The following is a 56,900-nucleotide window of genomic DNA, read 5'->3' as shown; positions in this document are numbered from 1 at the left end:
CATGCTCGCCGCCGATCTGGCCGACGGCGTGCACGCCGCGCCCCGCCGCGTCGTGGTGGCCGCAGAGGTGGCCGACGGCGCCATCCAGGCGAACGCCGACGTGGAGGAGAAGGGCAGGGTACGGGTCGCCGAGCCGGTCCCGCTGGCCAAGGTGGCGGCCGTGCACGTCGACGACGAGTACGCGGTAGCCGACGTCAAGGCGGCCGTCGCCGCGCTCCCCGACGCCGACGGGGGCGACGACGACGCCCGGTTCGTCGTCGACGGCGCCGAGGCCCACGAGCTGATGTGGTACGCGACGCAGGAGATCCCCGACCTCCTGACCCTCGACCAGGCAGGCGGGTGACATGACGAAGCACATCGTGTGGGACTGGAACGGCACCCTCTTCCACGACATCGACGCCGTGGTCGGAGCCACCAACGAGGTCTTCAAGGCGTACGAGCTGCCCCCGCTCACCGCCGACGGGTTCCGCGCCGTCTACACCAGGCCCATCTGGGTCGCGTACGAGCGGATGCTGGGCAGGCCGCTGACCGAGGGGGAGTGGGAGCTGCTCGACGACGGCTTCCACGACGCCTACTACCGCCTGAGCGGCGTCTGCGGGCTGGCCGCCGACGCCGAGGTGACGCTGACCACGTGGACGGGCACGCAGTCGCTCTGCTCCATGGCGCCGCACTCCCATCTCGTGCCGAAGGTCGACTCGTTCGGCATCACCCGCCACTTCAACCGGGTCGACGGGCTGCTCGGCGTGACGGGCGGGGAGAAGGCGGCCCACATGGAGGCCCACATCGCCTCGGTCGGCGTGCGCCCGCGCGACGTGCTGGTGATCGGCGACAGCGTCGACGACGGGGTGGCGGCCCGCCATGTCGGCGCCCGCGCGGTGCTCTACACCGGGGGCATGTCGACCAGGGAGGAGCTGGAGTCGACCGGCTTCCCGGTCGTCGACACGCTCGCCGAGGCGCTCGACCATACCTGAAACCGGCGGAGGGCGGCCCCGGCGGCGGAGTTGGCCGTAACCTGGCAAGGGTTCGCTTTCAGGAGGCTGCCATCAACCGCTTGGTGCTGTGGAACGTCGACCTCACGCTGGTCGACGTGGCGATCGTGACCAGAGACGCCTACGCCGAGGCGTTCCGCGCCGTGACCGGGCGGCCGCTGGTCAAGCTGGTGCCGCCGATGGGCCGGCCCGACTCCGAGATCATCTTCGAGACGCTGGCCGTCAACGGCGTCGTCGCCGACGACGACCACCTGCCGCGCTTCCTCGACGCGCTGTCCGCGGCCTTCGCCGACCGGCGCAAGCGGCTGGCCAAGGAGGGCCGGATGATGGCCGGTGCCAAGGACGCGCTCAGGTCCGTGGCCCGGCTCGACGGCGCGATCCAGGCCGTGCTGACCGGCACGATCAAGAGCAACGCGGTGCTCAAGCTCAAGGCGTTCGGGCTCGACAAGTACGTCGACTTCGAGCTCGGCGGCTACGGCGAGGAGCCCTACCCGAAGGCGAGCCTGCTGCAGGTCGCCCAGGGGCGGGCGAAGGAACGCCTGGGCGTCCCGTTCACCTCGGCCAACACGGTGATGATCGGCGACTCGGCGCGTGACGTGCAGGCGGCCCGCATCGGCGGGGCCGGGATGGTCGCGGTGGCCTCGGGGCGCGCGACGGCGGCCGAGCTGCGCGAGGCGGGGGCCGACATCGTGCTGCCCGACCTGTCGAACGCCGCCGAGGTGGTGGCGGCGGTCGCCGCGCTGACCAGCCCGATGGACCGCAAGGCGGGCTGATCAGCCCGACCAGGCCGGTTCCGAAGGCGCGGGATGATCAGCTCAGCTCACGCAGGAAACGGGCCGCGACCGGGGCCGCCACCGCGGAGCCCGCGCCCCCGCCTTCCACCACGACGGCGAAGGCCAGGTCGCCCCGGTAGCCGATGAACCACGCGTGCGAGGGCGGCTCCTTGCCCGAGCCGTACTCGGCGGTGCCGGTCTTGCCCGCGGTGCCGGGCGGGAACCGTACGGCGTGCGCGGTGCCGTCGGTGACGACGGCGGGCATGAGGTCGCGCAGCGCGGCCACCACGTCGTCCTCCAGCGGCCGCGGCCGCAGCGTGCGGTCGGGCACCGCCTCCTCGGCCACGAGCCGGGGCGGGCGCCAGGCGCCGTCGGCGATCGCGGCGGCCACCGACGCCATGTTGAGCGGGCTGGCCAGCACCCTGCCCTGCCCGATGGAGGCCGAGGCGAGGTCGGTGGCGTCCTTCGGGGCGGGGAAGTCGGCCTTGACCGCCGGCACCCCCGGGGTGATCTTCTCGCCGAAGCCGAAGCTCCGCGCCACCTCCGCCAGGCGCTCGGCGCCCAGGCCCGACACCGTCATGTCGCCGAACGTCGTGTTGCACGAGTGCGCGAACGCGTCACGGAACGACAGCGTGCCGAAGTCCTTGAACCCGGCGTTGTGGAACGGGAAGCCACCGATGTTCTGCTCGGCCGGGCAGGACACGTCCGCGTCCGGCTCGGCCCCGCCGGCGACCAGCGCGGCGGCGGTCACCACCTTGAACGTCGAGCCCGGCGGGTACTTGCCGAGCAGCGCCCGGTTGAACCCGCCGGGTTTGTTCACCGCGGCCAGGATCTCCCCGGTGGAGGGCCGCAGCGCCACGAGCGCGGCCGGCTTGTCCACGTCCTCCAGCGCCGCGGCGCCGGCCGCGTGCACCTTCAGGTCGACCGTGATGCGCACGGGCTCCTTCTCCCGCGTCCCCGACAGGGTCTTGACCGGTTTGCCTCCCTCGTACAGCCGCACAAGGTTGCTCTTGGTCTCGGCGAACCGGTCAGGGTAGGTCTCGCGCAGCCCCGCGACGAGTTGCTGCACCGAGCCGGGGAAGCCGGGGGCGTCGACCCGGGTGCCGTCGGCGGCGAGCACCGGGGTGGCCTCGTCCTCGACCCGGATGAGCCTGATCGACCGGTTCCCGGTCAGCTCCGGGTGGAGCGCGGCCGGGCTCCAGTCGATCTTCCAGGTGCGGTCCCGCTCGACGACCTTGAGCTCCCCGCCGTACCTCCAGTCGCCCGCGCCCTGCACGGCGGCGGTGAAGCTGACCGAGCCGGTGTCGGCGGCGCTCGCGGCGAAGACGCCGTTGGGCACGTGCCGTCGCAGCGTGATGTGCTCGGCCTTCAGGTCGGCGAGGAAGCGGCGGTGGCGGCGTTCGAAGTCGGCGGGCGGGTCGGCGACCAGCTCCCGCATCGCCGCGTAGTCGCCCCCGCTCCACGCCGTCAGGTAGGCGTCGGCCACCTCTTCCGGCGAGCCCGTGGTGCGCAGCGCCCATACGGTCCCCGCGGCGACCACCGGCACCATGATCGCGGCCCCGATCCACGGCCACCTGCGTCTCCTGCGCCGGGGAGCGGCCTCCGGCTGCAGATATTCGTACATTTCCCCCATTTGCGAAGCCATGCGACGAGGACAGCAGAGCCCAACACAGCCTGTCCAATACTGATATATGGCCCTCATCGATATAAATCTAGATATAGTGGCTGGCCATGGACCTGGTCCGGCACCTCCGCTACTTCACCGTCGTCGCGGAGGAGCTCCACTTCGGCAACGCCGCGATCCGGCTCGGCATGGCCCAGCCGCCCCTCAGCCAGCGCATCAAGCGCCTGGAGGAGGAGCTGGGCGTGCGGCTGTTCGACCGGGGCGGACGCCAGGTCCGGCTCACCGAGGCGGGCAGGCTGCTGCTCGGCGAGGCGAGGGAGATCGTGGCCAGGGTCGACAGGCTGCACGAGCTGGCCCGCCACGGCGAGGGCGCCGTGCTGAAGGTCGGCGTGCCGCCCGACCTGGCCGCCGCCGCGATCGCCGCCCTGGTCGAGGGCTTCCGCGAGACCAGTCCGGGCGTACGGCTCGCGCCGGCGGAGATCTGGACGGCCGACCAGGTGACGGCGCTGGCCGGCGGCACGATCGACGTGGGCCTGGTGCGCCACCCGGTGAACGCCCCCGGGCTCGGCTTCGGCCCGCTGCTGGTGCAGCCGCAGGGCGTGCTGCTGGCCGAGAGCGATCCGCTGGCCCGCGCGGGCGAGCTGCACCTGGCAGACCTCGGCGGGCGCGAGCTGCTGATGCCGCCCAGAGAGGGGGAGCCCGGCATGCACGCCGAGACGCTGGCCGAGTGCCGCCGTCACGGCTACGTGCCCGGCCAGGTCCACCAGGGCGCCGGGCTGGGGATGGTGCTGGCCGGGATGGCGGTGGCGTTCGCGCCCAGGGCGGAGGTGCCGGGCCTGGCCTGGCGGCCGCTGCTAGGCTCCCCCATCGCCTACAAGGTCTCCACGGCCTGGCGGGCGGAGACGGAGGCGGTCAAGGGCTTCTCCGCGCTGGCCGTACGGATTCTTAAGGAGCGGGCCGGGATGACGGACGAGGCGGCGGCCCCCGTGCGGCGGGTCAGCCGGAGGCCGGGGATGCTGGCATGACCGGGCCGGCGTTCGCGGAGCTGTTCCGGGTGGCGGGCGTGACCGGCTGGCTGTTCGCCGCCGACCTCGACTCCGGGCGGGAGGTCGGCCACGACCCCGACGAGTGGCTGCCGATGGCCTCGATGTTCAAGGTGGCGCTGATGGTCGAGCTCTGCCGGCAGGCCGACGCCGGGCTGCTCGACCTGACCGGCCGGGTGACCGTCACCGCCGCCGACCGGGCCGCCGGCCCCACGGGGCTGTCGGCCATGCACGACGACGTCACCATGTCGCTGCGGGACCTCGCCTACCTGATGATCGCGGTGAGCGACAACACCGCCGCCGACGCGCTGCTGTCCAGGGTCGGCATGGACGCGGTCAACGCCATGCTGGAAGGGTTCGGGTTCGAGGCCACCCGCGTGCTGATGACCGCGGGGGAGACCAACGGGAGCATGGCGGTCGACACCGGGCACGGCTGGCCGTACCTCGACCCGGAGGACCTGGCCAGGATGCGGGCGCTCGACCCCGCCCGCACCAACCGCAGCACCCCGCGCGAGCTGGCCCGCCTGTTCGGGCTGATCTGGCACGACGAGGCCGCCTCGCCCGAGTCCTGCGCGTGGATGCGCACCGTGCTCAACCTCCAGGTCTGGCCGCACCGGCTGGCCGCCGGCTTCCCGTACGACGACGTGGCGGTCAGCGGGAAGACCGGCACGCTGCCGACGATGCGCGGCGAGGCGGGCGTGGTCGAGTATCCCGACGGCGGCCGCTACGCCGTGGCGGTCATCACCCGCGCCTTCAGCGCCGCACTCAACCATCCGCGCGCCGACGCGGTGATCGGCACGGCCGCGCGTATGGCGGTGGACCACCTGAGGCGCTAGCAAGTTATGTGGGAACGCGGGTATGAATCCCGCCCGGCCTGCCGACAGGATGGGGCACATGGTTGCTGAAGGTGCACTTCTCTGGGAACCGACCGACGAGATCGTGGCCCGCGCCGAGCTGACACGCTATCTGGCGTGGCTGGGCCGCCCCGGCGAGGCGTACGAGGACGTGTGGCAGTGGTCGGTCGACCACCCGGCGGAGTTCTGGTCGTCGATCTGGGACTACTTCCAGGTGGTCGGAGAGCGTGGCGACGGGCCCGTCATCTCTGGGACGATGCCCGGCACCGAATGGTTCACCGGGTCCGCCGTCAACTACGCGGAGAACGCCCTGCGGCGCACCGAGGGCACCGCGGTCGTGTTCGTCTCGGAAGACGGCGCCCGGCAGGAGATCTCGTACGCGGAGCTGCGTGAGGAGGTCGCCCGGGTGCGGGCCGGCCTGGTGCGGCTCGGGGTCGGGCGCGGCGATCGGGTGGCCGGCTACCTGCCGAACATCCCGCAGGCGCTGATCGCGTTCCTGGCGACCGCCTCGCTCGGCGCGATCTGGTCGGCCGGCTCGCCCGACTTCGGGGTGCCGAGCGTGGTCGACCGGTTCACGCAGATCGAGCCCAAGGTGCTCATCGCGGTCGACGGCTACCGCTACAACGGCAAGAGCTTCGACCGCTCGGACGCCGTCAACGAGATCGCCGCCGCGCTGCCCAGCCTGCGCGCCACCGTGTGGATCCCGTACCTCGCCGCCGCCGAGGACGGGCGGCCGCCGCAGCACGCCGAGCCCGCCAGGCCGGACACCGCCGAGGTGCCGCACGGCGAGGTGATCGGCTGGGAGGGGCTGCGCGCGGTGGCGGGGCCGCTGGAGTTCGAGCGGGTGCCGTTCGGCCACCCGCTGTGGATCCTCTACTCCAGCGGCACGACCGGGCTGCCCAAGCCGATCGTGCACGGCCACGGCGGCGTGGTGCTGGAACACCTCAAGTCGCTCTCCTTCCACCAGGACCTGGGTGAGGGCGATGTGTTCTTCTGGTACACCACGACCGGCTGGATGATGTGGAACTACCTCATCGGCGCCCTGCTGGTGGGGGCCACCCCGGTGCTCTACGACGGCTCGGCCGCCCATCCGTCGCCCGCCGCGCTGTGGCGGATCGCCGCCTCCGAGAGTGTGACCTACTTCGGGGTGGGGGCGCCGTACCTCATGGCCTCGATGAAGGCCGGGGTCGTCCCCGAGGGGCTGGAGCGGCTGCGCGGGGTCGGCTCGACCGGGTCGCCGCTGCCGCCGGAGGGGTTCGCCTGGGTGAGCGAGCGGTTGCCGGGGGTGCCGATCGGGTCGTTCTCCGGCGGCACCGACGTCTGCACCGGGTTCGTCGGGGCCACCATGCTCCATCCGATCAGGGCCGGGGTCATCCCGTGCCGGTCGCTGGGGGCGAAGGTGGAGTCCTTCGACCCCAGCGGCAAGGCGGTCGTCGGGGAGGTCGGCGAGCTGGTCATCACGGCGCCGATGCCCTCGATGCCGGTCGGGTTCTGGAACGACCCCGACGGCGAGCGCTACCGGGAGAGCTACTTCGACGTCTACCCGGGCGTGTGGCGCCACGGCGACTGGATCAAGCTGAACGACGACGGCAGCTGCGTCATCTACGGCCGCTCCGACTCGACGCTGAACCGGGGCGGCGTCCGGATGGGCACCAGCGAGTTCTACCGGGTCGTGGAGCGGTTCGGCGAGGTGGCCGACAGCCTGGTCATCGACACCGGTCAGCTCGGGCAGGAAGGGCGGCTGCTGCTGTACGTGACGCTCGCCGACGGGGCCGACATGACCCCCGAGGTGGAGCGGGCGATCCGCACGGCGCTGCGCAAGGAGCTGTCGCCCCGCCACGTGCCCGACGAGATCCACGCGGTGCCCGGCATCCCGCGCACGCTGTCGGGCAAGAAGCTCGAGGTCCCGGTACGCAAGATCCTGCTCGGCACGCCCGTCGAGCAGGCGGCCAACCCCGACGCCATGGCCAACCCCGAGGTGCTGCGCTACTTCACACCCTGAGCGGGCGCAGCGCCTTGGCCCACGAGCCGACCTGGTCGAGCATGACCGTGACCCGTTCCTCCTGGTGCGGACCGGGGGTCAGCACGCTCATGTTCTCGAAGTCGGTGTAGAGCGAGAGCGTGACCTGGGCCGGCACGTCGGCGATCTTGACCTGGCCGAGCACCTGCCGCAGGTGCTCGGCAGCCCGCGCCCCGCCGTCGACGCCGTAGCTGACCAGGCCCGCGGACTTGTCGCCCCACTCGTGGAAGAGGAAGTCGATGGCGTTCTTCAGCGCCCCCGTGTACGAGTGGTTGTACTCGGGGGTGACGAACACGAAGCCGTCGAGCCCGGAGATCCGCTCCGACCACGCCTTCGTGTGTTCACGCGCGTACTGGCCCATGGCGGCGGGCACCGCCTCGTCCAGGTGCGGCAGCGCGAAGTCCTGCAGGTCGACCAGCTCGTAGTCCGCGTCGCCGCGCTTGACCGCCAGGTCGTGCACCCAGCGGGCGACGGTCTCGGCCGCCCGTCCGGGCCTGGTGCTGCCGATGACGATGCCAATCTTGATCACGAAGTGCTCCTCAGAAAGTGATGATGATCTTGCCGCGGATCTCGCCGGCCTCGGCCCTGCGGTGCAGCTCGGCCGACGCGGTGAGCGGGTGGGTCTCGGCGATCTCGACGACCAGCTCGCCCTTGTCGATCAGCGCCGCCATCTCGGCGAGCTGGCCCGGGTCGGCGCGGCTGACGAAGTGGCGTGCGTTCGGGGCCTCGACCGGTGTGGCCACGGTGATGACCAGGTCGCCGAGCGGGGCCAGCGCCGCCGCTTCCGCGGGGGCCACGGCCGCCAGGTTGAGCACCACGTCCATGCCGCCGGGCAGCGGCTCCGCCGTGTAGTCGACGATCTCGTCAGGGCCCAGCCGGGCCACCGCCTCCCGGCTGCGCGGGCTCGCCGTGGCGGTGACGGTCGCCCCCGCCCGCTTGGCGAGCTGCACGGCGAACAGGCCGATCCCGCCGCCCGCGCCGTTGACGAGCACCCGCTGCCCGGCCCGGATCCCCGCCTCCTCGTGCACCGCCTGCCAGGCCGTCAGCCCGGCGACGGGGATCGCGGCGGCGTGGGCCAGCGGGATGCCCTCCGGCGCGGCCGCCAGCTCGGTCTCGGACGCGACCGCGTACTCGGCGGCGCTCCCGCTCACCAGGCCGAACACCCGGTCGCCCGGCGACCAGCGGGTGACGCCCCGGCCGGTCTCGGCGACGGTGCCCGCCAGGTCCCAGCCCAGCGTGAGCGGCGGCGTCAGGCCGAGCACGTCCTTCAGGTAGCCCGCCCGCAGCCCCACCTCCGAAGGGTTGAACGAGGTGGCCGCCATCCGGACGAGCACCTCGCCCGGCCCGGGAGACGGTCTCGGCACGGCCTCGTAACGGATCACGCCGGCGTCGCCGTACTCATGGATGCGCGCGGCGCGCATCAGGGTCGTGGTCACGGAATCCTCCTCTGCCGCAAGCAACGGTAGGGGGGATGGGTGCGCCTTCCAATGCGTGAATGTCTGTGGTTTATACGCGATCGTCTTCCGGGCTAGACTCGCCCTGTGGACGTACTCAGCGATGTGATCGCCGGCATGCGGGTCGGGCTGCCCCACTCCGTCCGCGTCGCCTGGCACGCGCCGTGGGGTCAGCGGTTCCCCGCGATGCCTGGCTCCGCCGGTTTCCAGGTGATCCTGCAAGGGTCCTGCTGGCTGCTTCCCGACTCGGGCGAGCCGATCCAGCTCCACGTCGGCGACGTGCTCTTCTTCCCGCACGGCCATGGCTACGTGCTGGCCGACTCGCCGGCCACCGAGATCGCCGACAGCCACTGCGGTCCCGACGGGGAGATCGAGCTGTTCGCCTCCGCCTCGGCGGGCGGGTCCGGCGCGGTCACGGTGACGCTCTGCGGCGGCTACCGGCTCGACCAGACGCTCGGCCACCCGATCCTGCGCGATCTGCCCGACCTGATCCACCTGCCCGCGCGCCTGGGCGAGCAGCGGGAGCTCCGCGCGGCCGTCGACCTGCTCGCCGCCGAGATCGCCGACCCGCGGCTGGGCGCGGACACCATCGTGGCGTCCCTGCTCGACACCCTGCTCCTCTACATCATGCGCGCCTACCTGGACTTCGACGTCGAGCGCTGCACGGTCGGCCGCTGGGCCGCCGCCCTGGCCGACCCCGGCATCAGCGCCGCCCTGGAGGCCGTCCACGGCGACCCCGCCCGCCCGTGGACGGTCGCCTCGCTCGCCGAGCTGGCCGGGCTCTCCCGGGCGGCCTTCGCCCGCCGCTTCGCCACGCTGGTGGGGCAGCCGCCGCTGGGCTACCTGACCTGGTGGCGGCTCGCCACCGCCGCGCGGCTGCTGCGCTCGACCGACGCGCCGCTGAGCGAGGTCGCGCGCCGCGTGGGCTACGGCTCGGAGTTCGCGTTCGCCAACGCGTTCAAGCGCGCGCACGGGGTCGCTCCGGGCAGGTACCGGCGGGAGTCCTGCCCGCTGACACCGGCCCTTGCCGAGTGAAGTCCATCATGTACGGACGACGGGCCGCTTTTCAGCGTTTCGCGGGTTTTTGACAGTCGAGAGAAAAGCGTTCGCTGACGCGGCCTTTCGGTGGAAATATACGGAACTATGCGTAGTTGGCCGTTTTTTCGACTTTCCATCACGACGCCGCGTCTCGAACTCCGCTATCCCTCACTTGAGGACCTGGACGAGCTCGCGGAACGGGCGGCCGAAGGCGTGCACGAAGCCGGCGTGATGCCGTTCCTGTTCCCCTGGTCCGAGGCGGCCCCGGCCGAACGGGCCCACAGCACGATCCAGTACCACTTCCGGCAGTGGGGCGAGCTGTCGCCGGCCAAGTGGTCGCTGGACTTCGTGGTGGTCTTCGAGGGCCGGATCGTCGGCACGCAGGCGCTGGCCGGCCGCGACTTCACGCTCCTGCGCGAGGTGTCGTCGGGGTCCTGGCTGGGCCGCCGGTTCCAGGGCATGGGCATCGGCACCGAGATGCGCGGCGCGGTGCTCCACCTGGCCTTCGCCGGCCTGGGCGCCGAGTACGCGACCACCGAGGCGTTCGAGGACAACCACTCCTCGATCGCGGTGACCAGGAAGTTCGGCTACCACGATGACGGCATCACCCTGCACAGGCGGCAGGGCAGGCCGGTCGTCACCCGCAACTTCCGCCTGCCCCGCGCCGATTGGACCCCGGTGGAGGGGATCGAGATCCACCACCTGGGCCCGTGTCTCCCGCTGCTCGGCCTGTAGCGGTCAACCCGCCTCCGCCAGCCGCAGGGCGAGCGCCGGGCACATGTCCACGGCCCGGTTCGCCTCCTTCAGCATCCAGCCGGGCACCGTCTTGAACGACGGGAACCCGTAGTCGTCCAGCGTCACGAACTCCGGCAGCAGGTGCGCGCAGAGCCCGTGCCCCTGGCAGCGGGTCCAGTCGACGTCCAGGCGGTACTCCGGCTCGTCCTCGCGCTCCGGCAGCGGCAGCACGCCGCGCACCGGCCGCCCGCAGGAGCCGTGCTCCAGATGGAGCGCGATGTCCTCCTCGAACGCGTCCAGCGACGACAGCACGAACCTGGCCGTGCCGTCCGGGTGGAAGCAGGCCCCCCGCCGCTCCACCGCGCGCACCGAGCGGCGCACCGCGTCGATCGAGCCCGTGCCGTCCGCCAGCGCCGTCAGGCCCCTGGCCACGTCGGGCAGGCCCAGCCGGCACGGGCCGCACTGCCCCGACGACTGGGCCGCGAGATACGCGGCCACCCGGGCCGCCTCGCCGACCGGGCAGGTCGACTCGCCCAGAGGCACCACGATCCCGGCGCCCAGGCTGCCGCCCGCCTGCTTCATGCCCTCGCGCGAGACGATCGCCGACATCGCCGTGCGGGAGTCCAGCCAGGCGCCGTGGTAGCCGCCGATGAGCACGCCGTCGCCGATCTCCGACTCGCACACGTCGAGCACGTCGATCAGCCTGGTGCCCGTCGGGGCCTCCACCACCGCCGGGTTCGCGGCCCCGCCGCTCACCGTCAGCAGCACGGTCCCGGGCTCCCTGCTGGTGCCCACCTTCGCGTACTGCTCGGCGCCGAGCTCGGCCAGCACCGCGAGCTGCGCGTACGTCTCGGTGTTCGACAGCAGGGTGGGCAGGCCGTCCACGCCGCTCGTGCTGGCCCGCCGCTTCCGGCCGGGCGGCACCGGCTCCAGGCCGTTGACGGCGCGCACCAGCGCGCCGCCCTCGCCCGAGATGAACCGCTCCTGCAGGCCGACGACGCGGATCCCGATGCGGCTCTCGGCGGCGCCCGCCACGTTGGCGGCGCGCCGCTCGGCCACGGCGGCGGTGATGGACGACTCGGCCACCTCGCCCGCTACGGTGGCGACCACCACCTCACGGGCGTTGAGCGCCTCCGCGGCCAGCACGGCGCCGTCCAGCACCAGGTGCGGGTTGCGGACGAGCAGCATCGCGTCCTTGGAGCTGGCGGGCTCCCCCTCGGCCCCGTTCACCAGGACCACGCACTCGCCCGAGCCGGCGGCGTCGGAGACCGCCCGCAGCTTGCGCGCGAACGGGAACGCCGCGCCGCCGCGCCCGCGCATGTCCACCTCCTCCACCTGGGCGATGATGTCGTCCAGCGTGCGGGGCACCTGGTCGCCGTGGAGCGTGCGATGCGCCGGCAGGTCCAGCCGCCTGGTGTGGTCGAGTCCGGCGGTGAGCCGGGCCGGTCCCAGCCGCAGCACGCGCGGCACCGAATGGGGGATCACGGCTTCTCCTGGTCGATCATGGGCGGGGTCATCCCGCCTCCCGGTACTTCCGCCGGGCCTCGGCGAGGCTCACCGGCGCGTTGACCCCCGCGGGCACCTCGACGGGTGCGTCACTGGCCTCGGGCGCGTCGACCCACTCCGCGGTCTGCGGAGGCCGCAGCATCGTCGCGAGCAGGCGGACGAGCAGCGCCGAGGCGACGGCGGCCAGGCAGGCGATGTACGACCAGGAGACCCAGCTCGCCGCCCACCGGCCCGCGGTGAGTCCGTGCAGGATGGAGACCGGCCAGGCCACGTAGGCGGAGGCGTGCATCAGCCGCCACACCCACGGCCTGCCGGTCACCGCGAACCTTCCCCGTACGATCCCCGTGATCACGACCACGACCATCGCGTCGAAGGCGATCGTCCCGAACCCGACGTAGATCCCCTCGACGGGGATCACGGCGGCGGCCGGCGAGACGTGCTCCAGCGAGATCATGAGCGCGACGTGCGTGAGCAGGAACGCCGTCCCGGCGAACGCGGCGGCCCGGTGCGCGAGCTGCGCGCGGACCCGGTTCGCCGGGGACAGGAAAACACGTTCGGTGGTGAGCAACCCCAGGGCCACCGTCGCTGTCAGGGACACCAGCGCCAGCACGCCCGCGTAGTACTCGAGGAAGCTCACCCCTCGGCCGAGCATCTCCATGCCGCGATCCGTCAGTGTCAGTGCGAAGACCGACAGAAGGACCGCGGCGATCGACGCGCTCGCCCCGAGCCGGATGTTCCTGGTATCCAGCTGAGTGGGGGCGTGCCGGGGGTGTCGTCTGTGGAGCATCCATTCCCTCCAAGGTCGGATGAGGGTGCGACTCGGGAGGGCCTACTCGGCCTCGTTGCTGTTCCCGGGGACGGAGGTCAGCAACGACGGCCTCGGTTGATGCAGTTCACGACGTTGGACATGAGCCGCTCCGGCATCACGTTCACGAAGTCACCGTGGTCGGTGACCGGGTTGTGCAACTGCTCGGGGAAGGCGTCGAGGGCGAACGAGGGGCCCCTCGGCACCGAGTAGGCCAGAGTCATCCGCAACTGCGGGACCGGCTGCGTGCCCTGCGGGCAGGCGCCGCTCTGGTCCGGGAAGACGATGTGCGTGCGGTGGTTGGCGCTGTCGTTGTTCTGGCCGTCCCAGCAGCTCGGGAAGTCCATGATCCGGAGGACCTGGCTGCCGCGCGGGCACAGGGGGTACTTGTCGGAGCTGATCCGGTTGGTGAAGCCGCTGCAGGACCAGCCGGCGCGGGCGTTGGCCGGGCCGTTGGTGGCCGCCTTGGCGTCACCGGTGATGATCCGCAGGAAGCGCGGCATCGCCACGACCCGGGCGCGCGCGTTGCCGCGGAACTGCAGGGTCACCGACCGCGGACGGAGCACCTGGCCGACGTTGCGGTCGGGGTCGTCGACGTTCTCGTCGACCGTGCGGTCGCGCAGCACCGGCCAGAAGTACGTGGACTTGTCGCCCAGGCGGCACGTGGTGCCCGCGGCTTCCAGGCTCTCGTCGGTCGAGAAGGCGTCTGCCGACAGGTTGCCCACGTAGTCGTGCAGGTGGTGTGCCCCATTGCGCACTCCGGGAGCGACGATGAAGTTGTCAGGGTTGAAGTGGCCCTCACCGTTGGTGCCGCAGCGGGACACGAACGTGCCGCGCGAGCCGCCTCGGCCGATGCGGGCGTCCTGCCGGCTGCGCGGGATCTGCCTGATGTCCACGAAGTCGGTCACGAACGGGCCGATGTTCAGGCAGTCCGACTCCTGGCCTCCGGTGGGCGACGGTGAGGCGGTGCTGGACGGCTGCTGACTGGGCCTGGGCCTGTTCCGGCGGCGGTCGCGGTCCTGGTCCCGGTTCCGCTGTCCGAAGGTCTCAGCGGACGCCTCAGGGTCCGCCGGCGGGTCGACGAGGGCCCCGCCCCCGTTCTGGTCCTGCTGGTCCTGCTGGGCCCCTTGGTCCTGGCCCTGCTGGTCGTTCTGGTTCTGGTTCTCCTGGTTCTGTTGCCCGTCGCCGTTCTGGTCCTGCTGGGCTCCCTGATCCTGGCCCTGCTGGTCGTCGTCCCGGCCCTGGTTCTCCTGATCCTGCTCCTGCGGAGCCTGGCTCTGCTGCGGCTGGTCCTGAGGCTGGTCCTGCTGCTGGTCTTCAGGCTGGTCCTGAGGTTGGTCCTGAGGTTGGTTCTGCTGCTGACCAGGAGGCCGCTGTTCGGTGATCTCACAGTCGGCGAAGGCCGGTTGAGCGCCGCCGACGACCACTGCGGACACCAGCCCGCCGGCCACCACCGCTAAGGCGGATATGGCCGCGGCCATGCGTCTGGATCTCATGGTTGTCTCCTCGGGTCGACCGCCGCTGGGGCGGGTGCTGCCTGTGAGGGCAACGGGGGCTCCGGAAGCTCGTCGTAATTGACCAGGCCGGTGGACTCCAGCAGCGTCATGTGCCGCATGACCACGGTCACGGCCGTCCCGGCGAACTTCCTGATCTCGGCGTTGCGGGTGCCCGCCCTCACGTTCGCCACGACGGCGAACACCTTGCCATGTGCCGCACGCAGCAGGCGGGCGAAGTCCCTGTCGAATGCCGGACCGGTCTCGGACGCCAGCTGCGCCATCCACCGTTGCTGGTCAGGGCTCGGCCGATCGGGAAGCGGGACGTTGAGCTTCGCCGCCACCCGGCGTACCTGCGCGTCCAGCTTCGTGTGGTCCTCCACGAGATGTTGCCCGACGTCCTTGACCCGCGCGGAGTCCGCGCGCTTCTGGGCCCATTGGCCGACGGGGATCTCCCAGAGGCCGGCTTGCCGCACCTTGACGAGGAAGTCGCGGTCCGCGGGCCCGAGCGGGCCCGTGGACGTCTGCGTCACCTCTGTCAGCACGGCCGTGTTCGCCTGCGGCATGACCAGGAGGATCGTGACCGCTGCCGCGAGGGCGAAGCCGCCGAACATCACTACTTCGCCACGCAAAAGCCTGTGCATGGTGGGAGGTACGCGGCCTTATCACGGCCGGTTCACCCATCCTGAGGAATAGTTAGAAATAACTGGAGTTATCGGAGTGGCTACCGGACTGATAACGAAGGTGTAAAGATGTGCCCCGTGCTGAGTCACCTCGACGGCAGGTTCGAGAGTGCTGATGCCGAGGCGGAGCACCGCATCGCGGTGCTGTACCAGGAGTTCGGCGGCCCTCTACTGCGCCATGTACGTAAGTCGACCGGTAACGATCTGCAATGGGCTGAGGATGTGGTGCAGGAGACGCTCGTCCGGGCCTGGCGCAACTCGGCCAGACTGCAGTGGGAACCGGGCCTCCTCTGGGCGTGGCTGCTGACCGTGGCCCGCCGGATCGTCATTGACGGACGTCGGCGAAAGAGTGTTCGGCCTCATGAGGTCGAGCCCCCGGAAGTCGACATGATGGCGGTGCCCGACGGCTCCGAGAGAGCGCTGTCCGCGATCGTCGTGGCGGACGCTCTGCGCAGCCTGTCGGACGAACACCGCGAAGTTATTGAGCAGACCTACCTACGGGACCGTACGATAAGTGAAGCGGCGGCGATTCTGGGGATCCCGCCGGGCACGGTGAAGTCCCGGCTCTACTACGGCATCCGGGCTCTCCGTGAACTTCTGCGGGACAAGGGGGTAGCCGGCTGATGCATGACGGGGTGGCCGCCTACGTCCTCGGCGTGCTCGATGATTCGGAGCACGAGGCGTTCGAGCGCCACCTCGAGGTGTGCGAGCAGTGCCAGGCTGAGCTTGTCGAACTGGCCGAAGTGCCGGACCGGCTCGACGAGCTCAAGCAGGCGCCCTCCGCATCCGAAGACGACCCGCCGATGTCGATGTCACGTTGACGTCTTTGCCCTTTTCGGGTGGTATCGGTACGGCGAGGCGTGCGCCCGGTTTCGCTTCACCGGGGATGTGGGGGAGGTGTGCGGTGGGCATCGACGACGATGCGACCGTCCCTCGCGACAGGCAGTTCGGTGAGGAGGGCCGCCGGTTGTCCTACGGCGGCCGCCTCCGGCTGGTCGAGCAGGTCGAGGTCCTGGGAGACGATGACGCCCCCAGGACTTTCTTGCGTTCGGGGCCGATGTCCCGCCGGCCGGAAGTTTTCAGTCCATACGGGCATGTCCGTAGTGAAATGTACTATTTCCCGCTGTCGTGGGAACTCAAAGCCTGGCTCCAACCCCGCCATGGCTAACCCTCACAAAGGAGTGAGAGCGAAATGCCGCTCGACGAGGCCAAGGATGAGCTGCTCCAGCGAGCCGCGCAACGGTGCGCGGTGGGCAGCGACCATGTGAGCCCCGAGGAGGCACTGACCTTCCTGCGCGTCTACTACCGGCACGTGCCCCCCGACGACCTGCTCGACCGCAATCTGGTGGACGTGTACGGTCCGGCGATGTCGCAGCGGCAGCTGGCCGAGACCCGCCCGCAGGGCAGGCCGGTGGTCCGGGCCTACACCCCCACCCTGGACGAGAACGGGTGGGACCCCGGCCGCTCGGTGGTCGAGGTGGTCACCGACGACATGCCGTTCCTCGTCGACTCCGTCACGATGGAGCTCGACCGGCACGGCATCGGCGTCCACCTCGTGGTCCACCCGCAGATCCGGGTCCGCCGCGACCTGACCGGCAAGATCCTCGGCAGCGGCCAGGAGGACGTCACCGGGCAGATGCTGGTCGAGTCGTGGATCCACGTCGAGGTCGACCGCCAGTCCGACCCCGCGCTGCTCAAGGCCCTGGAGACCGACCTGCAGCGGGTGCTCACCGACGTGCGCCACGCGGTCGAGGACTTCCGCAAGATGCGCGCGCTGGCCCTGCAGACCGCCGAGGACCTGGCGGTGAACCCCCCGCCGCTGCCGCCCGCCGAGGTCGAGGACAGCCTCGACCTGCTGCGCTGGCTCGCCGACGGGCACTTCACCTTCCTCGGCTACCGCGAGTACCGCCTGGAGAGCGGCGAGGAGGGCGAGACGCTGCGCGCCCTGCCGGGCGCCGCGCTCGGCATCCTGCGCGACGACAAGGTGCACTCCGACAGCTTCTCCTCGCTCCCCGCCGAGCTGCGCGCCAGGGCCCGCGAGAAGCAGCTGCTCATCATCACCAAGGCCAACTCCCGCGCCACCGTCCACCGCGACGCCTACCTCGACTACATCGGCGTCAAGCTCTTCTCGCCCGAGGGCGAGGTCGTCGGCGAGCGCCGCTTCCTCGGCCTCTTCACGCACGTCGCGTACAACGAGTCCATCTCCCGCATCCCGGTGCTGCGCCGCAAGCTCGCGGCCGTGATCGAGGCCGCCGGGCTGACCGCGGAGAGCCACGACGGCAAGGACCTCATCGAGATCCTGGAGACGTTCCCCCGCGACGAGCTGTTCCAGACCTCGACCGAGCAGCTGCTGCCGATCGCGCTGGGCGTGCTGCGGCTGCGCGAGCGCAAGCAGGTCAAGCTCTTCCTGCGGCGCGACGACTACGGCCGCTACATCTCCTGCCTGATCTACCTGCCGCGCGACCGCTACACCACCATGGTCCGCCTGCAGATGCAGGAGCTGCTGCTCAAGGCGCTGGGCGGCAAGGGTCTCGACTACCGGGCGTCGATAGGCGAGTCCGCGCTGGCCCGGCTGCACGTCGTCATCCGCGGCGAGCGGGGCAAGCAGCTCCCGGCGCCGGGCGTGGACGTCGAGGAGCTGGAGGCGCGGCTGGCCGCGATCACCCGCTCCTGGGAGGACGACCTCGGCGCGGCCATCAGGGAGATGACCTCCGAGGAGGAGGCCCCTGGGCTGGTCAAGCGCTACCACGTCGCCTTCCCCGAGGCGTACAAGGCCGACTTCCAGCCCCAGGTGGCCGTCGCCGACCTGCGCCGGCTGGAGCATCTCGTCGGCGCGGGCGACGACGAGATCGACCTCAACCTGTACGAGCCGTACGACGCGGCGGAGGGGGAGCGGCGGCTCAAGGTCTACCGGCTCGGGTCGTCCATCTCGCTGTCGAAGATGCTGCCGCTGATCCAGCGCCTCGGGGTCGAGGTGGTGGACGAGCGCCCGTACGAGATCGACCGCGACAACGACCCGGCCACGAAGAACGCCTGGATCTACGACTTCGGGCTGCGCTACACCCCGTCACCCGAGATCGAGCGGGGCGACTTCAAGCGGCTCTTCCAGGACGGGCTGATGGCGCTCTGGCACGGGCGGGCGCCGGCCGACGACTTCAACGCGCTCATCCTGAAGGCCGGGCTGACCACGGAGCAGGTCGAGATCCTGCGCGTCTACGCCAAGTACCTGCACCAGGCCGGCAGCAACTTCTCCCAGCGCTACATCGAGCAGGTCCTGCTGGGCAACGTGCGGCTGTCCCGGCTGCTGGTGCGCCTGTTCGAGTCCCGCCTGGACCCGCGCCGCGACGGCGAGGTGCGCGAGGACCTGACGGGGGCGCTCAAGGAGGAGATCCTGGGAGCGCTGGACGAGGTGGCCTCGCTGGACGAGGACCGGATCCTGCGCGCGTACCTGGAGATGATCGAGGCGACCCTCCGCACGAACTACTTCCAGACCGTCGACGGGAAGCGGAAGCCGTACATCTCGCTCAAGTTCGACCCGCAGGCGATCAGCGTGCTGCCGCTGCCGCGGCCGAAGTACGAGATCTTCGTGTACTCGCCCCGGGTGGAGGGCGTCCACCTGCGCTACGGCAAGGTCGCCAGGGGCGGGCTGCGCTGGTCGGACCGGATGGAGGACTTCCGGACGGAGATCCTCGGCCTGGTCAAGGCCCAGATGGTGAAGAACACGGTCATCGTCCCCACCGGCTCCAAGGGTGGGTTCGTGGTGAAGCGTCCGCCCGTGACCGGTTCCCGGGAGGACCTGCTCGCCGAAGGCGTCGAGTGCTACCGGATGTTCATCTCCGGCCTGCTCGACGTCACCGACAACCTGGTCGACGGCAAGGTCGTGCCGCCGCCCGACACCGTCAGGCACGACGGCGACGACACCTACCTGGTGGTCGCCGCCGACAAGGGCACCGCGACGTTCTCCGACATCGCCAACGGGGTCGCCAAGGAGTACGGGTTCTGGCTCGGCGACGCCTTCGCCTCCGGCGGATCCATCGGGTACGACCACAAGGCCATGGGCATCACCGCCCGCGGCGCCTGGGAGTCGGTCAAGTACCACTTCCGCACCATGGGCGTGGACGTGCAGACCACCGACTTCACCGTGGCCGGCATCGGCGACATGTCGGGCGACGTGTTCGGCAACGGCATGCTGCTGTCCCAGCACATCCGGCTGGTGGCCGCCTTCGACCACCGCCACATCTTCATCGACCCCAGCCCTGACGCGGCCCGCTCCTACGCCGAGCGGCGCCGTCTCTTCGAACTGCCGCGCAGCTCCTGGGCCGACTACGACGCCTCGCTCATCTCCAAGGGCGGCGGCGTGTTCCCCCGTACCGCCAAGTCCGTCCAGCTCACCCCGCAGATCCGCGACGCGCTGGGCCTGCCCGGCGACGTGACCTCACTGGCGCCCAACGACCTGATCAGCGCCATCCTGCGCGCCCCGGTCGACCTGCTGTGGAACGGCGGCATCGGCACCTACGTCAAGTCCAGCGCCGAGACCCACGTCGACGTCGGCGACAAGGGCAACGACCAGCTCCGGGTCGACGCCGCCGACCTGCGCTGCAAGGTCGTCGGCGAAGGCGGCAACCTCGGCTTCACCCAGCTCGCCCGCATAGAGTTCGCGCTCGCGGGCGGTCTCGTCAACACCGACTTCATCGACAACTCCGCCGGCGTCGACACCTCCGACCACGAGGTCAACATCAAGATCCTGCTGGACCAGGTGGTCCGCGACGGCGAGATGACCGACAAGCAGCGCAACCAGGTCTTCACCTCCATGACCGACGAGGTGGCCGAGCTGGTGCTGCGCGACAACTACGCGCAGAACGTCGTCCTGGCCGCCGCCCGCGCCCAGGCCGTCGAGATGCTCCACATCCACGCCCGCTACCTGCGCCGCCTCGAACGCGACGGCCGGGTCAACCGGGGGCTGGAGTTCCTGCCGTCGGACAAGGCGCTCGCCGAGCGCCGCCAGGCCCGGCTGGGGCTGACCGCGCCCGAGTTCTCCGTCCTGCTCGCCTACACCAAGCTCGTCGCCGACGCCGAACTCCTCGGCACCGAGCTCCCCGACGACCCGTATCTCGCGCCCCGGCTCGTCTCGTACTTCCCGTCGGCGCTGCGCGAGCGGTTCCGGGCGTACATGGACGCGCACCCGCTGCGGCGCGAGATCATCGTCACCGGCATCGTGAACGACCTGGTCAACTCCATGGGGACGACGTTCCTGTTCCGGGTCGGCGAGGAGACCGGCGCCTCGCTGCCCGACATCGTGCGGGCCTTCCTCGTCACGCGTGAGGTCTTCGACTTGGCCAGCTTCCACCGCAAGGTGGAGTCGCTGGACAACGAGATCGACACCGCCACCCAGCTCGCCATGCTGCTGGAGGCGCGCAAGCTCGGCGAGCGCGGCACCCGGTGGCTGCTCACGAACCGCCGCCCGCCGCTCGACCTGGCGGGCTCGGTCGGCTTCTTCGTCAAGGGCGTCAACGGCCTCCTCGGCCACCTGCCCAAGCTGCTCACCGGCCCCGACCTGGCCGCCTTCGAGGACCGCCGCGACTCCTTCGTGGCCCGCGGCGTCCCCGCCGACCTGGCCGAGCGGGTGGCCGCCATGGTGCCCGCCTACTCCACCTTCGACCTGGTGGAGATCGCCTCCATCAGCGGCCGCCCGGTCAACGAGGTCGCCGAGGTCTACTTCGACCTCGCCGACCGCCTCCAACTGGCCCGCCTCAGGGAACGCATCATCGCGCTGCCCCGCGACAGCCGGTGGAACGCGATGGCCCGCGCCGCCCTCCGCGACGACCTCTACGCCGCCCACGCCTCGCTCACCCGCGACGTCCTGGCCCACAGCTCCTCCGGGCTGCCCCCCGAGGAGCGGCTGGCCAGGTGGGTGGAGGCGAACTCGGCGGCGGTCGGGCGCAGCAGGCAGACGCTCTCCGAGATCTGGGAGAGCGACAACTTCGACCTGGCCACGCTGTCGGTGGCGCTCCGCGCCATCCGCACCCTGGTCTCGTCGACCAGCCTCCCGCGCACGGAGGCCTGAGCCCGTCGTCCGGGGCGGCGCCTGAGCGGCCGGTGCCGCCCCGGACGAGGCGGGTTTCACCAGTGGTCCGGATGGACGCGCCTCGCGTCAAGTCTGCGCCACTTTTCACCGAATGAGGTGCTTTGTCCGAATTACGGGTAGGGCATGCCGCGGCGAACAGGCACCAGCACATTCGGGTCTGTCCGCCTGCACTGCACCAGTGTTCGTCGAGATGGTGAGCGAGCGGAAGGAGCGCTGATCATGTCGAACAAGTTGCAGGTGGCCTTCGCCGTACTCGCCGGCTATTGCCTCGGAAGGCGCCGGAAGCTGCGCACGGCGGCGGCTCTGGCGGCGGCGGGGCTGGCGGGGCGTGCGAGCTGCGGCAACGGAGGCCCGCTCGCGCAGGGCGTCAAGGCGCTCGGCTCGACCCCGGAGCTCCAGCAGCTCACCGAGCGCCTTCGTGGCGAGCTCGTGGAGGCCGGCAAGACGGCGGTCATGACCGCGGCGAGCAGGCAGATCGACTCTCTGAGCCAGAGGCTGCAGGAGCGCGCGGGGTCACTCGGCGGTGTCGGCGAAGCCGCGGACAAGGTCACCAAACAGGCGTCCCGCGACGAAGAAGGCGAAGAAGGCGAAGAAGAGGACTACGAGGAAGAGCCTGAAGAGGAGGCCGGCGAGGAGGAGGGCGAAGAGGAAGAGGCCGAGGAGCCGGCGCGGGCCAAACGGCCGGCGCGGACCCAGGAGAAGGCCGAAGGTGAGGGGGCACGTCGGCGCACGCGTCCCGTCCGGCGGGCCGGCCAGTCACGGGGGTGAGCGAAGTGGCTGATGCGGAGAGATTGAGGAAGGCGGCGACCGGTGCCGTCCGGGGAGTGGCAGGCAAGGCGGGGAGAACGGCCCGCAAGGCCGGCGAAACCGCGACGGAAACGGCCGGGGACCAGGTCAAGGACACCGCGGGGAAGGCGGCTGAGACCGGCCAGGGGGTCGCCGGGAAGGCGGCTGAGACCGGCCAGGGGGTCGCCGGGAAGGCGGCCGAGGCCGGCGAGGGAGTGGCCGGCGGCCTGCCGATGGGCCGGCTGGTGGAGTCGGCTCAGGGTCTCCTGCAGGCCGCGGGGACGCGCGTGCTGTCCTCCGCGGGGGACAAGATCGAAGGCCTGACAGGCCGGCTCACCGACTACGTGGAACACGGGGGCAAGAGTTTGATGAGCGCGGTGACGGGCTCGGACAAACCGGGCGGCTTCCTGGGCGGGGCTCTTAAGGGCGGGCTCAAGGGCGGGCTCAAGGGCGTGATGCAGAAGATCACCGGCGGTGGCGGCGGTGGCGGACGAGGCCACGAGAAGGTCACCAACATCGTGGAGGCGCTCGACGTCGGCGCGCCCCGCCGTCTGGTGTACGACCAGTGGACCCAGTTCCAGGACTTCCCGACCTTCATGAAGAAGGTCGAGACCGTCAAGCAGGACTCCGACGAGGAGCTCACCTGGAAAGCCCAGGTCTTCATGTCGCACCGGAGCTGGAAGGCGACCATCATCGAGCAGATCCCGGACCAGCGGATCATCTGGCGCTCGGAGGGGGAGAAGGGTCGCGTCGACGGGGCGGTGACCTTCCACGAGATCACTCCCGACCTGACCCGGGTCCTGGTGGTGCTGGAGTACCACCCGCAGGGCCTGTTCGAGCGGACCGGCAACCTGTGGCGCGCGCAGGGACGTCGGGTGCGGCTGGAGCTCAAGCACTTCCGGCGGCACGTGATGGCGCACCTCCTGCTGAACCCGGACGAGCTTGAGGGCTGGCGCGGCGAGATCCGCGACAGCGAGGTCGTCAAGGACCACGAGACCGCGGTCCAGGAGGAGCAGGGCGAGCAGGGCGAGGAGGAAGAGGAGCCCGAGGAGCCTGAAGAGGGCGAGCGGGCGGAAGCCGAAGAGCCCGAAGGCGAGGAGGAAGAGGAGGAGCCCGAGGAGGAGGAGGAAGAAGAGGAACCCGAGGAGGAGCCTGAGGAGGAGGAAGAAGAGGAAGAGGAAGAGGAGCCCGAAGAGGAAGAGGAGCCCGAAGAGGAGGAGGAGCCCGAGGAGGAGGAGCCGCCCAGACGGCCCGCCACCGCGCGGCGTCGTGGCACCACGTCCAGACGCCCGGCTCCCGAGCCCGAGCGGCCGGTGCGCCGCCGTCGGGCCAGATCCGAGTAGTCACCCGTCAGGGCCGGTCGGCCACTACCAGGGGGTATGACATGACCGTGCAACCTGCCGGTCGCGGCTCGCCTGCCGGCGGCGGCAGCTCGGGGACGAATCTCGCGGACGTCATCGACACCATTCTCGACAAGGGCCTGGTCATCGACGCCTTCGTCCGCGTCTCACTGGTCGGCATCGAGGTGTTGACCGTGGACGCCCGGATCGTCGTGGCCAGCGTCGACACCTACCTGCGCTTCGCTGAGGCGGTCAACCGCCTCGACCTGTCGACCACGCAGAAGGACCTGCCCGAGGTCGTCCAGGGCGTGACGCAGGCCAAGTCCGTCGACCAGGGCGAGGAGCCCGCGCTCGAAGCCGCCGCCGACGAGGTCGAGGACGTGCCCGAGGAACAGCCCCGCGAGGCACGCCTCAGAGAGGATGACTGAGATGTCACCACGCGGAGAGGCCGCCCGGCCCGCGGACACCTCATCGGCGGACGTGAACGGCACCGCGTCCTACGTGTACGGGATCGTACCCGTGGATGTCGAAGTGGAGCCCGGGACTGAGGGGGTCGGAGAACCCGGCGGCCAGGTGGGACTGGTGACCTTCGGCGAGATCGCGGCCCTGGTGAGCGACGTCCGGGCCGACCGGCCGCTGGGCCGGCCGCGGGACCTGCGGGCGCACCAGACGCTGCTCGACCAGACCGCGGCGGAGGTGCCGGTCCTGCCGTTCCGGTTCGGGGCGGTGCTGACCGGCTCCGACGCCGTCCTGGAGGAGCTGCTGAAGCCGTACCACGACGCGTTCGTCGACGCCCTGCGCGAGGTGGAGGGCCGGACGCAGTACGTGGTCAACGCCCGGTACGACGAGCGGACGATCCTGAGGGAGGTGCTGGAGGAGAACGAAGAGGCCGCGACGCTCAGGGATCGGATCGCCGGCCTGCCCGAGGACGCGACGCGCAACGAGCGCATGCGCCTGGGAGAGATCATCGAGCACGCGATCGCCGGCAAACGGGAGACGGACACGGCGACGGTGCTGGAGGCACTCTCCGACGTGTGCGAACAACTGGTCGTACGCGACGTCGGCCACGAGCGCGAGGCCGCGCACGTGGCCGCGCTGGTGGAGCGGGACAGACAGGCCGAGTTCGAAGAGGCCGTGGACGAGCTGGCCCGCCGGTGGTCGGGCCGCGTCGAGGTTCGCCTGCTCGGGCCGATGGCTCCGTACGACTTCGTGGGTACGGCCTGACCACGGACACGACGTCGTGGAGGAGTGAACATCGTTGGGACTGGGGACGCTGCTCTTTGGCTGGCCGCTGCTGCCGATCTACTCGGTCGTCAAGCTCGGCGAGCTCCTGAGAGACGAGGTCGAGCGGGAGCTGCGCGATCCGGCCGTGGTCCGGCGCCGCCTGGAAGAGGTGGAGCAGGCCAGGGCCGCCGGTCGGATCTCCGAGGAGGAGGAGGCCCGGGCGGTCGAGGAGATCCTGCAGGGGATGACCGGCTGGTGAGGCGGGGGCCGCACCAGCGGATACGGGGGTGATTTCGTGCCTGCCAGGCAGGGGACCCAGCGCAAGCACGCGTCAGGCGGAAAAGGAGCGGACGACGGCGGCGAGGAGCCGCCTCGCCCGCGTTCCGCGGACATCCCGGCCGCCGCGGCGGCCGACATGGGGCTGCGCATGATGAGCGAGCTGACCGGCAAGGACACCGAGAGCGTCACACGGGTCGAGCCGTCGGACGACGGGTGGCTGGTGGGCGTGGAGATCGTGGAGGACCGCCGGATCCCGTCGTCCGGCGACACCCTGGCCCTCTACGAGATCGACCTCGACATGGAGGGCGAACTGCTGTCCTACCGCCGGGTGCGCCGCTACAAGCGGGGCAGCGGCGACCCCGCCGAGGGCCCGCGGTGAGCGCCGTGAGGTCGGGCCCATACGTTCCCGGGTCCTCGATGCAGCAGCAGGGTTACGGCGGCCGCGAGTCGGCCAACCTGGGGGACATCCTGGAACGGGTGCTCGACCGGGGCGTGGTGATCGCCGGTGACATCCAGGTGAACCTGCTCGACATCGAGCTGCTGACGATCAAGCTCCGCCTGCTCATCGCCTCGGTCGACACGGCCAGGGAGATGGGCATCGACTGGTGGGAGCACGACCCGTGGCTGACCGGCGACGCCCACGAGCTGGCCAAGCAGAACCGCAAGCTGCGCCGCCGCCTCGCGGCGCTGGAGGAGATCGTCGCCACGCGGGCGGAAGCCGCCCACGAGCCGGAGGCGGTCGAGCGTGGACGCTGAGCAGGGCGTCTACCTGTACGCGGTGACCCGTGACGAGGGCGGCGAGTCCGACGGCCCGGCAGGCGTCGCCGGTGCCCCCGTGCGCCGTCTGGCGCACCGGGGCCTGGCCGCCTTCATCAGCACGGTGTCGCTCCAGGAGTTCGGCGAGGAGTCGCTGCGGCGCTCGATGGAGGACCTCGCCTGGCTGGAGGAGATCGCGCGCGCCCATCACCGGGTCGTGGAGGCCGTCGCCCGCCGGGGGCCCACGGCCCCGGTGCGGCTGGTCACCGTCTACACGGGTGAGGCGCAGGTCCGGGAGCTCCTCGACGAGCGGCACGCCCAGCTCGACGAGGTGCTGCGCCGGGTGTCGGGCCGGTGGGAGTGGGGCGTGAAGGCCTACGCCGTCGCGGGCCCCGCCGAGCCGGTGGCGGAAACCCAGGACGCGGCGCCGGGGGCCGCCTACCTGAACCGCCGCCGGGCGGCCCTGCGCGGACGTGAGGACGGCTGGCGCCGGGCCGCCGAGCACGCCCAGGCCGTGCACGAGGCGCTGATGGGCATCGCCGTGGCCGGCACCCGCCACCGGGCCCAGGACCCGCAGCTGTCAGGGCGGCGGGAGCAGATGGTGCTCAACGGCGCCTACCTGGTGGACGAGGCCCGCGCCGCCGAGTTCGCCCGGGTGGTCGAGGACCCCGCCGAACGGGGCGTCACCCTGGAGCTCGTCGGCCCCTGGGCGCCCTACTCCTTCGCCGCGCTCGGCCACGACGGTGAGACGGCGTACGGTGACGCCTCCTGAGCCGAGAGGGGGCCGGCTCGCCGCCGAGGGACGCCTGCCCGAGCAGCGGGTGGCGCTCGTCGACCTGCTGGACCGCCTGCTGGCGGGCGGGGTGGTGGTGACGGGCGACGTGGTGCTGTCCATTTCCGGCATCGACCTCGTACGGATCTCCCTGCGGGCGTTGCTGGTGTCGGTACGGGAGGGCGACGCGGTAGACGGAGGGATGCGGCATGACAGAGCCGACTGACCGGCAGGCGGTGAAACCGGGGGAGTGGCGGCTGGAGACCGACGCCGACTCGGTGCAGCGTGACCTGAGCCGCCTGGTGCTGACGCTGATCGAGCTGATCCGTCAGCTCGTGGAGCGTCAGTGTGTGCGGCGGATGGACCGCGGCGAGCTGTCCGGGGAGCAGCTGGAGGCGGTGGGGCTGACCCTGATGAGGCTGGAGGAGGCCATGACCGAGCTGTGCGAGCGGTTCGGCCTGACGCCTGCCGACCTCAACCTCGATCTCGGGCCGCTCGGCACCCTGCTCCCGGAGGACTGACCCCGTTCACTGCCCGGTCGCCTTCGTCAGCGCCCCTTCGTGGCCGACGACCTCCGCCGCGGCCGGGGCCGTCGCCGGGGGGACCGCGGTCACGTACGTGTGGATCTCGGTGAGCCGGAGGTTGCGCCGCACCACCGGCGCCGAGATCGACCAGCGCGCCGAGTCGGGCACCGGGATGTAGTCGTCCTCGGCCGTCTTGGTCGTGGTCGTGGTGGTGCGGGAGAGCGAGTACTGGATGATCGCGCCTCCGTCGCCGGTGCGCAGGGCGTACACGGGGTGGTCGCCGGCCTGGAAGATGGAGTCGTAGCTGAAGCCGGCCTTCTTGGCCTTCTGCCTGGCCTCGGTGATCTGGCTGGCGACGTCGGTGGTGTAGGGGCCGTCGGCGATGAGGCCGGCAGCGACGCCGTCGGTGCCCGTCTCGGCCACGGTGGCGTGCAGAGGACCGATGAGCTGGGGGCGGATGGTGACGCTCCGGTCGTCGCCGGCGATCGCGGTGGCGTACCCCTGGTCGTCGAGGGCGACGTCGGGCCGGTGCGCGGGGTCGAGCAGCCGGGAGGCGGCGCTGAGCCGCCAGTCGCCGTTTCTGGCGAAGGTCAGCATGGTCGGCTCGCCGTCGCGGTCGGCCAGCACCGAGAACCACACCGCCTGCGCGCCCTCGGCGAAGCGCGGCACGTACAGGGTGGGGGAGCCCCACTCGTGGCGGGGCGGCCGGCCGCCGCTGGACAGGTAGGCGACGGCGGTCAGCCGGGCCTCCGAGTCGCGTACGTACTCCATGGCGAGCCGCAGGTCGCCGGAGGCGCGCAGCACGCTGTCGGTGGCGACGAAGGTGGTGAACACCTCGCCCGCCTCGGCGAGCGTCACCTCGGGCTCGGCGGGCGTCGGGTCGGCGGACGGGCTCGGCGAGGCGGCCGCGGGGGTGCGCGAAGGATCCGCGGCGGAACCCGAGCAGCCGGACGCCCCCGCCAGCAGGACGGCGGCGAGCGCCAGCGCCTTACGCCGACCGTGTACACGCACCTGGCCATGTTATTCGGCACCCCCGCCGGTCGCGTACTCTAAGGAGGCGTGGCAGACATCGATCCGGCAGACGCAATCAACGAGCTCGCCGGCACGCTCCGCAGCATCCAGGACGTGCTCGACCTCGACTCCATGCGCAAGCAGATCGAGGAGCTGGAGACGCAGGTCGCCGCCCCCGATCTGTGGGACGAGCCGGACAAGGCGCAGAAGGTCACCAGCAAGCTCTCCCACCTCCAGGGCGAGCTCAACCGCGTCGACGGCCTGAGCCGCCGCCTCGACGACCTCTCGGTCCTGTACGAGCTCGCGGCCGAGGAGGCCGACGACGACACCCGCGCCGAGGCCGACAAGGAGCTGGTCTCGCTGCGCTCCGACATCGGCGCGCTGGAGGTCCGCACCCTCCTGTCGGGCGAGTACGACTCGCGCGAGGCCCTGATGACCATCAACTCCCAGGCGGGCGGCGTCGACGCGGCCGACTGGGCGGAGATGCTGCTGCGGATGTACCTCCGCTGGGCCGAGCGCAAGGGCTACCCCACGGAGGTCTACGAGACCTCGTACGCGGAAGAGGCGGGCATCAAGTCGGCCACCTTCGCGATCAAGTCGCCCTACGCCTACGGCACGCTCAGGGGCGAGCACGGCACCCACCGGCTGGTGCGCATCAGCCCGTTCGACAACCAGGGGCGCCGCCAGACCTCGTTCGCGGGCGTGGACGTGGTGCCGGTCGTCGAGCAGACCGACCACATCGACATCAACGAAGACGAGATCCGCGTCGACGTCTACCGCTCGTCGGGCCCCGGCGGCCAGGGCGTCAACACGACCGACTCGGCCGTGCGCATCACCCACCTGCCGTCCGGCATCGTCGTCTCCTGCCAGAACGAGCGCTCCCAGCTGCAGAACCGCGCGACCGCCATGAACGTCCTCCAGGCCAAGCTGCTCGAGCGCAAGCGGCAGGAGGAGGCGGAGAAGATGTCGGAGCTGCGCGGGGCGACGACCACGTCATGGGGCACGCAGATCCGCAACTACGTCCTTCACCCGTACCAGATCGTGAAGGACCTGCGGACGGCCACGGAGGCGGGCAACCCGAGCGCGGTGCTCGACGGCGATCTCGACCAGTTCATCGAGTCGGAGATCCGCTGGATGCGCCGCCAGGAGTCAGACGCCCAGTAGGTGTTCGAGCACCAGGGTCGCGAAGAGCGCCACGAGGAGGACGATCGCGATCAGGGCGGGTGACAGGCCGGCGAAGCCATGACCGTGCAGCCGCTCGCGGTTGGCTCGGCAGAGGGCGCAGCGGCCTTCGATGACGGGGTGCGCGCACTGCGCGCATACGAGGTGTTGGCAACTCATGTCAGCCCCAAGTCTAGCCGCACAATCGTTTTGTTTCCGTTATGGACGTTCCATGCCAGTCTTCCCTCTAGACTGTGCTCCAGCCAATCGGAACGTCGATCAATGGTAAAGCTGGGCGTCCCCGATCGGTGCGTGGCGGGAAGTGGGCATGTGCCACCCTCGCTTCCGTCCTGACCCCTAGACTGGCATGCCGTGATGCTCTCGTGATCCATTTCGATAATGTCACCAAGGTCTACGCGAACCAGAACAGGCCCGCCCTGGACCACGTCTCTGTCGACGTGGACAAGGGTGAGTTCGTGTTCCTCGTCGGTCCTTCGGGATCAGGCAAGTCCACCTTCCTCCGTCTGATTCTCAAGGAGGAGCGGCCCAACTCCGGCGCGATCCACGTCGCCGGCAAGGACCTGGCCCGCCTCTCCAACTTCAAGGTGCCTCACCTGCGCCGCCGCATCGGCTGCGTGTTCCAGGACTTCAGGCTGCTCCCGAACAAGAACGTCTACGAGAACGTGGCGTTCGCGCTCGAGGTCATCGGCAAGCCGCGGCGGTTCATCCGCAAGGTGGTGCCGGAGGTCATCGAGCTGGTCGGCCTGGAAGGCAAGGCCCACCGCATGCCCGACGAGCTGTCCGGCGGCGAGCAGCAGCGCGTCGCCATGGCCCGGGCGTTCGTCAACCGGCCCATGATCCTGCTGGCCGACGAGCCGACGGGCAACATCGACCCCGCGACGAGCATCGGCATCATGAAGGTGCTCGACCGGATCAACAGGACCGGCACCACGGTCGTCATGGCCACGCACGACGCGGCCATCGTCGACTCCATGCGCAAGCGTGTCGTGGAGCTGGAGGACGGCAAGATCGTCCGCGACCAGTCGCGTGGCGTGTACGGCCAGGCGTACTGACAGGGAGCAGTAGACACAATCATGCGGGCGAACTTCATCTTCTCCGAGGTCTGGATCGGCCTCCGTCGCAACCTGACCATGACGATCGCGGTCATCATCACCGTCGCGGTCGGCATGGCGATGCTGGGCGTCGGCTTGATGATCAACGCCCAGGTCGGCATGATGACGACCTACTGGTACGACAAGGTCGAAGTATCCGTCTTCCTCTGCACCAAGAACAGTGACATGCCCGCCTGCAAGGGCAAGGCCGTCACCCAGGCGCAGACCCAGGCGCTGCAGAAGCAGATCGAAGGGCTTCCCGGAGTCGAGCAGGTCTTCTACGAGGACCAGGCGACGGCCTTCAAGAACTTCCAGGAGGCCTTCAGCGCCAACCAGCCCATGCGCGACGCCACCAAGGTCGAGGACATGCCGACCTCGTTCCGGGTCAAGCTGGCCAACCCGGACAACTACCAGCCGGTGATCCAGGCGTTGCAGGGACAGCCGGGCGTCTCGCAGGTGGTCAACCAGAGAGACCTGATCAGCCAGTTCTTCACCATGCTCGACAAGGTGCGCTGGGCCGCCCTGATCGTGGCCGTCATCCTGGTGCTCGCCGCCGCGCTGCTGATCGGCAACACGGTGCGGTTGTCGGCGTTCAACCGCCGTCGGGAGACGGGCATCATGCGGCTGGTCGGGGCCTCCAACCTCTACATCCAGCTGCCCTTCGTCATGGAAGGCATGATCGCGGGCCTGATCGGCGGCGTGTTCGCCGCGGTCATGCTGATCGTGACCAAGGTCTTCATGTTCGACGAGGTCGCCCAGTATCTGTCGTCCGGCGGGGCGCAGATCGGCTGGGACGACGTGGCCTCGGTGATCACCCTGACTATGATCATCGGTGTGGTGATCTGTGTCCTGGCATCGTTCGTCACTCTCCGCCGATACCTCAGGGTCTGACGAAACGCCGGTAAGGTCGAAGCATGCCACGTGAGACCGGGCGAAAGGTCATCGCCCAGAACAAGCGTGCCCGGCACGACTACCACATCGAAGACACCTTCGAGGCGGGGCTGGTCCTGCAGGGCACGGAGGTGAAGTCGTTGCGGGAGGGCCGCGCCTCACTGGTCGACGGCTACGCCAGCGTCGAAGGCGGCGAAGCGTGGCTGTTCAACGTCCACATCCCCGAATACGCGCAGGGCACCTGGACCAACCACGCAGCCCGCCGCAAGCGCAAGCTCCTGCTCCACCGCAAGGAGATCGACAAGCTCGCCACCCGGGTCAAGGAGGGCGGGCTCACGATCGTACCGCTCCAGCTCTACTTCAAGGACGGCAAGGCCAAGATCGAGATCGGCGTCGCGAGAGGCAAGAAGGACTGGGACAAGCGGCAGTCGCTGGCCGAGAAGCAGGCCAAGCGCGAGATGGCCCGGGCGCTGCGTCACCGCAACCGATGAACCGAGTCCGCCGCACGCTGGCCGCGACCGTCACGCTGGCGATCGCGAGCATGACCTTGACCGGCTGCTTCGAGGAGGCGTCGCCGCACGACGCGGTGCGCGACTTCCTCGTCGGCTGGCAGTCCAACGACTACGAGCTGGCCGCCTCCCGCGCCGACGGTGACCCCGCCGTCGTGCGCAAGGCGCTGTCGGACGCCAAGCTGCAGCTCGACGCGGCCTCGTTCCGGTTCCGCATCAAGAGCGTGCGGGTGACCGGCGACGAGTCGCAGGCCGAGTTCGGCGTCGAGGTCGACCTGGGCGACAACAACCCCTTGTGGACGTACGACAGCGTGCTGCCGCTCCGTCTCGACGACGGCATGTGGAAGGTGAAGTGGTCGCCGGCGGTGCTGCACCCCCAGCTCAAGGAGGGGCAGCGGTTCGCGGTCAAGGCCAAGCCGAAGCCGCGCCAGCCGGTCCTCGACCGCGGCGGCGACCCGCTGCAGCAGGACATGTTCCTGTACGTGGCCGGCGTGGTGCCCGCCCAGCTCGGCGACCGCGCCGAGGAGGTCGTCAAGCAGCTGTCCCAGATCACCGGATACGCGGAGGACCGGCTGCTCAGCCGGATCCGGTCCGCGCCGCCCAACGAGACCGTGCCGCTGATCACCTTCGGCCGCACCCGCTACCAGTCGGTGAGACAGAAGCTCGACGCCATCCCCGAGGTCAAGACCGTCACGGAGAAGCAGCCCGTCGACCCCGCGAGCCCCAAGCAGATCGTCGGCCGGGTCAGCGCGCTCACCCCGGAGACCGAGCAGAAGCTCGGCGGCCCCCAGCGGGCCGGCGACTCGATCGGCCAGAGCGGGCTCCAGCAGGCCTACCAGGGCTACCTGACCGGCTCCACCGAGACCCAGGTGATCATCCTCGACCTCAACACCGGCGAGGAGGTGGCGTCGCTGCAGCAGTGGCCCGGCCGTCAGAACAGGTCGGTGCAGACCACGATCGACAGCGGCGTGCAGGTCGCCGCCGAACGCGCCGTCTCCAGCACCCGCGCCAGCGCCCTGGTGGCGGTCGACAGCTCGACCGGCGAGATCAGGGCGGTCTCCACCCGCGGCCTGCACCAGCAGAACGACGCGCTGGCGGGCCGCTTCCCGGCCGGCACCGCGTTCTCCATCGTGGCGGCCGACGCCATACTCAAGGCCGGGGTGCAGACCAAGCAGAAGCTCCCGTGCCCGGCCGAGCGCACGGTCGGCGGTGCCCGGTTCGTCAGCGCGGCCCAGGTCACCGGCTCCTCGCCCACCTTCCAGCAGAACTTCGCCGCGGGCTGCGTCACCGCGCTGGCCTCGCTCGCCCGCCGGGTGACCGGCGACGACCTGGCCCGGAGCGCCGAGAACTTCGGCATCGGCCTGCCGTGGCAGCTGCCGCTCAAGTCGTTCAGCGGCTCGCGGCCGGCCTTCGACGGCGACGCCGCCAAGGCCAAGGCCATCGCGGGCCAGAACGTCGAGGTGAGCCCGCTCAGCATGGCCCTGGTCGCGGGGGCGGTGGCGTCCGGCACCTGGCGGCCGCCGGTGCTGGTCACCGCGCCCGACACCCCCGACGCCGCCGACGAGGTGACACCCGCGCCGCAGCCCCCGCCCCGGCAGCTCGACCCGCAGGTCCGCGAGGCGCTGACGGCCATGATGAGGGCGGGCGCCCAGGGCACCCCCGCCCAGGCGGGCAGCGGTCGCGTCCACGGCGTGACGTCCGCCGCCACCGGCAAGGAGAACGACGCCTGGTTCGTCGGCTGGCAGGGCGACCTGGCCATCGCCGTGTTCACCAGGAACTACAACCCCGCCGCCGTGGCCGGAAGCTTCTTCGCGGCCCTCGGCGACACTCCGTGATTTTTTCGTGACAAGAAGCAACCATCGGACAGGCCGGTTGCGTCTTACTGAGTGACCGGTCCCGCTCGGGGGGTTGCGGGACCAGTCGTCGTGATGAGATCAGGACTTCATCTCGGGGGAAGTCCTGCCGTCATTGACCGGCTCGACCCTGCCGGTCGCCCCCGGGGGCGTGATGCTGCTGTGCTGCGCTTCCGGGGGCTCCACGGCGTTCGCCGGGAATCAAGTTGGCATCTGGGGTGTTGTCAGAGGTATCGTCGTCATGCTCGATCCTCCGGGATCGTGTTGACAACTCCACAGGGGGTGACTGGCTTCGACTTTGACCTTGCAAGTCAGGAGAAGCGGGCCGAGGACTGCGGACATAACCTCGTTAATCCTGTGACCGCAAACAACAAGTGCCAATTCTAAGCGCACTGAGGTCAGCCAGGGTTCCCTGGCTCTCGCTGCCTAAGTAGCGAAACCTCTGTCAGCCCGAGAGTGCCTTCGGCTCGGGATCTGGCATCGTCAGAAGGCTCAACCGATCGACCCGGCCACGGGGGTGATCGGGAAACCAAACAGTGGCTGAGCCCGTCGGCGACTCGCCTGCGTGATCGCCGGGGCTGAGAAAAGCACAGCAGGCTGCGCCCGGAGAAGCCCTGTCTTGGGGTTGAAGGACGCGGGTTCGATTCCCGCCACCTCCACTCGAAGACGCGGAAAGCCCGGCCGGATCATCCGGCCGGGCTTTCCGCGTTCCGTCAGGAGTCCTGCTTGACCATGTCGCGCAGGCGGTTCTTGAGGATCTTGCCCGAGGCGTTGCGCGGCAGTTCGCTCACCACGACGGCCTTGGTCGGCTTCTTGTACGAGGCGAGCCGGGTCAGGCAGAACTCGGACAGTTCCGCCACCGTGGGCGGGTCGGCCTCGTCGCGCGGGACCACGACGGCGACGGGCGTCTCGCCCCACTTCTCGTGCGGGCTGCCCACCAGGGCGATCTCGCGGACCTTGGGGTGGTCGGCGAGCACGGCCTCGACTTCGGCGCTGTAGATGTTCTCGCCCCCGGAGATGATCATGTCCTTGAGGCGGTCGACGACGTAGAAGAACCCTTCCTCGTCCACCCGGACCAGGTCTCCGGAGTGGAACCAGCCGCCCCGGAACGCCTCCTCGGTCGCCCCCGGGTTGTTCCAGTAGCCGGTCATGGTCTGCGGGCCCCGGTAGACGATCTCCCCGATCTCGCCCTGGGGCACGTCGTTCATGTCCTGGTCCACCACGCGCACCTCGACCAGGGGGACGGGCTTGCCGACCGAGCCGATCTTGCGGATGGCGTCCTCGCCGGGCAGGGACGTGGTGATGGGCGACATCTCCGTCTGCCCGAACACCGACACGTTGGGCACGCCGGGGAAGGCCGCCTCCATCGCCCGCAGGATCGCCGGGGTCGCGGGCGCGGCCCCCCACGAGATGGTGCGCAGCGGGATGTCGCGCTGCGGGAGCGTGGGGCTGGCGCACACGGCCTGCCACTGGGTCGGCACGAGGAAGGCGTTGGTGACCCGCTCCGACTCGACCAGGTCGAGGAACGCCTCGGGGTCGAAGGCGCCGGTCGGCGTGATGACGGTGGTGTAGCCGAAGATGAGGTTCGGCACGATCACGCCGACCGCGGCGATGTGGAACATCGGTGAGGTGACGACGCAGATCTCGTCGGCGCCCGGACGCAACGTCTGCAGCAGGGTGATCGTCTGGCCGAGGAGGTTCTCGTACGTGAGCATGGCGCCCTTGGGCAGGCCCGTCGTCCCCGACGTGTACATGATCAGGGCGACCGCGCCGAGGTCGGCGGGGCCGCTCGCCCCGCTCGGCGTCGCGCCCGCGACGGCTTCCTCGTAGCGTTCCGCGCCCGCGCCGGCGGCGTCCGGGGCGTCGCCGACGACCAGGCAGGGCAGCTCGGTCTCCTTCCCCGCCCGCACCGCGGCGACCACCGGGGCCAGCGGCTGCTCCACCACGATCGCGCACGAGCCCGAGTCCTCGGCGAGGTACGAGACCTCGGCCGCGACCAGCCGGAAGTTGACCGGGACGGCGATGGCGCCGAGCCTGTTGATCGCCACCAGTGTCTCGACGAACTCGGGACGGTTGGTCAGGAGCACCAGGACCCGGTCGCCCTCGCCCACGCCGCGGGCTTCGAGCGCGGCGGAGAGGCGGCGGCTGCGCTCGTCCAGCTCGGCCCAGGTCGTCGTCTCGCCCTTGAACCGTATGGCGGGCCGTCCTGGCTGTGCGCCGGCGTGTTTGGTCACCTGGTGGACCCAGGTGAGTCGCTGGTGGGGGTGGGCACTGTGGACCGTGCTCATGTTCTTCCTTCCCGTCCCTCGGCTGTAAGTGAGAACTTACAGCCGGGTGCCCGTCAAGGTCGAGAGTCGGCGGACGTCCTGGCCGGCACGCGGATCCCCAGCGCCAGCCACTGATCGCCGGTCCGGACCATGAGCCGTCGCCGCAGGCAGTCCGCGAGGAATGCGAGCACCTCCTCAGCCGTCGCCCCCGCGGCCGTGCCGGCGGCGACGGCCGCGCGCTCCGCCGTGACCCTGTCGCACTGGGCGTACACCGCCGCCCGCCAGCCGGTCAGCCGGAACGACACCGTCCGTTCGTCGCGGGTGTCGACCAGGACCAGCCCGCCGTCGGGGTGCGCCAGCAGCGCGAGCGTGCCGTTGCCGCCGCGCTCGATCCACCGCCGCACCCGCTTCATGACCGGCCCGGCGTGGTCCAGGGGGCGCATGCCGTCGGCGTAGTCGAAGTCGAAGTAGTACGCGATGCGCCGCAGGGCCTCGTCCGGGAAGGGGTAGAGGCACCGGTACACCTCCATGGGCCGCACGCCGGTCATCCCGAACCGCTCCGGATCCTGGTGGAAAGGGCTGAACCGGTCGAGCCGGATGGCGTCCATGCCGTCCGGCGGCTGGAGGAAGTCGCACGCGTCCAGCAGGGGCAGCATCGACGCGTAGTCCTCGGCGGTCTCCCCGGGGAAGCCGAAGAGCAGGTTCCAGCGCGCGGTGACGCCGAACTCCGCGCACCACTTGAGGAGCTGGATGTTGCGCAGGGCCGTGGTCCCCTTGCGCATCAGCGCCAGCACGTGGTCGCTGAGGCTCTCCAGGCCAGGCTGGATCTCGCGGACCCCGGCGTCGGCGAGCAGCTTCACCTGGGCGGCGCTGAGGTTGGCCTTGACCTCGTAGAACAGGTCGGCAGGCGCTCCGGCGGCGGCGAGCGCGGGCAGCAGCGTGGTGAAGTACCGCATGTCGAGGATGTTGTCGACGACGCCCGCCGTGGTGAGGCCGTGGCGCCGGGTCAGGTGCTCGATCTCGTCCAGCACGCGCTCGGGCGACTTGCTGCGGAACGTCATCGCCTCGCCGTTCAGCCCGCAGAACGTGCAGTGGTGCCTGGCCCCCCACCAGCAGCCCCGCGAGGTCTCCAGCAGCAGGCGGGGGCGGACGGCGGCGCCCTCGGCGCTGCCGCCGAGGGCGTCGAAGTAGGCGTCGAAGCAGGGGACGGGCAGGGCGTCGAGGTCGGTGATCGGCGCGGCGGGCGGGGTGCGGACGCTCGCGCCGTCCCTGCGCACGATCAGGCCCGGCACCTCGTCCACCGCCGCGCCGGCGCGCATCCGCTGGACGAGGGCGGGGAACGACACGTCGGCCTCGCCGCCGCAGACGACGTCCACGAACGGGAAGCGCGCGTGCAGCTCGTGGCCCATGTCGCCTTCCCAGTTGGCGCCGCCGAAGACGGTGACGACGCCGGGATGGCGTTCCTTGACCCGCCGGGCGAGCGCGAGCGAGGCGAGGTTCTGCTCGAAGGTGGAGGTGAACCCGACGAGGTCGTAGTCCGTCCAGGCGATCGAGGCCAGGCAGCGGTCGAGGAAGCGGGCGCAGGAGCCGCGCAGCCTCCGCAGCCTGGCGATCGTCTCCGGGGGCTGCCGGTGGACGCCGCGCAGGACGGTCTCGTCGTACGCGTCGTCGGCCGCCGGTCGTTCGCCGTGGAGCGCGGCGGCGAACAGCCACTCGCCGGCGAAGGCGGTGTGCGGCAGCCGGCCCTGCACCCACTGGTAGTCCGGCAGGCCGATCAGATCGGCGAGGTCGAAGCCGAGATAGCGGACGTCGCAGGCCACGCCGTCGCGCCGGAGCGCGGCCTGGAGCAGGCTCAGCCCGAGCGAGGGGCGGTCGAGCCCGTGCCAGGGCATGCTGACCAGCAGGACGCGGTAGGTGGACACGGCCGGGCCTAGTCGCAGTTCAGCCCGCGGATGGAACATTCGATGTAGGTGGTCTGGGCCGAGCTCTGGGCCGCGTAGGCGTCGATGAGCCCGCTGCCGGTCGCGCGGTCCGGCCCGGCCGTCGCCTGGTGGTTCATGCCCGGGGCGTTGAAGCAACTGCCGGTCGTCACGTCCCTCGCCGTGGCCCTGAGGAGCTGCTTCATCCGGGTGGGCGAGATCCCCGGCCACGAGCCCTTCACGAGGGCGCAGACGCCCGCCGCCTGGGCTGCCGCCGCCGAGGTGCCGCTGAAGACCGCCCAGCCGTCGTCGGACTTGGTGTCGTCCGCGCTGTCGGCGAAGGTCTCGTCGACGAACGAGCCCGGCTGGGTGGGCAGCATGATGTACGAGGCGTTCGGCTGCAGGCCGACGAGGCCCACGATGTCGGGCACCCGCCGGCCGGGGAAGATGTCGCTGGTGAAGCCGCTGGCGTAGTCGGACGCCCGAAGGTTGCCGCCGGCGTCCAGATGGGCGCCGCCCACCGAGATGACGTCCGGGTGCTGGCCGGGGAAGGCGTACTGCCCGTTGCCCGCGGGACACACCACGGTGATGCCGTTCGACACGGCCAGCGCGATCTCGTCGGAGAGGATGACGTCCGCGCCCGACAGAGGACCGGTCACGTTGTGCCCGGCCCAGCTGAAGCAGATGATGTCGGGCCACAGCCCCGCCGCCTCGGTGAACGCCTGGGTCGTGTTGGTCGCGGTGCTCTTCACCACCGTGACCTTGGCCTGGGGGGCGAGGGCCAGGATGAGCGCGGCCATCGCGGTGCCGTGACCATGGGGGTCGTCCGCGGGGTTCGCGGTCCCGGGCGAGAGCACGGTGGTCACGGGCTGGTAGCCCTTGCCGGTGAAGTACGGATGCGGGTAGCAGCCCGAGTCGACCAGCGCCACGTGCACGCCCGCACCGCTCTTGCCCTGCTGGTGGACGATGTCGGCGCGGAGCGCGTGGGCCACGTCCGCGGGCACGCGGAGATGCCAGTAGCCGGTGGCGGGCCCGGCCGGGCTCTGGCACAGGAACCGGGGCTCCTCGATCGCGATCCCCGCGAGCAGCGCGGCGAACTCGGTGCCCTCGGTGCCGATGACGCCCGGCGTGCGCGCCTGCTCGCAGTCCACGAAGGTGACGTCCCTGTCGGCGCCGTCGGGCTCGGGCCGGCGGCGTTCCCCGGCGGTGAGCCGGCAGCCGAACACGCGCTCGTACAGGCCGGGAGGACCGGAGATGCCGATCGACGTCGAGGACGGTCTGCGTACCGTGAACCCGGCGGCCTGGAGCCGGGCGGCGGCCTCGATGACCACGGCGTCGTCGCAGACGGCGGCGGCCGCCCGGTCGGCGGTCAGCGCGACCAGCGCGAAGGGCGAGACCCCGGCGGCCGGTCGCGGCGCGGCCAGGGCGTGCACGATCTCGGGCAGGGGATGTGTCATGGCGGGCTCCTCCGTGTGGGGGTTCGGGCGGCGCTTCCGGACTTTAGAACGGCGCCCGGCGGGCCTGCCTCAGGTGCCGGCCTGGGGATAACCCTGATGATCGGCGCCCGGGGCGAAACCCTGGGCCGCACCCTGGGGCACGCGGGCGGCGTCACCTCTACCTTCGGCGTCAGAACTGTCCGGGGGTCCGGCCCGCGCACCGTGCGGAGGGTGAGTCATGGCGGCGAGGAAGCTGGGCAAGGGCCTGCTCGACACGGTCGCCAGGGCGGGTGCGGAAGAGGTCGTCACGGCTCTGGTCCGGCCGCGGGCGGCGGGACCCGACCGGGCCGCCGTGGCGCGGATCCGGTCGCTCGCGGACGGCGAGCGGCTCGCCACCCGCCCGTCGGAGCTGCTCCGGCTGGTGACGGAGCGCTACGGCCGGGGGAGGAGCTTCCGGGCCAACCTCCAGAGCGAGCTCCAGGAGGTCTGGGCGAAGGTGGCGGGGGCGGCGCCGTACGCGAGCGTGCTCTGGCTCGCGCGGGCGGTCGCGGTCGCCGGGACCAGGGCGGAGCTGCGGGAGCTCGCCCGCCACGAGGAGGTGGCGCGGATCGAGGCCAACCCGGTGTTCGGCGTCTCCAGGGTGCCGCACACGCCGGTCGAGCCCGGGCCGGCGGCGGACGGCGTCGCGTGGGGGGTGGCCAGGATCGGCGCCCCGGCCGTGTGGGAGGGGTTCGGCCGTGGCGGCGGCCTGCTGATCGGGCACGTGGACACCGGCATCGACGACGGCCACCCGGCTCTGGCCGGGCGGGTCGCGGCCTTCCAGGAGTTCGACGCGCTGGGGATGCCCGTGGTGTCCATCCCGCACGACTCGGACACGCACGGGACGCACACCGCGGGCGTCCTGGCCGGAGGGACGGCCCGGGGGACGCGCATCGGGGTGGCGCCGGACGCCCTGCTGGTGTCGGCGCTCGCGCTCCCCGGCGGGTCGGGGACGTTCGCGCAGATCGTCGCCGGCGCGCAGTGGGCCGTGGAGCAGGGCGCCGACGTGGTGAGCATGGCGCACGCGAGCGGCCGTCACCCTGACATGTGGCGGCTCCCCCTGCTCAACCTGACCCTGTCGGGCGTCGTGCCGGTGGCGCCCGTCGGTGACTGCGGGCACGGGGCGAGCCGCTGCCCGGGGAACGACCTGTCCGGCATCGGCGTCGGGGCCACCGATCCGCACGACACGATCGCCGCCTTCAGCGGCGGGCAGTTGCTGTCCGTGCCGTGGTCCGGCGCCCCGGCGACCTACTCCAAGCCGGACGTCAGCGCGCCCGGCGTGGGTATCCCGTCGGCCGCGCCGGGCGGCGCCCTCGTCGCGGCCAGCGGCACGTCCTTGGCCGCCGCGCACGTCGCGGGGGCCGTGGCCCTGCTCCAGTCCGCCGTCCCCGCGCTGCGCGGCGATCCGTTCGCCACCCGGGCCGTCCTGCTGGCCGCCGTGCGGGCGCGCGGGGAGGCGGGCCGGGACCAGCGGTTCGGCTTCGGCCGGGTGGACGCCCGGTCGTCGGTGCGGCGGGCGGTGGCCTTCACCTGATCCCCTCGCTCAGCCGCCCGCGAACCGCGCGGCCAGCTGAGCCCTGGAGCGGACCTGCATCTTGGGATAGATGTGGCTCAGGTGGTACTCGACCGTCTTCACGCTGACGACGAGCTCGCGGGCGATCTGGCGGTTGGTCAGCCCCTGCGCGGCGTGCCGGGCGACGGCGAGCTCCTGTGTGGTGAGCTGCCCGGGCCGGCTCGGGGCCGTGCGCGCCGGGCCGCCCACCCCGCACGCGGCCAGCTCGCGCTCGCACCGTTCGAGATGGGGTTCGGCGCCCAGCTCGGCGAGCGTGGCGCGGGCCCGTCGCAGGTGCGCGGCCGCCGCCGCCCGCTTGCCCATCCGCCGCAGGCAGGCGCCGTAGCCCAGCTCGGCGCGGGCGCGGTCGAACGGCCGGTCCAGCCCGCGCAGGAGCTCCAGCGCACGCTCGAACGCGGCGATCGACGGGCCGGTCTCGCGCCGGGCGGCGTGCAGGCCGCCCCTGGCCCGCGCGAGAGCCGCCAGCGCCGACGCGGTCGTGGCCTGGGACTCGGCGGCGACCAGCCGGGACTCCGCCTCGTGCGGCCGTCCCAGCGTGACCAGCGCCTCGACGAGCAGGTCCGCCCAAGGAAGCAGGTCGTGCCCGGGAGGCGGGGTGTCGGCCACGGCCTCGGCGTCCCCGCGCGCCGCGGCGACGTGCATGGCGGCCGCCGCCGCGTAGCCGCGGAACAGGTCGCCGCCCCTGCCGTCGCCGGTCATCGCCCGCAGGTGCGTCTCCGCGTCCTGCCACGCTCCCCGCGCGGCGTGCACGAGCACCTGCGCGACATGGCAGATCGGGGCGAGCAGCACGTGCCCGGCGTCGCGGGCCAGCCCGGCGGCGTGCGCGCCGTCGGCCAGCGCCCGGTCCCAGTCGCCCCGGTGGTATCCGACCTCGGCCAGCGTGCTGTGGGCCAGCAGCCGCATGCGCAGCGGCAGCGGGTCGTCCGCGGCGAGCACGTTCTCCAGGTCCCGCAGCGCGCCGGGCAGGTCGTCCAGCCGCAGCCGCACGGTCGCCCGCCCGACGAGCGACTCCAGCTCCCAGCCCGAGGCCGCCGGGAGCCGGGCCAGCTCGCGGAGCGCCTCGTGTTCCCTTCCCGCCAGGCACATGGCCTGGGCCGAGACGCAGCGTACGAAGTCGAGCGCGACCGGTCCGGCGGAGCCGCCCAGCGCGCCGGCGCTCCAGGTGAGCGCGCTCCGAGAGTTCTCCCGGACCAGGCACAACAGCGCCCGCTGTCCCGCCACCTTCGCCGCAAGCGCGGCGTCCGCCCCGGTAGTCACCCGGACGGGGTCTGCCCCCGTAGTCGCCCGCGCGGATTCCGCCCCCGTAGTCGCCCGGGCGGGGTGAGTGTTGGTGGCATCCGCCAGTGCGGCGTCCGCCTCGGTGGTCGCCTGGGCGGGATCTGTTTCGGTGGCTGTCCAGGCCTGGTCGAGGAGGGTCTCGGCCTCGTCGGTGCGTCCCGCGTTCAGACGTAGCAGCGCCAGGAGGTAGGCGCGCCACGGGGAGACCTGTCCGCCGGTGACACCGGGGGGCAGCACGCTCGCGTCGCCGTCACCGACGATGATCCGGCACTCGGCCGCTTCGAGCGCGTACCTTTCTCGGTCCGCGGCGGACGCGGCCAGCCGTGCGGCGTCGGTCAGGTGCCGGGTGCCGTCCAGCAGGGCACCGCAGGCGGCGCGGCGGCGACCGGCGGCGGCCAGCTCGGCGGCCAGCCGCCCGTCCGGGCCGACCGTGCCCGCGGCCCGGTGGCGGAGCCTCTCGGAGCTGTCCTGCACCAGCTCGGCCGCCCGGCGGTGCAGCGCGGCGCGCCGGGACGGGCCAAGCCGGGCCTGGTACACGGCCGCCCGCACCAGCGTGTCGGGGAACGTGATCTGCCCGGTGCCGATCTCCTCGCGCAGCAGCCCCGCGCCGATGGCCTCCTCCAGCGCGATGAGCGGGTCGGCGACCTCCGCGACCTCGGCGGCGGCGTGCAGCGAGCACCGGTCACCGAGCACGGCGGCCCCCGCCACCAGCGCTTCCCCCGCCGTCCCGCAGGCCCGCGAGGCGGCCAGGACCCGGGCGGTGACCGGGTACGGCGCAGGCAGGTCCACGCCGGGGTCGTCCAAGACGCCGGCGGGCACCTGGGCGAGCAGCGTGCGGACGTGCAGCGGGTTGCCTCCGGTGTGCGCCCGCAGCCGGGACGCCGCCCAGCGCGCCGGGCGGCGCCCGCGCAGGCTCTCGCACAGCTCGGCGACGGCCTCGGTGTCCAGCCCGGGAAGGGGGACCCGGACGGTCCCGTCGGTGTCGAACAGGCGGCGCGTGCTCTCGGGGATCGACGGAGCGGCCGGGTCGCGCACGATCATGATGACGAGCAGCCTGACCGGCCGCGGCCGGCGCAGGGCGCGGGCGATCGTCTCCAGGGAGGCGGGGTCGCCCCACTGCACGTCGTCCACGATCAGCAGGACCGGCTCGTCCCCCGCCCCGGCCAACTCGTCCAGCAGGGCGGCGACGGGCGGCGGGCCCGCGCGGACGCCGGCGCCCAGCAACTGGGCGAGGAGCGCGTACGGGAGAGTCGCCTCGGTCTCCGCGCCCGCCGCGCGCAGCACCCGCGCGTCCGGTGCGGTCGCGGCGAACCGCTCGGCCAGGGCGGTCTTGCCGATGCCCGGCGGTCCCGAGACGACGGCCAGGTTGCGCCGCCCCGGCTGCGCGTCCCGCAGCGCCTGCCGCAGCACCTGGAGATGGGCCCCGCGATCGACGAAGACGTCGTGCTGTCGTGGTCCGTTCATGTCACCCCGTCCCCGTTCCGGGCCGCGCCTCTGGTGATGCGGCGGCCCCAGTCCTTCGCGACGCGGCGTACGGCCGCGTTCCGGTGCCCGGCGGCGGCCCGCGCCAGGGCCTCGTCCGCCGGTCCGCGTGCCGGCGTCCGGAGTGCCACCCTGGCCAGCAGGAGCCTGGCCAGTGCCGTGGTCAGCTCCAGGAGCACCGCGTCGTCCTCCTCCGCCCCGAGTCGGTCCGCCAGTTCGGCCTCGCCGACCGCCGGCACGCCGTGCCCGGCCACCTCGGGCGACTGCCACAGGTATCCCATGGCCCTGATGGCGCTCTCCCGCAGCGCCGGCTGCGCGGTGTCCGGGCGGGTCGCGCGCAGGAGCTGCTCGGCGGCGCGCGGGTCGCCGAGCCGGCCGAGCGCCATCGCCGCGCTCCCCCGTACGGAGACCAGCTCGCGCCGGTCGGCGAGCAGCCTCTGGTTGAGCGGGACGACACCGGGGTCGTCGCGGTGCGCGAGCACGCCGAGCGCCCCCACGGCGAGCAGCCGCTCGTCCCCGCTGTGCCGTTCGGTGACCTCGTGGAACAGGGGCTGGACGGCCCGCCGGTCGCGCAGCTCGATCAGGGCGCCCGTGAGGATCTGCGGGCCCGGCCCCGGCGCCGTCTCCCGCGTCTTGGTGAGGATCTCCAGGATCGCGGGCACGAGGTCCGGCCGGGCACGGGGCCGCATCGCCGCGATCATGTGCGCGACCCGTCCCGGCGCGGCGGCAGGGCCGGGTGACCGGCTGTGCACCGGGTGGTCGCGCATCAGGCTCAGGATGTCGTCGTGCAGCGTCCGCTCGCGCAACCAGGCGAGGAGGATGCCCGCGACCAGGGCCTCGCGCCAGTCGCGGGACGTCTCCCTGCTCCGGAGCCCGTCCTCGGTGGTGTCGTCCGAGGCGAGCAGCGCGTCCCGCGCGGTCACGTAGCGGTCGCCGGTCTCCTCCATGCACGTGCGGAAGAGCGCCTCGAACTCGTCGCCGGTCATGATGTCGTCTCCCACCAGTAGGGACCCGCGTAGGCCTCGTCGGCCTCGGCCGGGACGCGCTGGACGTTGGTGGCGCAGTGCACGCCGCCCGAGAACACGTGGTACGGGGACCAGGCGTCCACGAACCGCACGCGCAGGCAGAGCGAGGAGAGCACGCTGAGCGTGTACGCCTCGAACAGGTCGACGGTGTCCTCCGGGATCCACACCCGCGTCCAGGCCGCAGCCGTCGCGCCGCCGGCGTCGAACAGGCCGGGGCGCCGGTTCTCGGGTGCGCCGGTGATCCGGCTCTCGGTCACCCCGAAGGTCCGCGCCATGTCGGACACCCGGGTGCCCTGCCGCGCCCAGTGCCGGTGCCCGCGCAGGCGCGCCAGCCGACGGGACGACAGCCGGGGCGCGCCCACGGCGTCGAGCACGCGCGCGACGTCCGCGGCGGCCATGCGCGGCCCCTCCTGCCGGGGGGCGACGACGGTCCGGTCCAGAACCAGGACGTTCGCCAGGTTCGGGGTGAGCGCGGTGGTGCGCGCGTGGACCTCCTCCCCGCTGATCATGCCGAGCTGGTGGGGGACGAGCGTGTCGAGCGCGTGGAACAGGACGGGCACCTGGACGGGCTCCTCACTCGGGCCGAGCCGCAGGCCGTCGCACAACCGCTGCTCCATGGCCAGGAGGCGGTTGTTGAGCTCCTCGTTGGTGTCCTTGTGCGTGGTGAGCAACTCGCGCACGGTCATCGTGGCGGGGGAGAGCGTGACCTGACCCCGCTCCAGCCACTCCCGGCCCCGGAACATCGCGGTGAGACCCGCTCCCCGGCGCCGGTTCAGGTGGTCGGCCTCCTCCAGCAGTGCCAGCGCCAGGCCGGGGGACGCCATCAGCAGCCGGGAGCCGGAACCGGACGGGCCCGCCGGGACGACGGACACGATCTCGTCGACATGCCCGACGGACAGCCACGAGGTGTCGAGGGGCAGGAGGGCCTGCGCACCCTGGGCCTCCAGGAACCTGCGGTAGTCCGGCCGCAGCCGGCGCACGTAACGCACCCGCAGCCGCCCGCCGCCGGGGCGGACGTGGAAGACGCGCTCCTTCCCGGACGCCTCGTCGCGGACCCGCCACCCGGGGCCGGGCGCGAGGGGCGAGAAGGAGACCGAGGGCCGCAGCGGGAAGTCGGCCTCCGCGAACGCCCGGAGCACCCGGCACGACCCACCCGCGTCCAGGTCCATGGCCAGGCAGTCCGGGAGCTCGAACGCCGGACGGTCACTCTCGCCGACGATCATCTTGCCGAAGAGGGCGGGACCCTGCGGCGGCACGGCGGGACCCGCCACGCCCCGGGGCAACCCGGGGGTGGCGGCGCCGACCGGCGGCGACAGTTCGAGGTTGCCGGGCTGGTCAGTGCTGTCTCCGCGACCGGGGGCGGTCAGGTCGCCGAAGAGCCCGGCGCCCGGCTCGGGAAACGTCCGCTTCAGCCAGGTGGACAGGGCGCCGCCGCGCGGGCTGCTCAGGGCGACGCGCATCCACGTGCGCGGGCTCACGCTGTAGCCGAGCTCGAAGGCGTCCTGGGGCCAGATGTCGGCGTACCGGTTCCCGTCGAGCACCCGCAGCATTCCCACCGTGCCCGGCGTGACGACGGGGTCGTCCGGGTCCAGGGGAGCCGCGGCCGGTCCGTACACGCTCCTGATCGCCTCGGCCAGGTCCTGGATGAAGGCGACCGACTCGAAGGAGGCGGCGCGGGTGTACGTGACGTACACCCGCTCCACCGGCCGCACGTTCGACATCAGCAGGAACGGCGCGATCCTGAGCGCCAGCGTCGCCCCGTTCCCGGACAGGCAGCCGTCCGGGCCGTGGCGCAGCACTTCGAGCACGACCTCGCCGGCGGCGAAACCGGGAGCGCCCGGCAGCGCGACCGCCTCGACCAGCAGGCCCCCGTCGCCGTCCGGCCCCCGGACGAGCTCATGCCGGCCGGTGTCGCCTGCCGGGTCGGCGGCGGCGCCCATGACGCGGACCCAGCCGCCGTCGGCGGCGAGGCCGAAGACGCGCACCCGCCGGTGGTCCTGCGGCCGGAGCCGCAGGACGAGCGGCTCGGCCGCGGAGCCGGGGAACCATGATCCCGGCACCGTCAGCTCCGTCAGGTCGCTCCGGTCGCCGGGCCCGTCGACGACGTCGTCGAACGCGTCCAGGTGGTCCCCGCGTACGGCCGAGGCCGGGACCTGCCCGTCGACGTCGAGGTTCGCGAGCACGATGATCGGGACGCCGTTCGTTCCGAAGGACATCTCATCAACCCCCCTTGGGCGGCATGTCCGCCCCCCTCGGGGCAAGCATGACCGCCAGGGTTGGACAGACCGCTGGACTGCCCGCTGGAGTGGTGGCCGGAGGTGGAAAGGCCTTTGTACGGAGGCCTCGAAGCGGTCTATGTTTACGGGGGATTGCTCAACGCACCGGGAGACGGCATGGGCGATCGTGGCCGCACCGTCACCTTCGAGGTGCTGGGGTCACTTCGGGCCTGGCTCGGAGAGTCCGCGCTCGCCCTCGGCTCGGTCCAGCAACGCACGGTGCTGGCGGTGCTCCTGCTCAACGCCAACAGGTCGCTCACCCGCGAGCAGCTCATCGACGCCGTGTGGGGTGAGTCGCCGCCCACGTACGCGCTGAACCTCGTGCAGAAGCACGTCTCCGGGCTGCGCCGGGTGCTGGAGCCCGGCCGCTCCCCGCGGACCCCGTCCCGGGTGCTGGCCTGGACCGACGCCGGCTACAGCGTGCTCGTCCCGCCCGGCGGGCTGGACCTTCAGGTGTTCGAGTCCGAGGTCGCGCGCGCCCGCGCGGCGCGCGCGGAAGGCGATCTCCAGCGGGCCTCCGACGTGCTGCACGCGGCGCTCAAGCTGTGGCGGGGGCCGCTGTGCGAAGGGCTCGTCGGCCCCGCGCTGACCGCCGAGCGGGAGCGGCTCGGCGAGCGCCGCGTCGACGTCCTGGAGGACCGGATCGACCTCGACCTGGCTCTCGGCCGCACGCTGGAGGTGGTCAACGAGCTGCGGCTGCTCGTGGCCCAGCATCCGCTGCGTGAGCGGCTGCGGGTCCTGCTGATGCTGGCCCTGTACCGGTCGGGCCGTCAGGCCGAGGCGCTGGCCGCCTTCCACGAGGCGCGCCGCCACCTGCTCGACGAGCTGGGCGTCGAGCCGGGGCCGCAGCTGCGGCGCGTGCACGAGCAGATCCTGGCGGCCGACCCCCAGCTCACGACGGCCCCGGCGGTCCGGCGCGGGCGGCTGCCCTCACCCGCGCAGCTCCCGTACGGCCTGCCGGACTTCACCGGGCGGGAGGCCGAGCTGGCCCGCCTGGACGTGCTGTGCGCCGGTGGCGGCTCCGCCCGGCCGGTGGTGATCCACGCGCTCGCGGGCATGGGCGGTGTGGGCAAGACGGCGCTCGCCGTCCACTGGGCGCATCGGGTGCGGCACCGGTTCCCCGACGGTCAGCTCTACGTCAACCTGCGCGGTTTCGACCCCACCGGGGCGGCCATGCGGCCGGCCGAGGCACTGCGGGGGTTCCTGGACACCTTCGCGGTGCCGCCCGAGCGGATCCCGGTGACCGTCGAGGCGCAGGCGGCACTGTTCCGCAGCCTGGTCGCCGACCAGCGGATGCTGCTGATCCTGGACAACGCGGAGAGCGCCGAGCAGGTCCGGCCCCTGCTGCCCGGCTCGGCTCAGAGCGTGGTGGTGGTGACCAGCCGCGATCAATTGTCCGGGCTCGTGGTCAGCGAGGGCGCGCAGCTGCTGACGGTGGACACCCTGTCGACCGAGGAGTCCCGGGCGTTCCTGGCGCGCCGCCTCGGCGCGGCGCGGGTCGACGAGGACCCGGACGCGACCGGGGTCCTCATCGAGAGGTGCGGCCGGCTGCCGCTGGCGCTGGCGATCGTGGCCGCCCGCGCGGCGGTCCGCCCGGCCGTCCCGCTGAAGACGCTGGCCGGCGAGCTGCGGGTGGCCAGGGGCGGGCTGGACGCGTTCCGCAGCGACGACCGGGCGACCGACATGCGCTCGGTCTTCTCCTGGTCGGTGCACCGGCTCGCCCCGATGGCGCAGCGCCTGTTCAGACTGCTGGCGCTGCATCCGGGGCCGGACATCACGCTCTACGCCGCCGCCAGCCTCGCGGGGGTGCGCCCGGCGGACGCGCGGGCCGCCCTGGCGGAACTCGTACGGGCGAACCTCGTCAACGAGCACAGGCCGGGCCGGTTCACGCTCCATGACCTGCTGAGGGCGTACGCGGTCGAGCTGGCAGGGACGCTGGAGACGGAGGCCGACCGGCGCGCGGCGGTCGGCCGCGGCTGCGACCACTACCTGCAGACCGCCTTCCCCGCCGACCGGCTCATCAACCCGCTCAGGGACCCGCCCACCGTCGAGCCGCCGCGGCCCGGCGTCATCCCGGTGGACCTCACCACCACCGAGGAGGCGATGACCTGGTACGCCGCCGAGCACGCGGTGCTCATCGCCGTCGTCGAGCAGGCGGTGGCGCACCGGCTCGACGTGTGCGCCTGGCAGCTGGGCTGGGCGCTGTCCACCTACCTCGACCGGCAAGGACACTGGCGTGACCTGAAGACCGTGCAGCTCGCCGCCCTGACCGCCGCCGAACGCGCCGGCGACCGCCTCGGCGAGGCGCTTTCGCACCGCGGCGTGGCCCGCGGCTGCGCGCGGCTCGACGAGTACGACGACGCCGACCGGCACCTGAGGGCGGCGCTGAAGCTGTTCAACGCGCTGGGCGACAAGGCCGGGCAGGCGTACGCGCACCGCAACCTGGCCGCGCTGCTCGAACCCCAGGGGCGGGACGCGGAGGCGCTCCACCACGCCCAGAAGGCGCTGAAGCTCTACCGCGCCGTCGGCCACCGGGCGGGCGAGGCGGACACGCTGAACGCCGTCGGCTGGTTCCACGGCCGGATGGGCGACCACCGCCAGTCGCTCGTCTGCTGCGAGGAGGCGCTCGCCCTGCACCAGATGCTCGACGACCTCGGCGGTCAGGCCCAGACCTGGGACAGCCTGGGCTTCGCGCACCACAGCCTCGGCGACCCCGGGCAGGCGGCGGCCTGTTACGACCAGGCGCTCAGGTTGTTCAGGGAGCTCGGCGACCGGTACAACCAGGCCACCACGCTCAGCCGGCTGGGCGACGTCCGGGAGGCGACGGGGGCCGGGGACGCCGCGCTGGAGGCGTGGAACGAGGCGCTCGCCATACTCACCGAGATCGGTCACGCCGCGGCGCAGCAGGTCAAGGCCCGGCTGGCGCGGCACCGCGCGGAGCGGGCGGCCTCGCCTCCGCTGTGGTGATCCCCCGGTACGGGCGTGCCGGGACGTCGGCGTCGCCCGGAGCCGGGCGGGCGCGGGCCTAGGGACCTCCCCTGGCCGTCGCCGGAGGCGGTGCGGGGGGCGCGGAACCTACCGTCCTGTGGATGTGAGCCCGGCACGGTCCGGGCGGTCGACAGGAGGAAGATCATGATGCGACGGCATCTGGCCATGGCCGCGGCGGCCCTGGTGACGGTGGGGATGGCCGCGCTGCCCACGTCCGCGGCCACGTTCGCCGACGTCGGCACCTGCACGCTCGTCGCGGGCGAGCTGCGCTACACGGCGGACGCGGGCGTCGCCAACGAGGTCGAGATCAGGCAGGACGGCGTGCGGTTCGTGGTCGAGGACAACGCCGGAGAGGTGGTGGCGGGCACCGGCTGCACGGCCGCGGGCTCCAACGCCACCGTTCCGGCGGCACAGGTGACCCGGGTCCGCGTCCTCCTCGGCGACGGCGACGACAGCGCCGACGTCAACGTCCAGCGGCGCGCGGTCATCCGCGGCGGCGCCGGCGACGACGAGCTGCTCGGCGGTCCGGAGAACGACGACATCCGCGGCGGGGCAGGCGCGGACGAGGTGCGCGGCCAGGGCGGCGACGACCAGATCCGCGGCGAGGCGGACGACGACGAGCTCCGCGGCGGCGACGGGAACGACACCGCGCGCGGCGGGGGCGGCGCCGACGACGTGCGCGGCGGGAACGGGAACGACGAGCTCAACGGCGGCGCCGGGGACGACGAGCTGCGCGGGAACGCCGGCGACGACGAGCTCAACGGCAACAACGGGAACGACGACCTCAACGGAGGACCGGGCACCGACGACTGCAACGGCGGGCTCGGCACCGACACCGAGGCCGGCTGCGAGCCCTAGTGAGCGCCGGCTCACCTCCCGCCCCCGGGGAACCGGCGGGCGGGAGGCGGCCGGGCCGGCCGACGGCAGAATGCGGATATTTCGTCGCTCGTCCGGCTGCCGCCCGGTAAGGTCCGGGAGCAGCCGGTCGCGGGACTCAGGCGCGACTTCCGGAACCCGCCTATGAAGCGATGCTTCGCAGTTCGTGCCCCCACTCCCCGGCCGGCGCCGTCATCCCGGGGAGCCATGGACACCTACGCCGACCTGATCGAGTGCGAGGACGTGCTGCTGTTCGCGAACGCGGCCATCACCTCGACCGGGCAGCGGGAGTTCCGCGCCACGGCGGGCGAGCAGCGGCTGTCGCTGGACTTCCTGCACCGCTACATCCACGGCAACTATCCCGATCTGTACGCGGCCACGCTGGCGCTGGACGTCAACGACCACAACGCCGCGATGATCATCCACAACGTGCTGAAGGCCCGCGGCGACGGCCCGCTCATCTCCTGGCGGCTGGCCAGGATGAGCCCGCCACGCGTCTACCGGCTGTTCGGTGAGCTGCGGCGGGACGGCGTGAACAACCGGCGCACCAGGGCGGTCATCCGCGACTGGCTGCTGGCCCGGCCCGACCTGGCCTTCGACGCGGTCAAGTACCGCTCCGCGATGAAGGCGGCGGTGCGTCACGCGCACCTGCGGCCGCCGGGCGAGCTGGGCGACTTCCTGTTCGCGCCGCACCGGCGCGCCCGCTTCGACACCCCGGTGCTGGAGGCCTGGCGCCGTGCCCACCACGAGAAGCAGGCGCTGTACGAGCTGCCGTACACGGTGGCGGAGGGGTTCGCGGCCCGGCACGGCATCCCCAGGGCGGTCTTCCTGGAGCGGATCGCGCCCCGCCTGACCCGTTCGGAGCGGCTGCGGCTGGCCGGCGCCCATGAGCGTGCGGGGATCCGGGACAAGGCCGATCTGGCGGCCATGCCGCTGGTGCGCGCGGCCTCGTACGTGCTGTCGCTGCCGTACGGCGAGCGGCGTCAGCACGTGGCGGCGCTGCGCGCGGCGGCGGCGCGGGCGGCGGGGCCGCGGCGGGGGACGTGGGGGAGCGTCGCGGCGGTGCTGGACGACAGCTTCTCGTCGTTCGGCTCGCCGGTGAAGCGGCGCAGGCCGCTGGCGGTCGCGCTGGCCTGCCACTACCTGCTGGAGGCGCTGGCCGGGTCCTACCGAGGGCTGTGGGTGTCAGGGCTCGCCGACCCGGTGATGGCGCGGCCGGACGGGCCGACGCCGCTGGGACAGCGGGTGCTCGACGCGCTCGACCCGCGGCCCGACCGGCTGGTCATCGTCTCCGACGGGTGGGACAACGCGCCTCCCGGGCTGGCCGCCGAGGTCCTGCGGGTCTGGCGGCGCCGGCTCGACCCGGCGGGCGGGGTACGCGTCGTGCACCTGAACCCGGTGTACGACGCGGAGCGGTTCGAGGTGCGCAGGCTGTCGCCGCTGGTTCCGACGGCCGGGATCCGCGACGCCGAGGACCTGCCGGCGTTGGTCGAGCTGGCCGGGTTCGCGCAGGGCCGCACCGGGCCGGCCGAGCTGCGCGCGTACCTGGAGGAGAGGGCGGCGGCGCGATGATCGACCTCGCCGGGCTGGAGACCCGGCCCGCCCAGACCTGGGGAGCGGTGCGGCTGGTGCCGCTGGTCCGGCCGGAGCCGATCCTCGACCTGCGGCTGCACGCCCGGGTGTACGGGGACGAGCTGAGCGTTGTCGGCCTGCCGGACAAGTCGGTGTACGTGGCGTACGTCCCGCACGCGTTCGTGGCGTCGTGGACCGGCGACGGGAGCCCGGCCGCAGCGTACGGCACCCAGCTCGGGGAGCCGCTCGACCGCATGGACGTCAGGTTCCGCCGGCGGATGGCCAGGCGCGTGGACAAGAACCGGCTGCGCTTCCTGCCCCTGCACCTCGCCCTGGAGGGCTACCTGGCGCTGCACTTCCGCGGGCCGGTGATCGCCTGGGCGGAGTGGTCACGCCAGGCGGTCGCGCGGGGGCTGTCGCCGCGCGCCGAGGACGCCCGCACCGGGGCGGAGGTGCGCGGGCTGGAGGACGCGCTGCGCGTCTTCGAGATCCACCCCGGCCAGTGCGGGCTGCTGCTGTACGCGGGTGACACGCTGGCGAGCGCGTTCGTGGTGCCGCATCCTGACGACTACCGGGCGCTGCACCCGACCCTGGTACGCGATCTGTACGGGGAGCTCATCCACGAGTACGCGACGTTCTACCCGGCCCGTGACTTCCCCGCGGTGATCGACGAGAGCCGGGTCTCCTCCCTGGCGGACCTGCGGGCCGAGGCGGCGCGGCAGGAGCGGGAGTGGGCCGGCTTCCACGACTCGGTCATGGCGGCGGGCCTGCTGGGCTCGCCGGACCGGGTGGAGGAGGTGTACCGGCTCGGCGGGTTCCGGCTGCGGCGTTTCCTGCCGGCCTTCGACCGCCGGGCGGAGAACCACATCGGGGAGACGATCACCGCCGAGGACGGGCGGCTCGCGTACCTGAAGACCTTCAGGCTGTCGCAGGCCCAGGTGCGGCGCGGCCACCTGCTGCGCGTGCTGCACGAGCACGACTGGCGTCTGGAGGACGCCGCCGCCGCTCTCGGCGGCACCGCGGCCCAGCTCGGGACGCGGCTGGAGCGGGCCGGGTTCGGCCACCTGCTGCGGCAGGACGTGCTGGACCGGTACCGCAGGGTCAACGGGCACAGCCGGCGAACTCGTCCAGCCGGCGGAGCATGACGGCCAGCATGGCGGGGAACATCGCCACGTGCGCCGCGATCATCACCCCGTGACCGTCGATGAGCCCCAGCCACAGCAGCGGGAAGAGCGGCACGGCCGGTGCGAACATGGCGGCGCACATCTCCAGCGTCGACCCCCAGCCGTGGCCGCGGAAGCGCATCCACACGGCCATACCGATCGACATGTTGAGCGCCATGAGCAGGTACGCGGCCTCCGGGTGGGTCGCGTACGAGACGTGCACGCCGGCCATGGACCAGACGAGGTCCAGGAGGAACATGCCGGCGAACATCGCGATGATCATTTCGATGTAGTGCAGGGCGAATCGGCCCCAGTTGCGGCCTGTGGCGCGTGCGGTCGTCTCTGACATGTCTCCGACGGTGACGCCGTACGGGGAAGACGGGGAGGGGAGGGCGGGCTGCTGGTCTGGAAACTTGGGATCCTCGTCTTTCGGACACGGATACACGCCCCGAGCGGGACGATCCGGACCTGGCTATCGTGTCTGCGGTGAGCGATCGGGTCATCGGCGGGTACGCGTTGCGGCGCGTCCTCGGTCGCGGCGGCATGGGCGAGGTGCACCTGGCCGCCACCCCCACCGGCGGGCTGGCCGCCGTCAAGGTCATCCACCCTAGGCTGGCCCGCGACCCCGCCTTCCGCCGCAGGTTCGAGCGCGAGGTGGCGGCCGCGCGCCGGGTCGCCCGGTTCTGCACCGCGCCCGTCCTGGACGCCGGCATCGACGGCGACGTCGCCTACCTCGTCACCGAGTACGTGAAAGGCCCCGACCTGGCGCGGGCCGTGCGCGACCAGGGGCCGTTGTCCGGGGGCAACCTGGAGGCGCTGGCGGTCGGCATCGCCACCGCGCTGAGCGCCATCCACGGCGCCGGGGTGATCCACCGCGACCTCAAGCCGTCGAACGTGCTGCTGTCGCCGCTCGGGCCGCGCGTCATCGACTTCGGCATCGCCCAGCTCGTCGGGTCCGACACCAGCCAGGCGATCCTCGGCACACCCGCGTTCATGGCGCCCGAGCAGGCGCGCGGCGAGACCGTCGGGCCGTTCACCGACGTGTTCGCCTGGGGCGGGGTCATCGCGTTCGCCGGCACCGGCCGCTCCCCGTTCGGCGGCGGCTCCCCTGGCGAGGTGCTCAACCGCGTCGTCAACGAGAGGCCCCGCCTGGACGGGCTGGACGACGGCGTCCGCGGGCTGGTGGAACAGGCCCTCGCCAAGGACCCCCGGGCCCGCCCGCCGGTGTCCCGCCTCCTCGCCGACCTCCTCGGCGGCCCCCCGACCAGCCCCGCCTCGGCCACCGAAGCCGTCGAGCGCACCTGGACCACCCCCCTCACCCGCCCCCCGTCCCCTCCCCACCTCCCCCCAGCGCCCCCGTCCAGCGGATCTCCCGCGAGTCCGCAGGCTTCTCCCACCTCCCGGGGTGCGGTTCCGTACGGGGACGTCTCTGGGGCGGCGGGTGGCTCGCCCGCGCTGCGGGGCGCCCCTGAGCGGACGGGTGCTGCCGCTGAGGGCGGCGATGCGGTTCCGTACGGCGGGTCTGCTGTGAGTGCGCAGGGTGCCCCTGCCTCTCAGGGTGGGGGTGCGGTTCCGTACGGCGGATCTGTTGTGAGTGCGCAGGGTGGTCCTGACTCCCAGGGGGCCGTCGGCGGTGCGCGTAAGAAGGGGAGGGGTGGGGCGCAGTGGCGTTGGTGGGTGGGCGGGTTGGTGGCGGTGGTCGTGGGTGTGGCTGTTGCGGGGGGCGTGTTGAGGGGGGAGGCGTGGCCGTACGAGAGTGGGTTCGCCGATGGGTGGGAGGTGGGGGCGTCGGAGGCGGGGACCGCTGAGAAAGACGGTTCCGGGTATGTGCTGGCCGTCGAGGACGGGTGGCGGTTGTGGAAGTCGGCGCCGCGGCGGGAGCCCGGTGGCGGGGTGGTCGTCAGCGCGAAGGCGGAGTTGCGGGAGGGCGCGGGCGAGTACGGGGTGTGGTGCCACGGCGGCTCGGGTGGCCGGTACGAGTTCGGGGTCAGCGGCGCGGGCCGGGTGGCGATCGTCAAGCGCCGCACGGGGCAGGAGGGCGTGGTTCTGTACGGACCGGAGAAGGCGGCGTCCGAGGGCACGAACCGGGTCGTCGCCGAGTGCGCCGGTGGCGACGGCGAGGTGACGCTGCGGATGTGGCTGAACGATCGCCTGGTGGCCGAGGCCACCGACGCGGAGGCGCCGCTGGGTCCCGGCATGGCGGGGGTGCACGCCGCGCCGGAGGCCGGGAAGGCGGTGCGGGTGCGGTTCGAGTCGTTCGCGCTGCGACCGGCGCGGGGCTGAGGGACGGTGGGCGTGCGGTTCGGGCTGCTGGGGCCGCTCAGGGTCGGGGACGGCGGGGAGCCGGGCCCGGCCAAGCACCGGGCGCTGCTGGCGGCGCTGCTCCTGTCGGCGGGTACGGCGGTGCCGGTCGAACGGCTGATCACCGTGCTGTGGGGCGACCGGCCGCCCGCGTCAGCCGAGTCGGTGCTGCGGGTGTACGTGAGCGCGCTGCGCAAGCTGGTCGGGGGGATCACCACCGTGCCGGGCGGTTACCTGCTGGCGGTGGACCGGGACGAGATCGACTGCCACCGGTTCGAGCGGCTCGTGGGGGAGGCCAGGAGGATTCGGGAGGCGGGCGGGCACGTGGAGGCGGCCGCCCGGTTCAGGGAGGCGCTGGCGCTGTGGCGGGGGGAGGCGCTGGCGGGCGTCGACAGTGCCGAGCTGCGCCGTACGCATGCCGTACCCCTTGAGGAGTCGCGCCTGACCGCGCTGGAGGAGCGCGTGGACCTGGACCTGCGGCTGGGGCGCGGCGGTGAGGTGGTCGGCGAGCTGCGGGCGCTGGTGAACTCCCACCCGTTGCGTGAGCGGGGGTGGGCGCACCTGATGGCGGCCCTGCACCAGGCGGGGCGGCGGTCGGAGGCGCTGGCGGCCTACCAGGAGGCGCGGCGGGTGCTGGTCGACGAGCTGGGGCTGGAGCCGGGGCCTGAGCTGCGGGAGGCGCACGACCGGGTGCTCGCGGGCGAGGTGGTGGCACCGGCCCGGATCTCCACGACCCCGCTCGACGAGCTGCCGCCGGATATTTCGGATTTCACCGGTAGGCGGGACGTCCTCTCCTGGGTCACCCGGTGGGCCCGCGACACCACGACAGGGAACACGGACGGCACTGGCGGTCCCGCTGCGGGTTTCTCAAACGGTGGTTTCGCCACGGGCTCTGGAGGCGGTGGCGGTGGTCTCGCTTCGGGTGCCGGGGTGGTGGGGGTGGCGCGGGCGCCGGTTTGTCTGGTGGTGCACGGGCCCGCCGGGTGCGGCAAGTCGGCCGTGGCCGTGCGGGCGGCGAACCTGCTGGAGCCCGGCGACGGGAGGCTGTACGCGGTGCTCGGCGAGCGGGCGCCGGGGGCCGTGCTGGAGGACCTGCTGCGGTCGCTCGGCCGGCCCGACGGCGCGGTGCCGCCGGCGCTGGACGAGCGGGTCCGGCTCTACCGCCGGCTCACCTCGGCCCGGCGGCTGGTCGTGGTGCTCGACGACGCGGCCGGCGAGACGCAGGTGCGTCCCCTGCTGCCGACCGGCCCTGGCAGCGTGACGATCGTGACCAGCCGCTCGCCGCTGGCAGGGTTGGAGGCGGCCAGGCCGTACGAGCTGGGGGTGCTGGATCCGGACGAGGCGTTAGAGATGCTCGCTGGGGTGGCCGGCCGCGACCGGGTGGC

General features: G+C 72.2%; 49 protein-coding genes, 1 other RNA gene and 1 pseudogene (2 of these 51 only partly in view). 35 read left to right on the top strand and 16 right to left on the bottom strand.

Annotated elements, in window-relative coordinates; all coding sequences use genetic code 11:
* From FR742_RS30940 to FR742_RS30930, 3 genes are all read left to right on the top strand, one after another.
* Nucleotides 1-343 carry the 3' portion of a DUF6912 family protein gene (locus FR742_RS30940; protein WP_148034206.1) on the top strand. 182 nt of this gene lie to the left of the window's left edge, so 343 of the gene's 525 nt are visible here — the last part of the coding sequence; the start codon falls outside the window, past its left edge; it ends in the stop codon at nt 341-343.
* Nucleotide 344: 1 nt separating this feature from the next.
* Nucleotides 345-971 (top strand): HAD family hydrolase, encoded by a 627-nt coding sequence (locus tag FR742_RS30935; protein ID WP_148034205.1) that lies wholly within the window; start codon nt 345-347, stop codon nt 969-971.
* A gap of 83 nt (nt 972-1,054) precedes the next feature.
* The gene (locus tag FR742_RS30930; protein ID WP_148034924.1) at nt 1,055-1,762 is read left to right on the top strand and encodes an HAD family hydrolase; all 708 of its coding nucleotides are present in this window, start codon (nt 1,055-1,057) and stop codon (nt 1,760-1,762) included.
* Nucleotides 1,763-1,799: 37 nt separating this feature from the next.
* On the opposite strand, the gene FR742_RS30925 is transcribed toward FR742_RS30930, so the two are convergent.
* On the bottom strand, nt 1,800-3,386 hold the full coding sequence (locus FR742_RS30925) for a penicillin-binding transpeptidase domain-containing protein (RefSeq protein WP_148034204.1): 1,587 nt from the start codon (nt 3,384-3,386) through the stop codon (nt 1,800-1,802).
* 107 nt (nt 3,387-3,493) lie between these two features.
* Here FR742_RS30925 and FR742_RS30920 point away from each other — a divergent pair, with 107 nt between their 5' ends.
* Genes FR742_RS30920 through FR742_RS30910 form a run of 3 tightly spaced genes read left to right on the top strand, consistent with a single transcriptional unit; the run spans nt 3,494 to nt 7,285 of the window.
* Nucleotides 3,494-4,411 carry a LysR family transcriptional regulator gene (locus FR742_RS30920; RefSeq protein WP_148034203.1) on the top strand — a complete coding sequence of 306 codons (918 nt, stop codon included), beginning with the start codon at nt 3,494-3,496 and terminating at the stop codon, nt 4,409-4,411.
* Nucleotides 4,408-5,265, top strand: a complete 858-nt coding sequence (locus FR742_RS30915) for a serine hydrolase (RefSeq protein WP_148034202.1) — start codon at nt 4,408-4,410, stop codon at nt 5,263-5,265. Before FR742_RS30920 ends, FR742_RS30915 begins: the two co-directional genes overlap by 4 nt.
* A 58-nt stretch (nt 5,266-5,323) precedes the next feature.
* On the top strand, nt 5,324-7,285 hold the full coding sequence (locus tag FR742_RS30910; protein WP_148034201.1) for an acetoacetate--CoA ligase: 1,962 nt from the start codon (nt 5,324-5,326) through the stop codon (nt 7,283-7,285).
* Here FR742_RS30910 and FR742_RS30905 read toward each other — a convergent pair.
* Nucleotides 7,275-7,832: an NADPH-dependent FMN reductase gene (locus FR742_RS30905; RefSeq protein ID WP_148034200.1), complete on the bottom strand. Its 558-nt coding sequence runs from the start codon at nt 7,830-7,832 to the stop codon at nt 7,275-7,277. The genes FR742_RS30910 and FR742_RS30905 overlap by 11 nt on opposite strands.
* A gap of 10 nt (nt 7,833-7,842) precedes the next feature.
* Complete coding sequence (locus FR742_RS30900; protein WP_261808831.1) at nt 7,843-8,739, bottom strand: NADP-dependent oxidoreductase; 897 nt, start codon at nt 8,737-8,739, stop codon at nt 7,843-7,845.
* A 105-nt stretch (nt 8,740-8,844) separates the two neighbouring features.
* On the opposite strand from FR742_RS30900, the gene FR742_RS30895 reads away from it, so the two are divergent.
* On the top strand, nt 8,845-9,792 hold the full coding sequence (locus FR742_RS30895) for an AraC family transcriptional regulator (RefSeq protein WP_148034199.1): 948 nt from the start codon (nt 8,845-8,847) through the stop codon (nt 9,790-9,792).
* A gap of 108 nt (nt 9,793-9,900) precedes the next feature.
* Nucleotides 9,901-10,530 (top strand): GNAT family N-acetyltransferase, encoded by a 630-nt coding sequence (locus FR742_RS30890; protein ID WP_148034198.1) that lies wholly within the window; start codon nt 9,901-9,903, stop codon nt 10,528-10,530.
* A 3-nt stretch (nt 10,531-10,533) separates the two neighbouring features.
* Here the strand turns inward: FR742_RS30890 and FR742_RS30885 are convergent, their stop codons facing one another.
* The 4 genes from FR742_RS30885 to FR742_RS30870 form a co-directional block, all read right to left on the bottom strand.
* Nucleotides 10,534-12,015 (bottom strand): NADH-quinone oxidoreductase subunit NuoF family protein, encoded by a 1,482-nt coding sequence (locus FR742_RS30885; RefSeq protein ID WP_148034197.1) that lies wholly within the window; start codon nt 12,013-12,015, stop codon nt 10,534-10,536.
* 28 nt (nt 12,016-12,043) lie between these two features.
* Nucleotides 12,044-12,823: a hypothetical protein gene (locus tag FR742_RS30880; protein ID WP_148034196.1), complete on the bottom strand. Its 780-nt coding sequence runs from the start codon at nt 12,821-12,823 to the stop codon at nt 12,044-12,046.
* Between the two features lie 77 nt (nt 12,824-12,900).
* A complete protein-coding gene (locus FR742_RS30875; protein ID WP_187281378.1) occupies nt 12,901-14,337 on the bottom strand; it encodes a DUF1996 domain-containing protein in 1,437 nt (478 codons plus the stop codon).
* On the bottom strand, nt 14,334-14,966 hold the full coding sequence (locus FR742_RS30870; protein WP_261808830.1) for a DUF4142 domain-containing protein: 633 nt from the start codon (nt 14,964-14,966) through the stop codon (nt 14,334-14,336). Before FR742_RS30870 ends, FR742_RS30875 begins: the two co-directional genes overlap by 4 nt.
* 120 nt (nt 14,967-15,086) lie before the next feature.
* On the opposite strand from FR742_RS30870, the gene FR742_RS30865 reads away from it, so the two are divergent.
* The 14 genes and pseudogenes from FR742_RS30865 (at nt 15,087) to FR742_RS30805 (ending at nt 26,780) form a co-directional block, all read left to right on the top strand.
* Nucleotides 15,087-15,641: a sigma-70 family RNA polymerase sigma factor gene (locus FR742_RS30865; RefSeq protein WP_246639336.1), complete on the top strand. Its 555-nt coding sequence runs from the start codon at nt 15,087-15,089 to the stop codon at nt 15,639-15,641.
* Complete coding sequence (locus tag FR742_RS30860) at nt 15,641-15,838, top strand: zf-HC2 domain-containing protein (protein WP_148034194.1); 198 nt, start codon at nt 15,641-15,643, stop codon at nt 15,836-15,838. The genes FR742_RS30865 and FR742_RS30860 overlap by 1 nt, the downstream gene beginning before the upstream one ends.
* A gap of 83 nt (nt 15,839-15,921) precedes the next feature.
* Complete coding sequence (locus FR742_RS30855; protein ID WP_148034193.1) at nt 15,922-16,185, top strand: hypothetical protein; 264 nt, start codon at nt 15,922-15,924, stop codon at nt 16,183-16,185.
* Nucleotides 16,186-16,209: 24 nt separating this feature from the next.
* Nucleotides 16,210-21,081, top strand: a complete 4,872-nt coding sequence (locus tag FR742_RS30850) for an NAD-glutamate dehydrogenase (protein ID WP_148034192.1) — start codon at nt 16,210-16,212, stop codon at nt 21,079-21,081.
* A gap of 240 nt (nt 21,082-21,321) precedes the next feature.
* A complete protein-coding gene (locus tag FR742_RS44790) occupies nt 21,322-21,870 on the top strand; it encodes a hypothetical protein (RefSeq protein WP_187281377.1) in 549 nt (182 codons plus the stop codon).
* Between the two features lie 56 nt (nt 21,871-21,926).
* Complete coding sequence (locus FR742_RS30845) at nt 21,927-23,231, top strand: SRPBCC family protein (RefSeq protein WP_261808829.1); 1,305 nt, start codon at nt 21,927-21,929, stop codon at nt 23,229-23,231.
* A 41-nt stretch (nt 23,232-23,272) separates the two neighbouring features.
* Nucleotides 23,273-23,482: pseudogene (gvpJ, locus tag FR742_RS46625) on the top strand (gas vesicle protein GvpJ); the annotation flags it as partial.
* Between the two features lie 175 nt (nt 23,483-23,657).
* Nucleotides 23,658-24,452 carry a GvpL/GvpF family gas vesicle protein gene (locus tag FR742_RS30835; protein ID WP_148034190.1) on the top strand — a complete coding sequence of 265 codons (795 nt, stop codon included), beginning with the start codon at nt 23,658-23,660 and terminating at the stop codon, nt 24,450-24,452.
* Nucleotides 24,453-24,486: 34 nt separating this feature from the next.
* Nucleotides 24,487-24,711 carry a gas vesicle protein GvpG gene (locus FR742_RS30830; protein ID WP_148034189.1) on the top strand — a complete coding sequence of 75 codons (225 nt, stop codon included), beginning with the start codon at nt 24,487-24,489 and terminating at the stop codon, nt 24,709-24,711.
* A gap of 36 nt (nt 24,712-24,747) precedes the next feature.
* Nucleotides 24,748-25,110 carry a gas vesicle protein gene (locus tag FR742_RS30825; protein ID WP_261808828.1) on the top strand — a complete coding sequence of 121 codons (363 nt, stop codon included), beginning with the start codon at nt 24,748-24,750 and terminating at the stop codon, nt 25,108-25,110.
* A gap of 38 nt (nt 25,111-25,148) precedes the next feature.
* Entirely contained in the window at nt 25,149-25,487 is a 339-nt protein-coding gene (gene gvpJ, locus FR742_RS30820) for a gas vesicle protein GvpJ (protein WP_148034918.1), read from the top strand.
* A complete protein-coding gene (locus FR742_RS30815; protein WP_148034188.1) occupies nt 25,477-26,259 on the top strand; it encodes a GvpL/GvpF family gas vesicle protein in 783 nt (260 codons plus the stop codon). The genes gvpJ (FR742_RS30820) and FR742_RS30815 overlap by 11 nt, the downstream gene beginning before the upstream one ends.
* Nucleotides 26,246-26,485, top strand: a complete 240-nt coding sequence (gene gvpJ / locus FR742_RS30810; RefSeq protein ID WP_148034187.1) for a gas vesicle protein GvpJ — start codon at nt 26,246-26,248, stop codon at nt 26,483-26,485. The genes FR742_RS30815 and gvpJ (FR742_RS30810) overlap by 14 nt, the downstream gene beginning before the upstream one ends.
* Nucleotides 26,469-26,780, top strand: a complete 312-nt coding sequence (locus FR742_RS30805) for a gas vesicle protein K (RefSeq protein ID WP_148034186.1) — start codon at nt 26,469-26,471, stop codon at nt 26,778-26,780. Before gvpJ (FR742_RS30810) ends, FR742_RS30805 begins: the two co-directional genes overlap by 17 nt.
* Before the next feature lie 6 nt (nt 26,781-26,786).
* On the opposite strand, the gene FR742_RS30800 is transcribed toward FR742_RS30805, so the two are convergent.
* Nucleotides 26,787-27,794 (bottom strand): hypothetical protein, encoded by a 1,008-nt coding sequence (locus tag FR742_RS30800; protein ID WP_148034185.1) that lies wholly within the window; start codon nt 27,792-27,794, stop codon nt 26,787-26,789.
* 48 nt (nt 27,795-27,842) lie between these two features.
* On the opposite strand from FR742_RS30800, the gene prfB reads away from it, so the two are divergent.
* Nucleotides 27,843-28,958: a peptide chain release factor 2 gene (gene prfB / locus FR742_RS30795; RefSeq protein ID WP_148034184.1), complete on the top strand. Its 1,116-nt coding sequence runs from the start codon at nt 27,843-27,845 to the stop codon at nt 28,956-28,958.
* Here prfB and FR742_RS30790 read toward each other — a convergent pair.
* Entirely contained in the window at nt 28,944-29,135 is a 192-nt protein-coding gene (locus FR742_RS30790; RefSeq protein WP_148034183.1) for a hypothetical protein, read from the bottom strand. The two genes, prfB and FR742_RS30790, sit on opposite strands and share 15 nt — an antisense overlap.
* A 203-nt stretch (nt 29,136-29,338) precedes the next feature.
* Here FR742_RS30790 and ftsE point away from each other — a divergent pair, with 203 nt between their 5' ends.
* From ftsE to ssrA, 5 genes are all read left to right on the top strand, one after another.
* Nucleotides 29,339-30,028 (top strand): cell division ATP-binding protein FtsE, encoded by a 690-nt coding sequence (ftsE, locus tag FR742_RS30785; protein ID WP_091079803.1) that lies wholly within the window; start codon nt 29,339-29,341, stop codon nt 30,026-30,028.
* A 21-nt stretch (nt 30,029-30,049) separates the two neighbouring features.
* Entirely contained in the window at nt 30,050-30,958 is a 909-nt protein-coding gene (ftsX, locus tag FR742_RS30780; protein WP_148034182.1) for a permease-like cell division protein FtsX, read from the top strand.
* Between the two features lie 23 nt (nt 30,959-30,981).
* Nucleotides 30,982-31,449 (top strand): SsrA-binding protein SmpB, encoded by a 468-nt coding sequence (gene smpB / locus FR742_RS30775; RefSeq protein ID WP_148034181.1) that lies wholly within the window; start codon nt 30,982-30,984, stop codon nt 31,447-31,449.
* A complete protein-coding gene (locus FR742_RS30770) occupies nt 31,446-33,302 on the top strand; it encodes a penicillin-binding transpeptidase domain-containing protein (protein ID WP_148034180.1) in 1,857 nt (618 codons plus the stop codon). The genes smpB and FR742_RS30770 overlap by 4 nt, the downstream gene beginning before the upstream one ends.
* Nucleotides 33,303-33,598: 296 nt before the next feature.
* Nucleotides 33,599-33,982, top strand: a transfer-messenger RNA (tmRNA) gene (ssrA, locus tag FR742_RS30765).
* A gap of 51 nt (nt 33,983-34,033) precedes the next feature.
* Here the strand turns inward: ssrA and FR742_RS30760 are convergent.
* From FR742_RS30760 to FR742_RS30750, 3 genes are read right to left on the bottom strand one after another with little or no spacing between them, the layout of a single operon-like run.
* The gene (locus FR742_RS30760) at nt 34,034-35,608 is read right to left on the bottom strand and encodes a long-chain-fatty-acid--CoA ligase (protein WP_148034179.1); all 1,575 of its coding nucleotides are present in this window, start codon (nt 35,606-35,608) and stop codon (nt 34,034-34,036) included.
* Between the two features lie 53 nt (nt 35,609-35,661).
* Nucleotides 35,662-37,509, bottom strand: a complete 1,848-nt coding sequence (locus FR742_RS30755) for a RiPP maturation radical SAM C-methyltransferase (protein WP_187281376.1) — start codon at nt 37,507-37,509, stop codon at nt 35,662-35,664.
* A gap of 8 nt (nt 37,510-37,517) precedes the next feature.
* Nucleotides 37,518-38,963: a S8 family serine peptidase gene (locus FR742_RS30750; protein ID WP_148034177.1), complete on the bottom strand. Its 1,446-nt coding sequence runs from the start codon at nt 38,961-38,963 to the stop codon at nt 37,518-37,520.
* Nucleotides 38,964-39,180: 217 nt separating this feature from the next.
* Between FR742_RS30750 and FR742_RS30745 the strand changes: the two genes are divergently transcribed.
* Nucleotides 39,181-40,515 carry a S8 family serine peptidase gene (locus FR742_RS30745; protein ID WP_148034176.1) on the top strand — a complete coding sequence of 445 codons (1,335 nt, stop codon included), beginning with the start codon at nt 39,181-39,183 and terminating at the stop codon, nt 40,513-40,515.
* 9 nt (nt 40,516-40,524) lie between these two features.
* On the opposite strand, the gene FR742_RS30740 is transcribed toward FR742_RS30745, so the two are convergent.
* Genes FR742_RS30740 through FR742_RS30730 form a run of 3 tightly spaced genes read right to left on the bottom strand, consistent with a single transcriptional unit; the run spans nt 40,525 to nt 46,555 of the window.
* Entirely contained in the window at nt 40,525-43,296 is a 2,772-nt protein-coding gene (locus tag FR742_RS30740; RefSeq protein ID WP_148034175.1) for a LuxR family transcriptional regulator, read from the bottom strand.
* On the bottom strand, nt 43,293-44,300 hold the full coding sequence (locus tag FR742_RS30735) for a HEAT repeat domain-containing protein (RefSeq protein ID WP_148034174.1): 1,008 nt from the start codon (nt 44,298-44,300) through the stop codon (nt 43,293-43,295). The genes FR742_RS30740 and FR742_RS30735 overlap by 4 nt, the downstream gene beginning before the upstream one ends.
* Nucleotides 44,297-46,555, bottom strand: a complete 2,259-nt coding sequence (locus FR742_RS30730; protein ID WP_148034173.1) for a protein-arginine deiminase family protein — start codon at nt 46,553-46,555, stop codon at nt 44,297-44,299. The genes FR742_RS30735 and FR742_RS30730 overlap by 4 nt, the downstream gene beginning before the upstream one ends.
* Nucleotides 46,556-46,732: 177 nt before the next feature.
* On the opposite strand from FR742_RS30730, the gene FR742_RS30725 reads away from it, so the two are divergent.
* The 4 genes from FR742_RS30725 (at nt 46,733) to FR742_RS30710 (ending at nt 53,196) form a co-directional block, all read left to right on the top strand.
* Entirely contained in the window at nt 46,733-49,582 is a 2,850-nt protein-coding gene (locus tag FR742_RS30725) for a BTAD domain-containing putative transcriptional regulator (protein ID WP_148034172.1), read from the top strand.
* 165 nt (nt 49,583-49,747) lie between these two features.
* On the top strand, nt 49,748-50,461 hold the full coding sequence (locus FR742_RS30720) for a calcium-binding protein (RefSeq protein WP_148034171.1): 714 nt from the start codon (nt 49,748-49,750) through the stop codon (nt 50,459-50,461).
* A 225-nt stretch (nt 50,462-50,686) separates the two neighbouring features.
* Nucleotides 50,687-52,051, top strand: a complete 1,365-nt coding sequence (locus FR742_RS30715; protein ID WP_148034170.1) for a hypothetical protein — start codon at nt 50,687-50,689, stop codon at nt 52,049-52,051.
* Nucleotides 52,048-53,196, top strand: a complete 1,149-nt coding sequence (locus FR742_RS30710; RefSeq protein ID WP_148034169.1) for an ARPP-2 domain-containing protein — start codon at nt 52,048-52,050, stop codon at nt 53,194-53,196. The genes FR742_RS30715 and FR742_RS30710 overlap by 4 nt, the downstream gene beginning before the upstream one ends.
* Here the strand turns inward: FR742_RS30710 and FR742_RS30705 are convergent.
* On the bottom strand, nt 53,153-53,563 hold the full coding sequence (locus FR742_RS30705; protein ID WP_148034168.1) for a hypothetical protein: 411 nt from the start codon (nt 53,561-53,563) through the stop codon (nt 53,153-53,155). The genes FR742_RS30710 and FR742_RS30705 overlap by 44 nt on opposite strands.
* A gap of 137 nt (nt 53,564-53,700) precedes the next feature.
* Between FR742_RS30705 and FR742_RS30700 the strand changes: the two genes are divergently transcribed.
* Together FR742_RS30700 and FR742_RS30695 are read left to right on the top strand one after the other, a co-directional pair.
* The gene (locus FR742_RS30700; protein ID WP_148034167.1) at nt 53,701-55,497 is read left to right on the top strand and encodes a serine/threonine-protein kinase; all 1,797 of its coding nucleotides are present in this window, start codon (nt 53,701-53,703) and stop codon (nt 55,495-55,497) included.
* Between the two features lie 12 nt (nt 55,498-55,509).
* Nucleotides 55,510-56,900, top strand: partial view of a BTAD domain-containing putative transcriptional regulator gene (locus FR742_RS30695; protein ID WP_261808827.1) — the beginning only. The gene runs 1,498 nt beyond the window's last position; only the first 1,391 of its 2,889 coding nucleotides appear in the window; its start codon is at nt 55,510-55,512; its stop codon lies off the right edge, out of view.

It is taken from the genome of Nonomuraea sp. C10 (genome assembly GCF_008017515.1).
Taxonomy (GTDB): domain Bacteria; phylum Actinomycetota; class Actinomycetes; order Streptosporangiales; family Streptosporangiaceae; genus Nonomuraea; species Nonomuraea ferruginea.
This window is presented reverse-complemented; position numbering and strand designations above follow the sequence as displayed.

Coding starts and splice junctions, on each gene's coding strand:
- FR742_RS30805 (WP_148034186.1), top strand. CDS start 26,469: ATGACAGAGCCGACTGACCGGCAGGCGGTGAAACCGGGGGAGTGGCGG.
- gvpJ (WP_148034918.1), top strand. CDS start 25,149: ATGCAGCAGCAGGGTTACGGCGGCCGCGAGTCGGCCAACCTGGGGGAC.
- FR742_RS30915 (WP_148034202.1), top strand. CDS start 4,408: ATGACCGGGCCGGCGTTCGCGGAGCTGTTCCGGGTGGCGGGCGTGACC.
- FR742_RS30760 (WP_148034179.1), bottom strand. CDS start 35,608: ATGAGCACGGTCCACAGTGCCCACCCCCACCAGCGACTCACCTGGGTC.
- FR742_RS30935 (WP_148034205.1), top strand. CDS start 345: ATGACGAAGCACATCGTGTGGGACTGGAACGGCACCCTCTTCCACGAC.
- FR742_RS30750 (WP_148034177.1), bottom strand. CDS start 38,963: ATGACACATCCCCTGCCCGAGATCGTGCACGCCCTGGCCGCGCCGCGA.
- FR742_RS30735 (WP_148034174.1), bottom strand. CDS start 44,300: ATGACCGGCGACGAGTTCGAGGCGCTCTTCCGCACGTGCATGGAGGAG.
- FR742_RS30745 (WP_148034176.1), top strand. CDS start 39,181: ATGGCGGCGAGGAAGCTGGGCAAGGGCCTGCTCGACACGGTCGCCAGG.
- smpB (WP_148034181.1), top strand. CDS start 30,982: ATGCCACGTGAGACCGGGCGAAAGGTCATCGCCCAGAACAAGCGTGCC.
- FR742_RS30835 (WP_148034190.1), top strand. CDS start 23,658: ATGTCACCACGCGGAGAGGCCGCCCGGCCCGCGGACACCTCATCGGCG.
- FR742_RS30865 (WP_246639336.1), top strand. CDS start 15,087: ATGTGCCCCGTGCTGAGTCACCTCGACGGCAGGTTCGAGAGTGCTGAT.
- FR742_RS44790 (WP_187281377.1), top strand. CDS start 21,322: ATGTCGAACAAGTTGCAGGTGGCCTTCGCCGTACTCGCCGGCTATTGC.
- FR742_RS30710 (WP_148034169.1), top strand. CDS start 52,048: ATGATCGACCTCGCCGGGCTGGAGACCCGGCCCGCCCAGACCTGGGGA.
- FR742_RS30730 (WP_148034173.1), bottom strand. CDS start 46,555: ATGTCCTTCGGAACGAACGGCGTCCCGATCATCGTGCTCGCGAACCTC.
- FR742_RS30705 (WP_148034168.1), bottom strand. CDS start 53,563: ATGTCAGAGACGACCGCACGCGCCACAGGCCGCAACTGGGGCCGATTC.
- FR742_RS30925 (WP_148034204.1), bottom strand. CDS start 3,386: ATGTACGAATATCTGCAGCCGGAGGCCGCTCCCCGGCGCAGGAGACGC.
- FR742_RS30860 (WP_148034194.1), top strand. CDS start 15,641: ATGCATGACGGGGTGGCCGCCTACGTCCTCGGCGTGCTCGATGATTCG.
- ftsX (WP_148034182.1), top strand. CDS start 30,050: ATGCGGGCGAACTTCATCTTCTCCGAGGTCTGGATCGGCCTCCGTCGC.
- FR742_RS30790 (WP_148034183.1), bottom strand. CDS start 29,135: ATGAGTTGCCAACACCTCGTATGCGCGCAGTGCGCGCACCCCGTCATC.
- FR742_RS30875 (WP_187281378.1), bottom strand. CDS start 14,337: ATGAGATCCAGACGCATGGCCGCGGCCATATCCGCCTTAGCGGTGGTG.
- FR742_RS30740 (WP_148034175.1), bottom strand. CDS start 43,296: ATGAACGGACCACGACAGCACGACGTCTTCGTCGATCGCGGGGCCCAT.
- FR742_RS30910 (WP_148034201.1), top strand. CDS start 5,324: ATGGTTGCTGAAGGTGCACTTCTCTGGGAACCGACCGACGAGATCGTG.
- FR742_RS30890 (WP_148034198.1), top strand. CDS start 9,901: ATGCGTAGTTGGCCGTTTTTTCGACTTTCCATCACGACGCCGCGTCTC.
- FR742_RS30850 (WP_148034192.1), top strand. CDS start 16,210: ATGCCGCTCGACGAGGCCAAGGATGAGCTGCTCCAGCGAGCCGCGCAA.
- FR742_RS30720 (WP_148034171.1), top strand. CDS start 49,748: ATGATGCGACGGCATCTGGCCATGGCCGCGGCGGCCCTGGTGACGGTG.
- FR742_RS30715 (WP_148034170.1), top strand. CDS start 50,687: ATGGACACCTACGCCGACCTGATCGAGTGCGAGGACGTGCTGCTGTTC.
- FR742_RS30920 (WP_148034203.1), top strand. CDS start 3,494: ATGGACCTGGTCCGGCACCTCCGCTACTTCACCGTCGTCGCGGAGGAG.
- FR742_RS30770 (WP_148034180.1), top strand. CDS start 31,446: ATGAACCGAGTCCGCCGCACGCTGGCCGCGACCGTCACGCTGGCGATC.
- FR742_RS30725 (WP_148034172.1), top strand. CDS start 46,733: ATGGGCGATCGTGGCCGCACCGTCACCTTCGAGGTGCTGGGGTCACTT.
- FR742_RS30880 (WP_148034196.1), bottom strand. CDS start 12,823: ATGCTCCACAGACGACACCCCCGGCACGCCCCCACTCAGCTGGATACC.